Source organism: Microcoleus sp. S1D4, from assembly GCF_036700765.1.
Lineage (GTDB): Bacteria > Cyanobacteriota > Cyanobacteriia > Cyanobacteriales > Microcoleaceae > Microcoleus.
Genome location: NZ_JAUBPP010000030.1, coordinates 1 through 57,671 on the forward strand (window position 1 = coordinate 1; position 57,671 = coordinate 57,671).

The 57,671-nt window shown below is 47.0% G+C and carries 42 protein-coding genes; 25 read left to right on the forward strand and 17 right to left on the reverse strand.

Annotated features, from left to right (window positions below; all coding sequences use genetic code 11):
• The first annotated feature begins 475 nt into the window (after positions 1–475).
• A complete protein-coding gene (locus QT998_RS23825) occupies positions 476–5,404 on the forward strand; it encodes a PAS domain S-box protein (protein ID WP_333118144.1) in 4,929 nt (1,642 codons plus the stop codon).
• A gap of 628 nt (positions 5,405–6,032) precedes the next feature.
• Here the strand turns inward: QT998_RS23825 and QT998_RS23830 are convergent.
• A complete protein-coding gene (locus QT998_RS23830; protein ID WP_333092621.1) occupies positions 6,033–6,416 on the reverse strand; it encodes a WGxxGxxG family protein in 384 nt (127 codons plus the stop codon).
• Positions 6,417–6,740: 324 nt separating this feature from the next.
• On the opposite strand from QT998_RS23830, the gene QT998_RS23835 reads away from it, so the two are divergent.
• Positions 6,741–7,385: a hypothetical protein gene (locus QT998_RS23835; protein ID WP_194010953.1), complete on the forward strand. Its 645-nt coding sequence runs from the start codon at positions 6,741–6,743 to the stop codon at positions 7,383–7,385.
• A 20-nt stretch (positions 7,386–7,405) separates the two neighbouring features.
• Positions 7,406–8,155 carry a pentapeptide repeat-containing protein gene (locus QT998_RS23840; RefSeq protein WP_333118142.1) on the forward strand — a complete coding sequence of 250 codons (750 nt, stop codon included), beginning with the start codon at positions 7,406–7,408 and terminating at the stop codon, positions 8,153–8,155.
• A gap of 53 nt (positions 8,156–8,208) precedes the next feature.
• Here QT998_RS23840 and QT998_RS23845 read toward each other — a convergent pair whose 3' ends face one another.
• Positions 8,209–8,736: a hypothetical protein gene (locus tag QT998_RS23845; protein ID WP_333118140.1), complete on the reverse strand. Its 528-nt coding sequence runs from the start codon at positions 8,734–8,736 to the stop codon at positions 8,209–8,211.
• 86 nt (positions 8,737–8,822) lie between these two features.
• Here QT998_RS23845 and pyrE point away from each other — a divergent pair, with 86 nt between their 5' ends.
• Positions 8,823–9,398, forward strand: a complete 576-nt coding sequence (gene pyrE / locus QT998_RS23850; RefSeq protein WP_333118139.1) for an orotate phosphoribosyltransferase — start codon at positions 8,823–8,825, stop codon at positions 9,396–9,398.
• A gap of 156 nt (positions 9,399–9,554) precedes the next feature.
• Positions 9,555–10,841 (forward strand): DNA (cytosine-5-)-methyltransferase, encoded by a 1,287-nt coding sequence (dcm, locus tag QT998_RS23855; RefSeq protein WP_333118138.1) that lies wholly within the window; start codon positions 9,555–9,557, stop codon positions 10,839–10,841.
• Positions 10,842–11,163: 322 nt separating this feature from the next.
• On the opposite strand, the gene QT998_RS23860 is transcribed toward dcm, so the two are convergent.
• From QT998_RS23860 to QT998_RS23870, 3 genes are all read right to left on the reverse strand, one after another.
• Positions 11,164–13,977 carry a PAS domain S-box protein gene (locus QT998_RS23860; RefSeq protein WP_333118137.1) on the reverse strand — a complete coding sequence of 938 codons (2,814 nt, stop codon included), beginning with the start codon at positions 13,975–13,977 and terminating at the stop codon, positions 11,164–11,166.
• A 654-nt stretch (positions 13,978–14,631) separates the two neighbouring features.
• Entirely contained in the window at positions 14,632–16,182 is a 1,551-nt protein-coding gene (locus tag QT998_RS23865; protein ID WP_333118136.1) for a Vgb family protein, read from the reverse strand.
• Between the two features lie 292 nt (positions 16,183–16,474).
• The gene (locus QT998_RS23870) at positions 16,475–16,609 is read right to left on the reverse strand and encodes a hypothetical protein (RefSeq protein WP_333092628.1); all 135 of its coding nucleotides are present in this window, start codon (positions 16,607–16,609) and stop codon (positions 16,475–16,477) included.
• Between the two features lie 370 nt (positions 16,610–16,979).
• Here QT998_RS23870 and QT998_RS23875 point away from each other — a divergent pair, with 370 nt between their 5' ends.
• The 6 genes from QT998_RS23875 to argH all read left to right on the forward strand — a co-directional run bounded on the left by QT998_RS23875 (position 16,980) and on the right by argH (position 24,272).
• Positions 16,980–17,705, forward strand: a complete 726-nt coding sequence (locus QT998_RS23875; protein ID WP_333092629.1) for a DUF502 domain-containing protein — start codon at positions 16,980–16,982, stop codon at positions 17,703–17,705.
• Between the two features lie 282 nt (positions 17,706–17,987).
• On the forward strand, positions 17,988–18,620 hold the full coding sequence (gene nusB / locus QT998_RS23880; protein ID WP_194010778.1) for a transcription antitermination factor NusB: 633 nt from the start codon (positions 17,988–17,990) through the stop codon (positions 18,618–18,620).
• A 116-nt stretch (positions 18,621–18,736) separates the two neighbouring features.
• Complete coding sequence (gene ftsY / locus QT998_RS23885) at positions 18,737–20,464, forward strand: signal recognition particle-docking protein FtsY (RefSeq protein ID WP_333092630.1); 1,728 nt, start codon at positions 18,737–18,739, stop codon at positions 20,462–20,464.
• Positions 20,465–20,745: 281 nt separating this feature from the next.
• A complete protein-coding gene (locus QT998_RS23890) occupies positions 20,746–22,233 on the forward strand; it encodes a PP2C family protein-serine/threonine phosphatase (RefSeq protein ID WP_333092631.1) in 1,488 nt (495 codons plus the stop codon).
• Positions 22,223–22,459, forward strand: coding sequence for a hypothetical protein (locus QT998_RS23895; RefSeq protein ID WP_194066727.1), 237 nt, complete (start codon positions 22,223–22,225; stop codon positions 22,457–22,459). Before QT998_RS23890 ends, QT998_RS23895 begins: the two co-directional genes overlap by 11 nt.
• Positions 22,460–22,886: 427 nt before the next feature.
• On the forward strand, positions 22,887–24,272 hold the full coding sequence (gene argH, locus QT998_RS23900) for an argininosuccinate lyase (protein ID WP_333118132.1): 1,386 nt from the start codon (positions 22,887–22,889) through the stop codon (positions 24,270–24,272).
• A gap of 100 nt (positions 24,273–24,372) precedes the next feature.
• Here argH and QT998_RS23905 read toward each other — a convergent pair whose 3' ends face one another.
• Complete coding sequence (locus QT998_RS23905) at positions 24,373–24,567, reverse strand: hypothetical protein (protein WP_194010773.1); 195 nt, start codon at positions 24,565–24,567, stop codon at positions 24,373–24,375.
• Between the two features lie 762 nt (positions 24,568–25,329).
• Here QT998_RS23905 and bcp point away from each other — a divergent pair.
• The 3 genes from bcp to QT998_RS23920 all read left to right on the forward strand — a co-directional run bounded on the left by bcp (position 25,330) and on the right by QT998_RS23920 (position 27,546).
• Complete coding sequence (gene bcp / locus QT998_RS23910) at positions 25,330–25,803, forward strand: thioredoxin-dependent thiol peroxidase (protein WP_333092633.1); 474 nt, start codon at positions 25,330–25,332, stop codon at positions 25,801–25,803.
• A gap of 77 nt (positions 25,804–25,880) precedes the next feature.
• Positions 25,881–26,336, forward strand: coding sequence for an NUDIX domain-containing protein (locus tag QT998_RS23915; RefSeq protein ID WP_194010783.1), 456 nt, complete (start codon positions 25,881–25,883; stop codon positions 26,334–26,336).
• A gap of 403 nt (positions 26,337–26,739) precedes the next feature.
• Complete coding sequence (locus QT998_RS23920; RefSeq protein ID WP_333118131.1) at positions 26,740–27,546, forward strand: alpha/beta fold hydrolase; 807 nt, start codon at positions 26,740–26,742, stop codon at positions 27,544–27,546.
• 253 nt (positions 27,547–27,799) lie between these two features.
• Here the strand turns inward: QT998_RS23920 and QT998_RS23925 are convergent, their stop codons facing one another.
• The gene (locus QT998_RS23925) at positions 27,800–28,696 is read right to left on the reverse strand and encodes a pantothenate kinase (protein ID WP_333092635.1); all 897 of its coding nucleotides are present in this window, start codon (positions 28,694–28,696) and stop codon (positions 27,800–27,802) included.
• A 736-nt stretch (positions 28,697–29,432) separates the two neighbouring features.
• On the opposite strand from QT998_RS23925, the gene QT998_RS23930 reads away from it, so the two are divergent.
• The 4 genes from QT998_RS23930 (at position 29,433) to QT998_RS23945 (ending at position 36,544) form a co-directional block, all read left to right on the forward strand.
• Entirely contained in the window at positions 29,433–31,529 is a 2,097-nt protein-coding gene (locus QT998_RS23930; RefSeq protein ID WP_333118129.1) for a GAF domain-containing sensor histidine kinase, read from the forward strand.
• Between the two features lie 447 nt (positions 31,530–31,976).
• The gene (locus tag QT998_RS23935) at positions 31,977–33,704 is read left to right on the forward strand and encodes a diflavin flavoprotein (protein ID WP_333092640.1); all 1,728 of its coding nucleotides are present in this window, start codon (positions 31,977–31,979) and stop codon (positions 33,702–33,704) included.
• A gap of 472 nt (positions 33,705–34,176) precedes the next feature.
• Positions 34,177–34,806, forward strand: coding sequence for a hypothetical protein (locus tag QT998_RS23940; protein ID WP_333118124.1), 630 nt, complete (start codon positions 34,177–34,179; stop codon positions 34,804–34,806).
• Complete coding sequence (locus QT998_RS23945; RefSeq protein WP_333118122.1) at positions 34,799–36,544, forward strand: diflavin flavoprotein; 1,746 nt, start codon at positions 34,799–34,801, stop codon at positions 36,542–36,544. The genes QT998_RS23940 and QT998_RS23945 overlap by 8 nt, the downstream gene beginning before the upstream one ends.
• Before the next feature lie 97 nt (positions 36,545–36,641).
• On the opposite strand, the gene pgsA is transcribed toward QT998_RS23945, so the two are convergent.
• Positions 36,642–37,160 carry a CDP-diacylglycerol--glycerol-3-phosphate 3-phosphatidyltransferase gene (gene pgsA / locus QT998_RS23950; protein WP_333118147.1) on the reverse strand — a complete coding sequence of 173 codons (519 nt, stop codon included), beginning with the start codon at positions 37,158–37,160 and terminating at the stop codon, positions 36,642–36,644.
• 24 nt (positions 37,161–37,184) lie between these two features.
• Here pgsA and QT998_RS23955 point away from each other — a divergent pair, with 24 nt between their 5' ends.
• Positions 37,185–37,319 (forward strand): hypothetical protein, encoded by a 135-nt coding sequence (locus tag QT998_RS23955; RefSeq protein WP_333118121.1) that lies wholly within the window; start codon positions 37,185–37,187, stop codon positions 37,317–37,319.
• Between the two features lie 655 nt (positions 37,320–37,974).
• On the opposite strand, the gene QT998_RS23960 is transcribed toward QT998_RS23955, so the two are convergent.
• Both QT998_RS23960 and QT998_RS23965 read right to left on the reverse strand, forming a co-directional pair.
• The gene (locus tag QT998_RS23960; RefSeq protein WP_333118120.1) at positions 37,975–39,861 is read right to left on the reverse strand and encodes a hypothetical protein; all 1,887 of its coding nucleotides are present in this window, start codon (positions 39,859–39,861) and stop codon (positions 37,975–37,977) included.
• Positions 39,862–39,944: 83 nt separating this feature from the next.
• Entirely contained in the window at positions 39,945–42,176 is a 2,232-nt protein-coding gene (locus tag QT998_RS23965; protein WP_333092645.1) for a hypothetical protein, read from the reverse strand.
• 313 nt (positions 42,177–42,489) lie between these two features.
• Between QT998_RS23965 and QT998_RS23970 the strand changes: the two genes are divergently transcribed.
• A complete protein-coding gene (locus QT998_RS23970) occupies positions 42,490–42,750 on the forward strand; it encodes a hypothetical protein (RefSeq protein WP_333092646.1) in 261 nt (86 codons plus the stop codon).
• Positions 42,751–43,005: 255 nt separating this feature from the next.
• Here QT998_RS23970 and QT998_RS23975 read toward each other — a convergent pair whose 3' ends face one another.
• Positions 43,006–43,140 (reverse strand): hypothetical protein, encoded by a 135-nt coding sequence (locus QT998_RS23975; RefSeq protein WP_255515824.1) that lies wholly within the window; start codon positions 43,138–43,140, stop codon positions 43,006–43,008.
• A gap of 305 nt (positions 43,141–43,445) precedes the next feature.
• Between QT998_RS23975 and QT998_RS23980 the strand changes: the two genes are divergently transcribed.
• The 4 genes from QT998_RS23980 to cobT all read left to right on the forward strand — a co-directional run bounded on the left by QT998_RS23980 (position 43,446) and on the right by cobT (position 47,225).
• Entirely contained in the window at positions 43,446–44,159 is a 714-nt protein-coding gene (locus tag QT998_RS23980; RefSeq protein ID WP_194011402.1) for a Crp/Fnr family transcriptional regulator, read from the forward strand.
• An 89-nt stretch (positions 44,160–44,248) separates the two neighbouring features.
• Entirely contained in the window at positions 44,249–44,746 is a 498-nt protein-coding gene (locus QT998_RS23985; protein WP_333092647.1) for a universal stress protein, read from the forward strand.
• Between the two features lie 305 nt (positions 44,747–45,051).
• Positions 45,052–45,807 carry a DUF2232 domain-containing protein gene (locus tag QT998_RS23990; RefSeq protein WP_333092648.1) on the forward strand — a complete coding sequence of 252 codons (756 nt, stop codon included), beginning with the start codon at positions 45,052–45,054 and terminating at the stop codon, positions 45,805–45,807.
• A 272-nt stretch (positions 45,808–46,079) separates the two neighbouring features.
• Positions 46,080–47,225 carry a nicotinate mononucleotide-dependent phosphoribosyltransferase CobT gene (gene cobT / locus QT998_RS23995; protein ID WP_333118115.1) on the forward strand — a complete coding sequence of 382 codons (1,146 nt, stop codon included), beginning with the start codon at positions 46,080–46,082 and terminating at the stop codon, positions 47,223–47,225.
• 464 nt (positions 47,226–47,689) lie between these two features.
• Here the strand turns inward: cobT and QT998_RS24000 are convergent, their stop codons facing one another.
• Positions 47,690–48,163, reverse strand: a complete 474-nt coding sequence (locus QT998_RS24000; RefSeq protein ID WP_333092650.1) for a hypothetical protein — start codon at positions 48,161–48,163, stop codon at positions 47,690–47,692.
• Positions 48,164–48,682: 519 nt separating this feature from the next.
• On the opposite strand from QT998_RS24000, the gene QT998_RS24005 reads away from it, so the two are divergent.
• A complete protein-coding gene (locus QT998_RS24005; protein WP_333118113.1) occupies positions 48,683–49,792 on the forward strand; it encodes an extracellular solute-binding protein in 1,110 nt (369 codons plus the stop codon).
• A 252-nt stretch (positions 49,793–50,044) separates the two neighbouring features.
• Here the strand turns inward: QT998_RS24005 and QT998_RS24010 are convergent, their stop codons facing one another.
• The 5 genes from QT998_RS24010 to QT998_RS24030 all read right to left on the reverse strand — a co-directional run bounded on the left by QT998_RS24010 (position 50,045) and on the right by QT998_RS24030 (position 57,594).
• Positions 50,045–50,986 (reverse strand): YwqG family protein, encoded by a 942-nt coding sequence (locus QT998_RS24010; RefSeq protein WP_333118111.1) that lies wholly within the window; start codon positions 50,984–50,986, stop codon positions 50,045–50,047.
• A gap of 705 nt (positions 50,987–51,691) precedes the next feature.
• Positions 51,692–52,222, reverse strand: coding sequence for a hypothetical protein (locus QT998_RS24015; RefSeq protein ID WP_333118109.1), 531 nt, complete (start codon positions 52,220–52,222; stop codon positions 51,692–51,694).
• Between the two features lie 20 nt (positions 52,223–52,242).
• Entirely contained in the window at positions 52,243–55,497 is a 3,255-nt protein-coding gene (locus tag QT998_RS24020) for a PAS domain-containing sensor histidine kinase (RefSeq protein ID WP_333118107.1), read from the reverse strand.
• 454 nt (positions 55,498–55,951) lie between these two features.
• The gene (locus QT998_RS24025; protein WP_194066746.1) at positions 55,952–57,082 is read right to left on the reverse strand and encodes an aldo/keto reductase; all 1,131 of its coding nucleotides are present in this window, start codon (positions 57,080–57,082) and stop codon (positions 55,952–55,954) included.
• Positions 57,083–57,087: 5 nt separating this feature from the next.
• Positions 57,088–57,594 (reverse strand): bifunctional nuclease family protein, encoded by a 507-nt coding sequence (locus QT998_RS24030; protein ID WP_194011411.1) that lies wholly within the window; start codon positions 57,592–57,594, stop codon positions 57,088–57,090.
• Positions 57,595–57,671 lie beyond the last annotated feature (77 nt).

Below are 57,671 nucleotides of genomic sequence, written 5' to 3' on the forward strand. Positions count from 1 at the left end.
GAATTGGGAATTGGGAATTGGGAATTGGGAATTGGGAATTGGGAATTGGGAATTGGGAATTGGGAATTGGGAATTGGCCCGCGCAGGGCCGCGCAGGCGAAGCGAAGCCCAAAAGTTTAAATCTCCTAGCTGGTAGCTAACCCTCTCTCTTAATTACCGATTACCGATCGCTCGTGCTTACCTCATGTTACACAGAACCGCTATATCACTGTATTTTCCTTGTCCGGGACTGACTGAATTACGCGATCGAGTCAGATAGGGGAAAAAGCGCGATTCGGGAATAAAATTGTGCATAAGGCCGCAACAAGAGCAGAGGCAACCAAGGCTATAAACTAGCCTGAAAAATTAAACATAGTTCCCAAGACAGATAACAGATTATGTCTGTCGGTAGATAATAAAATGTAGCAGATAATTTAAGTGCGCTCTGATATCCGACCGCCCGCAGGAACAGAAAGACATCAAAACGACTAGATAGATGGAAACTTGGCAAACCCCACAAACTAATTTAACCGACATTTCGATCGCAAAGCTTCTGTCGCGCCGCACCCCTCGATCGCCCGATTTGCACGCAGAAAATCGGGCGCTGCAAACCCTTGCCCAACAACTGGCAACCTCCCCCCGCACCATGCTCCAAACACTCGCGGCCATCGCGCGAGAGTTGTGTCGCGCAGATAGTGCCGGAGTCTGCTTGCTAACAGAAAATGCCACATCAGAACAAACTTTTTATTGGGAAGCTTTAGCGGGCGCGTGGGAAGCCGCAGAACAACCAAACAAGCCTCGGACGCTCAATGAAGTCGGAGCCAATCTAGACTTCCAAACTCCCCAGCTTTACCTGCATCCAGAACAATACTTGCAGGACTTGCTGCCGCGCCCGCTGCCGATCGCCGAAGCCTTAGTCCTGCCGCTGCTAGTAGAAAATCAACCGCTGGGAGCAATCTGGATTGTCTCCCACGATGGCGGCCAGTTCGATACCGAAGACCTGCGGATCGGGCTGATGCTATCAGACTTTGCCGTTGCCGCCCTAAAAGTCGATCGCGCCGATCGCACCAAAGAAGCTTGGCGAGAAAGCGAAGAACGCTGGCAGCTTGCATTGCAGAGCAACAACGACGGCATTTGGGAACAGGATTTACAAACAAATTGTCATGTAGCGAGCGATCGCTGTTTACAGATTTTGGAACGCCGGCCCGAAGAAGTCAAGGATCTAGCCCAATACGTGAGCTACATTCATCCCGACGACTTGGAGAGAATTCAAAGCAAGTGGCAGGAACATTTGCACTCCAAAACCTCCCATTACTGCGGAGAATACCGCATCCTCTGTCCCGACGGGCGCTACAAATGGATTTTAGTCAGAGGGCGAGCAGTTTGGGACGAGTCGGGCAATCCCGTGCGGGCCGTGGGTTCCCTGACAGATATCAACGATCGCAAACAAACAGAAACAGCCTTCCAACAAAGCGAAGAACGTTTGAGCGTCGCCATCGAAGGCTCCGGCATGGCAACCTGGGATCAAGACTTGGTAGCAAATCGAGTAATTTGGTCGGCCAACCATTTCAGGATTTTCGGCGGAGAACCGACATTGAGCGGCGAAACAACGCTCGGAATGTGGAAAAACTGCGTGCATCCAGACGACTTAAAGCAAGTCATGCAAGCAGTCAAAACAGCTCGGAAAACCCGCGCGCTATACTCGATCGAATACCGCATCATCCGCGCCGACACCAAAGAAATCCGCTGGTTGAGCGTGTCCGGGCGCTATTTTTACAACGCAGCAGGCTCCGCAGTGCGGTTTGTCGGAGTAGTATTGGATGTTACCGATCGCAAAAAAGCCGAACTCGATTTGCAAGAAAGCCACAACCGCTTCCAACTAGCTACAAGCGCGATCGACGGCATGGTGTTTGAGTGGGATCTGGCATCCAACAGCGTTTACCGTTCCGAAGGACTGTACTCCCTCATCGGTGTCCGCCCCGAGGATGCACCGGCAACACGAGAGTGGTGGAGAGAACGCATCCATCCCCTCGATTTGGCCCGCATCGAGGCCGAGACGGAAGCAATTTTGACTCTCGAACGCTACGAAAGCGAGTACCGAGTCCGGCACGAAGACGGCCGCTGGATCGATGTTTGGCAGCGCGGCACCGCGATTCGCAACCAGCAAGGCGAAGTGACCAAAGTAGTCGGCTTCACCAGCGACATCACCAAGCGCAAACAAGCAGAAACAGCCCTGCGCGATCGCGAAACCCGCCTGCAGTTGATACTCGACAGCGCCAAAGACTACGCCATCTTCACCCTCGACACCGGCGGACACCTTACCAGTTGGAACGCAGGCGCAGAGAGATTGCTGGGCTATTCCGAAGCAGAAATCGTCGGCCGGCACGGACGAATCATCTTCACCCCAGAAGACTCAGCAGCCAGAAAGCCGGAATTAGAAATGCACCTAGCGCTGACTGAAGGAAAAGGAGAAAACGAGCGCTGGCACCTGTGCAAAGACGGCAGCCGTTTTTGGGGCAGCGGGCTGGTGATGCCCCTGCGGGACGCAGGAGGCGAGGTGCAAGGTTTCCTGAAAATCATGCAGGACAAAACCGAGCGCCGGCAAATAGAAGAAGCACTGCGGCAAAGCGAAAATCGCTACCGCACTCTAGCCGATGCCGTGCCGCAGTTAATGTGGATCAACACCGCCGACGGCAGGTTAGATTTTTGCAACCAGCACTGGCAAAACTACACGGGCATGATTCCAGAATTGCCTCTGACAGTGCCTGTGCTGGAATTATTTCATCATGAGGATTTGCCCGCAGTTGTCGCCACCCGCACTCAGGCGATTCAAGCAGGGGAATCCTACGAATTTGAATGTCGGGTACGCAGGTTTGACGGCAGCTACCGCTGGCATTTGGCGCGACTTGTCCCCGTCAAAGACAGCCGGGGAAAAGTGCTGCAATGGGTCGGAATCGGCATTGATATTGACGATCGCAAACAAGCCGAAGAAAGCTTAGCAGAAAGCGATCGCCGCTTCCGCTTCCTGGCTGAATCGCTGCCCCACCTGATTTGGAATGTAGACACCGCCGGAAAACTTCGCTTTGCCAATCAAAAATGGTCGGAATATCTGGGAATGTCCTACGAGGAAGCCACTCAAAACAATTGGGAGTCTTTGGTGCCGCCGTCGGATTTGGCAGAATGTTTTGCCCGCTGGCAAGAGTGTCAAATTACCGGAGAATTTTATCAAGTTGAGTTCCGCCTGCGGCGGGCCTCCGACCAAATGGAACGCTGGCATTTGTCCCGCGCCGTGCCAATTCGCGACGGCCTCGACCAGATTGTCGAGTGGATAGGCACGAATACCGACATTCACGATCGCAAAACAGCCCAACTCAACGAACAGTTTCTCTCGGGCCTCGAACTCCGCTTGCGGCAGCACTCCAACCCCGCAGAAATGTTGTGGGAAGCTACGAGCAGTCTGGGAGAATATCTACAGGTCGATCGCTGCATCTGGCACGAAATCGATACTGCATCGGGACTGGCAATTGTCGATCGAGACTGGCACCGGCCGGGCTTAGCGAGTATCGCCGGCACCTATCCAATCTCAGACTTTAAGACGCCAGAATTGACAAATCTCTGTATGGCAAATCAACCACTTGTCATCTCAGATATCGCTAATTACCCGGATACAGCCTCTTTGGTCGATAATTACGGTGGTCTTGGCATTCGCGCTTTAGTCGATGTTCCCTGCCTTCAGGGAGGGCGCTGGGTGGCTGTTTTGGTGGTGACATCACAGGCAGTGCGGAACTGGCAGATTGATGAAGTTTCGCTGGTGCAAGAAGTGGTGGCTCGCCTCTGGACGACGATCCTGCACGCGCGAGCCTTGCAGGACTTGCACGAAAGCGAGGATCGGTTCCGCGCCCTAGCTGACAACATCGCCCAGTTGGCTTGGATGACAGATGCCACAGGATGGATTTTCTGGTACAACCAGCGCTGGTTTGACTACACGGGGACAACCCTAGAGCAAATGCAAGGCTGGGGCTGGCAGCAGGTGCACCACCCGGAACACGTCGATCGGGTTGTCGCAAAATTTAGGCGCTGCATTGAAAAAGGCGAACTCTGGGAAGATACTTTCCCGATTCGCGGTAAAGACGGATCTTACCGCTGGTTTCTCTCCCGCGCCGTGCCGCTTCACGACGAGAAAGGCAATTTGCTGCGCTGGTGCGGTACCAACACCGACATTACCGATCGCCTCAATGCAGAAGCGGAACGGGAACGCCTGCTAGGCCGGGAAAAGGCCGCCCGAGAAGAAGCAGAACAGGCTAACCGCCTCAAAGACGAATTTTTGGCTGTTTTGTCCCACGAATTGCGGACTCCCTTAAACCCGATTATGGGCTGGGCAAAGCTGTTGCAATCGAACGTGCTGACACCGGAAAAGCAGCGCTACGCCCTAGAAACGATCGAGCGCAACGCCAAACTACAAACTCAGCTAATCGAAGATTTGCTCGATGTGTCGCGGATTCTGCAAGGCAAAGTCAGTTTGAATATTGTACCTGTGGATTTAGCTGAGGCGATCGACAGCGCTATGGAAACTGTACGTTTGTCGGCCCAAGTCAAATCGATTCAAATCAAGGCTCAATTTGCACCGAATGTCGGCAGGGTTTTGGGTGATGGGGGCCGACTTCAGCAGGTTGTGTGGAATTTGCTGTCAAATGCTGTTAAGTTCACCCCGGCGGGAGGCAAAATCGACATTGCTCTCGATCGGGTTGACACTGACGCTCAAATTAGTGTAACTGATACGGGCAAAGGTATAGAACCTGATTTTCTGCCCTACGTGTTCGACTATTTCCGGCAAGCTGACAGCACGTACACGCGCAAGTTTGGCGGATTGGGTTTAGGATTGGCGATCGTCCGCCATCTCGTCGAGCTCCACGGCGGCACAGTGACATCCGACAGTGCAGGCGAAGCAAAAGGCGCGACTTTTACAGTCAAAATCCCCCTGATGCCCGTGCAACCTCCGATAATTCCTGCTGCAAGTGCGCCGCCGGAGAAGTCCTTCAATTTGAGCGGTATCCGGGTGTTAGCGGTGGATGATGATGCTGATGCGCGAGATTTGGTGGTTTTTCTGTTGGAGGATTGCGGCGCAAGCGTGACGGCAGTTTCTAACGCTACCGATGCCTTGGCTGCTTTAATTGTGTCTTTGCCGGATCTGCTGTTGAGCGATATTGGAATGCCCGACACTGACGGTTATATGTTGCTGCGACAGGTTCGGGCTCTGCCTGCAGAGCAAGGCGGACTTGTGCCGGCGATCGCCCTCACGGCTTATGCTGGAGAAATTGACTACCGGCAAGCGCTGGCTGCGGGTTTCCAGCGGCATCTTTCTAAGCCTTTAGATCCTGACAAGTTGCTGCAGACGATGTTGGATTTGCTCGATCGTTCTGGTTGATTTTTTTAAGGTCTTTTTGTGGGTGAAAGGTCTTTGTTTGACGAACCGCGAAGACGCGAAGGGCGCTAAGGAAGAAGGGATGAAGAAAGGCAGAAGTTATATCAAATCCTCTCTTCATCGGAATAGTAAATTAACTGTTAACTGTTAACTGTTGACTGTTAACTGTTGACTGTTAACATCATGAGGAGTGCAACCGGAATTGAGGTTAATCGTCTCAAGTCGGGTTCTACCGACGATGATTTTGAGGCTGCGACGGTTGTTCGATCGCGCATTATCTCAAACAAAAAAACCTCCATTTGCGAGGTTTTTTGATAATTGTTGATGCTAGTCCGACAAGTTATAAGCCTTTCTGTTCTCTCATAGGAGGTACTATCCGGGATAGGGCATAGGGCATCGGGCCTAAAAGCATCGGGCCTAAAAGCATCGGGCCTAAAAGCATCGGGCATAGGGCCTAAAAGCATCGGGCATTGCAACCAACAAATAACCAATAACCAATAACCAATAACAACTGTTAACTGTTAACAGTCAACAGTCAACAGTCAACAGTCAACATCACCAGGAGTGCAAGCGGAATTGATATTAAATATCCTATTCCTGCATGATTGTCTGCTGCAAGTCCACGGGAGCATTAACGGTAGTCGGTACGCACGGCTGGATCGCGATCGCCCGTTGTAGTTGTATAGCGGACAGTTTCTTCGCGTTTGCGGGGAATTAAACCGAACAAACCAGTCAAGCCTAGCAAGCCCAACCATCCCCAATCAAAACCGCGATCGGCATCAGCATTGTAAACATCGGAGCGAGGAACGGTAGTGGTAGTGGTGGTGCTGTTAGTCGTGGGATCTGGAGCTGTCTGAGCATCGGTGCTCGGAATAGTAGTAGTTGTGGTGGTTCTGCTGTTAGTACCGGGAGCTGGATCTGTCTGAGCCGAAGCAGGCAGATGAGTTGGCACAATGGCTAAACCAGCAGCTATAATACCTGCACCAATTGCCTTGGATAAATTAGAACGCTTCATAATTCAAATGCTCTCTGCTTAGAAAAATCTTTAACTATCACCAATATATCGATCGGCTATTGCAGCTACATCCACCTCTAGCAGTAAACATTCCTAAATTCCAGCTATCACTATAGATTTATATCCAATTTTTAGCAGGCGCACGAAATTAAACATAGCTCGCGCAGGCACTCCGACACTAGAAATCCCCGGCCTCGCACCTCCCTCGCCAGTTTCGGCACTCCTGGACTTGGGACAACTTAATCATGTGTTGTTGACAAAAAAAGGTACACTCAGATCTTGCACAGACAACAGTTGGAACTCGATCGACGGAGATCAAAACTTTTGGGAATAGAGCTACGCAGCTACGTATTTCTAGACAACTTGCAGCCGCAGCACGCAGCATACATCGGCACAATCGCCGCTGGATTCTTGCCGCTTCCTGGGGATGCGTCGCTGTGGATAGAAATCTCACCCGGTATCGAAATTAACCGAATTACCGATGTCGCCCTCAAATCCGCCTCCGTGCGCCCCGGAGTGCAGATAGTCGAGCGCTTGTACGGCCTGCTGGAAGTACACTCTGGCCAGCAGGGAGAAACGCGGGCCGCAGGGAAAGCAATTCTAGAATTCATCGGAGTCCGCAGAGAAGAATCTATTAAACCGCGAGTAATTTCTAGCCAAATTATTCGCAACATTGACGCGCACCAAACACAATTAATCAACCGCACCCGCCGCGGACAGTTGCTGCTGGCGGGACAAACGCTTTATGTCTTAGAAGTAGAACCGGCAGCCTATGCAGCGCTGGCGGCCAATGAAGCAGAAAAAGGCGCATCGATTAATATTTTAGAGGTTCAGGCTGTCGGCAGTTTCGGGCGACTTTACCTCGGTGGCTCAGAACAAGATATTTTAGCAGGTTCCCAGGCAGCAATTGCAGCGGTGGAAAGCATATCTGGTCGGGAAAATCCAGCAATTACCGGTCGCAAGGAATAGCCATTAAAGGAGATGCAATTATGGCAAACCCACAGCATTTAGCGCTCCTGAAAAAAGGTGCAGTTAGTTGGATTGAATGGAGAAATCTCAACCCAAATATAGAACCCGATCTCAGCGAGGCTAACTTCGCCCAAGCCAATCTCAGAGGCGCGCAACTCGGGCGGTCAAACCTTTTTAAAATAGATTTATTTAATGCTAAATTAATTGCCGCAAACTTTGCCGAATCTAACCTCAGTTTAGCAAATCTTGCGGGATCGCAACTGCTCGAAACTAATTTGATTAAAGCCAATTTAACTGGAGCAAATCTCCGAAATGCTGACTTCATGGGAGCCGATTTGAGCGGTGCCAATCTCATTGGGGCGGATCTCAGCGCTGCTAATCTCCAACAAACTGATTTGGGAGATGCGAATTTAATCGGTGCGGTGATGTTTCGAGTTAATGCGATCGGCGCAAACCTCAATAATGCTAATCTCAGTCAAGCTAATCTCAATCAAGCCGAATTGATTGAAGCACATTTTTACGCAGCTAATTTATCTAAAGCTAACCTCGGGGAAGCTCACTTTACTGCAGCTTATTTTTTTAGGGCAAATCTCAGTTTTGCTTTGTTGAGCGGTGCCGATTTGCGGTGGGCTAACCTCGGCAAAGCTGATTTGAGGGGAGCGAATTTGACCGGGGCCAATCTCAGAGGGGCGAACTTGGCGGGAGCTAATCTGGACAAAGCTTATTTGAAAAAAACAATTATGCCTGACGGCAGCATTGTTTCAACATAGGTTCGCAGCGAGGACTCTTCGTCCTGACTGCGAACCAATGGTCTCACCGGCAATTAATTTCCTCGAACTGGTGATACTTGATAAAGTCCTCTAACGGGGCCTGGGGCTGTCTGTGAATCTTGCTGCTGCTCTCTCGGTAAAAATTGGTCTTGGAGTCCGGCGGGAGTGGCGAAACAGCCGCTCGGTTGAGGTGATAGCTGGCAAGCCGGAGGCAGCGCCATGACTGAGGAATCGAAGGGATTGACGGCATCTGGGACGCGCAAAATCGGATCGCTGGAAACTTGCCGCTGCATTACTCGTCGGTAAAAGCCGTTGATGCGGCTGGCATCGCGCTCGATTTCTTTTTCGGGAAAGGCAACTACGCCGCTGGGGGCACCGATGCCTAAATAGTCGCCCATGTAGCCTTGCAAGCTGACGTTGTGGTAAAAGTCTCCTGAAGCTTCAAAGAATTGTCGGTTGAAGTCGTCGCTAATCGGGCTAAATCGGGCTGGTTCTGCTTGAGCTCCTTTGACGGATGCGAGTGTGGCAGAGGCGACAGCGAGAATTAAGGCGCGGCTCAGAGTTTTTAATTTTTGACTCATATATTTCTTCGGCTTTTAGATTAATTACGGTTCCAATATAAACTGATTATCGGCGGATTATTTGTGTTTTGTACACGGTGTAAGTTATGGATGCTGGGGATTTAAAGGTGCTGCGCGATCGACTTTTGGATTTGTTGTGCGAGTTTGCGTACCGCGAAGGGGATTTTGTGTTGTCTTCGGGGCAGCAAAGTTCTTATTATATCAACTGCAAACCGGTGACGCTGCACGCTGAAGGTGCTTTGGCTACGGGGCGCTTACTCCTCTCTATGCTGCCGGCTCAGGTGCAGGCTGTGGGCGGTTTGACCTTGGGTGCTGACCCGATTGTAACTGCGGTAAGTGTGGTTTCGGCTCTGGAAGGTCGATCAATTCCGGCGCTAATTGTCCGCAAAGAGACGAAGGGACACGGGACAATGGCCTATATTGAGGGGCCGCTGTTGCCCGCTGGGACTAATGTGGCGGTTTTGGAGGATGTGGTGACGACGGGCAAGTCGGCGATGCAGGCGGTGGAACGGCTGCGGGGTGCAGGTTATAAAGTCGATCGCGTGTTGTCGCTGATCGATCGAGAGCAAGGTGGAGCTCAATTATATCGCGAGCAGGGATTGGATTTTCAGGCCGTTTTTACGATCGCCGATCTCAAGGAATGGATTAGTACCAAGAAATAAGCTGGCGCATCTAAATTTTACCCCAAAATTTCTCGTTTCTCGTTACCAGGTAGAACCTGGTAACGAAGATGCTTTGGCTGTGCCTCGTATGAAAGAGGGTTTCAATCCTGTTAAAAATGCTGCAAGATATCCATCTCAAACAGCAATTTTTATGCTATGAAAACCATCCATTTTATCGACCTATTCTCAGGAATAGGCGGCATGAGATTAGGTTTCGAGTCAGCCGCTGATTCCTTGAATCTAAAAACAGAATGCCTCTTAAGCAGCGAAATTAATCCCGACGCTCAATTAGTTTACCGCAAAAACTTTGCCGACACACCTTTAGGCGATATCCGACTAATTGACAGACTACCAAAACACGATATTTTACTAGCAGGATTCCCCTGTCAGTCTTTCTCCGCTGCTGGCAAAAAAGCAGGTTTTGGCGATACCAGAGGAACCTTATTTTTTGAAATAATGAGGCTGATTGATACCGCTAAACCTCAAGCATTTATTTTCGAGAACGTGCGAGGACTTGTCAGCCACGACGGCGGCAGAACCCTCGAAACAATTAAACACGAAATTACCACTAGAGGTTACAGCTTCGATTGCTTTTTGCTCAACAGTTCTAACTTTAGCTTACCTCAGAACCGCGTCCGAGTTTACCTAGTCGGAATTTTAAATGCTTCGCCCCAATTTGACTTAGTTTCCGACTTAGGGCCAAAAGATTCCCATTCCTGTAACCACCAACAGCTATCGTTATTTTCCCCGTTAAGTAAACTTGTCACAGTGGCAGATATTTTGGAAGACAATCCAGGCCCAAAATATGATTGTTCGCCAGATTTTGTCAAGGCATTAAAACAAATTGTTAACAATGATTTAAATCGCTTGCACGGAATGCGGTTAATTGACTATCGCGGCGGCAATTCGATTCATTCTTGGGAACTTGGTTTGCGAGGAAAATGCAGTTTAGATGAAATTGAGTTGATGAATCTTTTTATATTAAAAAGGCGAAATAAAAAATTTGGCTGTCACCAAGATGGTAAACTTTTAAGTAAAGAGCAAATCGCTACTTTTTTTCCTCATCCCAATCTTGATGAAATTCTGGATTTGCTGGTTGCTAAGAAGTACCTACAGCGGAAAAATGATTTGTACAAGCCTGTGTCGGGTAATTTTTCTTTTGAAGTGTATAAATTTCTCGATCCGCAGAAGATTTCTGTAACGCTTGTTGCCAGCGATGCTAATAAATTAGGTGTTTATCACAATCACAGAGTCCGCCGAATTACTCCCCGCGAGGCGGCGCGGTTACAAGGTTTTTCCGATGGTTTTGTGCTGCATCCCAAGGATGATAAGGCTTACTATCAATTAGGCAATAGTGTGAGTATTAATGTGGTCAAGGCTGTGGCGAAAGAGGTTATGCAAAATGTTTTGTCTTCTATAAAACACAAAGTTAGTGTTTTTTGAATCACCAAGGATAGGCGAATTATATTGAGTGGGCAGTACGATTTTTTTGGGAAAAGCATATGCAATTCCGCACTACGAACCTTTTTTGTTATGCCGATCGCACGCACATGATTTGATATAAATTCCGGTTGCACTCCTCATGATGTTAAGTGTTAACAGTCAACAGTCAACAGTCAACAGTGAATTTACTATTCCGCTCGCACATGATTTGATATTGTTTCCGATATTATTCACACTCCTCTCTCCCGAAACCCAGCGGTAAAGAGAGGTTGTTCCTGGTAACGAGAAAAATCTCAAATCGACTGGCGCGCTCGACAATTCGTCATCGCCCAGCCAAACTTGCTACCACCGCCACTAATTCTGCAGGATCGATCGGCTTGGACAGGTGAAGTTGAAAACCCTGCCGCAGCGCCCGCACCCGTTCCTCTACCCTACCTGTCGCCGTCAGCGCCACCGCTGGAATTTCCTTGTTCCCCGATCGCGATCGCACTTGCCGCAGCAGAGTCTCTCCATCTTCCCCCTGCATTCCGAGTTCGATCGCCAAAACATCGGGATTCATGCAATAAATCACCTCCAAGGCTTCCATTACCGAGGTCGCGGTCTCCACCAAGGCTCCGCAATCTTCGAGCACTGTACGGGCAAAATCCAAGGAATCCCGGTCGCGATCGATCGCCAAAACTCGTACTCCCGAAAGGTTACTGCTCACAAAAGACTCCATCGGGTGCGATCGCGCCGGGGTTTCTCCAACCGCCAACTCCCCAAGCCCTACCACAGAAACTCCGCCCTCGCTATGAGACTGTTTAATTGGCAATCTCACCAAAAACCTCGCTCCTTGTCCCGCACCGGCCGATTCGGCTTCCACTGTTCCCCCGTGCATTTCTACAAAATGGCGCACCAAAGCCAAACCCAAACCCAATCCGTTGTAAGGTCGCGCTGTAGAGCTGTCAGCTTGGCTGAACCGATCGAAAACATGGGGCAAAAACTCCCTCGCAATCCCTTCTCCCGTGTCGCTGACCTCAATTTCGACGCTAGGATGGGACACATTTTTACTCGCAGTTAATTGCGCTTGTCCACCAGCGATCTCCACTTTGTGCAGCGCCACCGTTACCTGTCCGCCGTCAGGAGTAAACTTAATCGCATTTGACAGCAAATTCCACGCCACCTGCTGCAAGCGGCCGGAATCGCCAAAAATCCGCCCCGCTGTTTCGTCGAAATCCGTCACGAGTTGAATATTTTTTGCCCTCCAAGCGGGGGCGAGAGCTTCGATCGCAGCCTCAACAGTCGAAATCAAATCCATCCACCGCAAATTCAGGAACAGTTTGCCGGTAATAATCTCCGACACGTCCAACAAATCTTCGATCAGAGTTGAGAGCGATCGCGTATTGCGGTCGATCGTTGAGAGAGCCCGAACCGTCGTTTTTTCGTCAAACTTGCGGTTTTGCAACAGTTGCGTCCATCCCAGCATCGCATTCAGCGGTGTCCGCAATTCGTGGGACAAAGTTCCCAGAAACTCGTCTTTCATCCGGTTGGCTCGCCCCAATTCCTCGGCTCGATCGTGCAGTGCTTTTTCTAACTCCTTGCGATCCGTCAAATCGAGAACAAAAGCCACAAATTCTTGTCGCTTTTCCCCCAACAAAATATATCCCAACAACACAGAAATCCTGCTACCATCGGGCCGAATGTATTCCTTTTCGTAGGGAGTGCAAACGCCATTTGTTTTTGCCTCTGCAATGCTGCGATCGTCCAGCGGCAGGTGTTCCGGCGGTGTAAGGTCTTTACAGCGGCGGAGTTCCCCGCACTCCAACTGTTCCCGTTCGTAGCCCACTATCCGCAAAAATTCGTCGTTAGCCTCGCTGATGCCATCGTCAAGATCGCCGAAGACAATTCCGATCAAGTTAGATTCTGCCAACATTCTCAGCTTTTCTTCGCTAGCTTTGAGTGCAGATTCTGCTTGCTTGCGATCGCTCACGTCTTCGATGTAAGCCGACAAACCAGAATCGGAAGGATAACAACGCATTTTCAACCACTTATTCAATAAAGGCACGAATTCTTCATACTCTACTGTTACCTGGTCTGCTAATGCTTTGGCTGCCATTTTGTAAAATGGTAATTCCACAGCATTGGGAAATAAATCCAGAAGATTTTTACCGAGGAGTTCGGCTTGTGATTTGCCTAAAAGTTTGAGAGCTTTGTGGTTGATATAAGTGTAATTCCAATTTAAATCGAAGGCGACAAAAGCATCGGTAATGCTTTCGAGAATGTTAGTAATTCGAGCGTTTGCCGATAGCAGGACATGAGCTGTTTCTTCTGCTTCTTTGCGAGCTGCTTGTTCGTTTTTCAAAGCGGCAGTGCGTTCTTGTTCTGCTAATTTGCGATCGCTAATATCGATGCAAGAACCGATGTAACCTGCAAAAGTGCGATCGAGTCTGTACCGGGGTACGCCCGTACCCAAAACCCAGCGGTATTCCCCGTCATAGCGCCTCATGCGACATTCGATACGGTACTCGCGGCGGGCATCGAAGGCTCTGTTGCAAAGATCCCGACATTTTGGCAAGTCATCGGGGTGCAAGCTTTCCATCCAACCGCTGCCCATTTCTTCCGCCAAAGTTTTCCCGGTAAAATCCAACCAAACTTTGTTAAAATAATCGCCAAGGTTGTCAGAGTCCAACATCCAAATCATCACCGGCGCAGTATCTGCCATCATCCGAAATCTCGCTTCGCTCTCGATCCGCTGCGCTTGAGCTGCTTTGCGATCGAGCCGCTCTTTCACTTCTCGCATCGCGCGATCGATCGACGGCACCAAGCGCGTCAAACTGCGTTTAAGAACGTAATCTGTAGCGCCGCTTTTCAAAGTTTCGATCGCGACTTCCTCGCCCAAGGTAGCAGACACAAAAATAAACGGCACTTCGGGACAAGTAGCGTTCGCCATTGAGAGCGCCCCTAATCCGTTAAAACCGGGCAGCATATAATCTGCCAAAATAATATCAAAACATTGTTTGTCTAGTGCCGCAGCAAAGTCTTCCCTAGTGTCTACGCACCGCAGAGAAAACTTGAGACCGCCTTCAACTAGATAAGCCTCAATCAGTTCGGCATCTAGGGCACTGTCTTCTATTAAGAGGATATTTAGCGTTTTCACAACAATTCCTTAATATCTTTTACTTAAAGTTTGAATCAAAATTCTTTGAATACTTCCATTATTCACTCAATTTCGATGGTCGCTCTAAAAAAAAGATAAAAAATTGCTCTGCTTTCTAGTTGAACCTCTGCCCCTGTTGGTTAGTTGATCCCGATTTCTCCACAATAGTCCTGGACGCACTCTTTTTTGCTCGTTACCAGGAAGAGCCTGGTAATGCAGGTGCGGAGCCTCTGCCTCCTTTGCCTGGTAACGCAGGTGCGGAGGAAGAGCCTCCTTTTAGCTCGGCACTTATAGGATAGGACTGCAGGAGATGTTTAAGTTATTAAATTTTCATTTCTAAGTATAGTCTTGGGACGCACTATTTGCCCAGAAACCGAGTTTGATGGACGAAAATACTGCATCTATAGCCTTTCTGTGCTCTGGTATGAGATACTATCCGGCATAGGGCATAGGGCAAACCGGCTAAACCGGGCATACCTCACTTTTTGAGAACCGCTATAGACCTTGAATCGCCATAAAAACCCGATTTCTGTGGTCTTAATGCGATCGCGAACTCGTACAGATCTATGGCACAAATCATATCATGCGCGATCGCTCTTAGAAACCGCTCCTTCAAGGCTCATTCAACCCTGATAGGAAAGCGACTTTTACAGGTTAGGCGATCGACACAATACTAGCTCGATCGTAAGGCAATCGGTTAGTAGGCAAAACCTCCAGATTAATTTCCACTGAATTCAAAGCCGGATTTTCTGCCAGCACCTTTTGCGTCAAATTCTTATTCACAATTTCCCAGAAATCCGTTGCGTTTGGATAAGCACTCAAGAAATTGTCAATGGCTTGGTAAATCGGCACAAAATCAGGATATTCACCCTGGGTAATTCCTGGTTTATACTGATACTTGACATCAATATTTAGATTATTCAAACCCTGATGTTCGATCGCATAATCAGGAATTTTGAAATCCCAGCCTTCTCCTAATTTACCATCGGCTGTGCGAGTCACAGTGCTGCTGCGCTCATAAGGCAATTTTTCCGTCGGCAAAACATCCAAATTAACCGTCACAGACGTAATTGTCGGATTTTCTGCCAGCACTTTTTCCGTCAGGTTTTTGTGGACTATCTCCCAAAAATCAGTTTCGTTTGGGTAATTAACTAAAAAATTGTCAATGCTCTGATAAATCGGCACAAAATTAGGATATTGATAATCTCGAATCCCATCTTTGTACTTGTAATTTAGATCAATATTCAGGTTGTTTAACCCTTGATGTTCGATTGGGTAATTTGCTAGTGAAAAATTCCACTTTTGACCTAATTGAGCATCCGATGGAAAGAAAGCAATTCCCACTGGACGCTCTAACTTGCTGTCGGGAGGAACAAAAATAGAATTGTTACTCAACAAAGTATTGCTCGATATTGGCAGCGGTTCGTCAGTCTTGCCACTGTAGCGTAAAACAGCACCCGCACCGTTAGCGCTGGCGCGGTTGTCAAAGCCCACAGCAAACAAATTGCCCATCGGCGAAAATGCCAAACCACCTACATAATTGCTACTGGGCGAAGTATCAGTATAATTCGTAGGTAAAACCTTAATTAATTCCCCACTGGTTAAATTGTAGCGCCTGATATCGTTAGCAAAATCGCTCACATAAAGGTCGCCATCATCAGGCCCGATAGCCATTCCCAAAAGACTCACAAATCCCTGACTCCGAGGCGAAGGTTCGGGCGAAGCAAAGATACTTGACTGCCTGGTTTCCGGGTTGTAACGCAGCACCTGACTGGGTAAATTTGCGCTAAAATCGGCTTGACCCTTACGAGCAACACTCCCCTGCGTTGTCACGTACAAATAGCCGTCAGGAGCAAACAGTAAATTGTTCGGCCCGTTCAATCCTCCTGCTTGCTGGTTTCCCGCAGCAAATACATCAATGAACTGTCCAGTTTTGCCGTTATATCGGACAATTTGGTCAGTCAAAAAACTACTGACATAAAAATTTCCGTCAGGGCCAAAAGCTAAACCGTAAGGGCGAGACAGGCCGCCAGTTTCATCAGTTGCTGTATTCGGATTGTCAGCGACAAACCTGTCAATATATTCGCCAGTAACTCCGTTATACCGCAATACGGCAGATGCTGTCGGTTCTCCCGAATCTCCTGGTTTGTCGCCGCTAGAAATGTAAATGTCCGCCAAATAAGTCGGGTATTTCGGCTGAAACACCCGCAATATTTCCTTGAATAGGGTTTTATTCCAACAGTTCTGTTGTCTGCCACATAAACTATTTATTTTTGAGCTGATTTTGGCGCTCGGATATGAATTTGACTATACCAGTCCTGGACGCATCACAATCAGATTTTAGATTGAGGGATTGAGGGATTTAGGGATTTAGGGATTTAGGGATTTAGGGATCTATCGATATTCCGTAACAATTTAACGGACTCGCATTCCACACTACGAATCTCTTTTATTATGGTAATTCAATAGTCAAATGGTTTAATAAGTATCTAGAATTTTAGAAATAATTTGACGTAATATCTGCTACATTGGTCGATCGCACTTCTGTCAATTTCTCAAAAAAATGATTGTTCGATGGGATGGCGCGCGATCGCAGTACAATTACCAACTGTCTTGGTTTAGCCAGCCCCATCCTCAAAATTCAACTGTTCTCCAAGCAGCCCAACAGCCTTCTAGGGGAAACGTCCCGATGGGATCGGTCTCAACTCTAAGAGCTAATTTGTTAAGTCCTAGCTAAATTGTCTTAAAATATACAAAGGAGTAAAGTGTTTCCCAAGTCACGTAGTATATTAAAGACAGGCAGTAATTTGCAAGAATTCTTGACAATATAAGTACAGCACAACCGCAGTTACCACCTCCTAACTCTTTCCATATCCAAGGGCGCGGCAAGGTGGGATAGAAGACAATAAAAATGCCGACTTTCACTCTTTGCCCGTGCAGTTGCTTTACTCTCAGGTTTGTTCACGTTATTTGCAGCCAGTTACGAGGAGAGTTGACCACCCGTGCTCCAACGCATCAAACAAGACTTAAAAAACGACCTGATCGCAGGTCTGCTGGTAGTGATACCCTTAGCTACTACCATCTGGCTGACAATTACCGTCGCCAGTTGGGTTATCAATTTTCTTACCAAAATTCCCAAGCAGATCAACCCTTTTGACGGACTCAACCCGATTTGGGTCAATCTGCTGAATTTTTTAGTAGGGCTGGCTGTACCCCTGCTGAGCATTTTACTCATCGGTTTAATGGCCCGCAACATCTTCGGGAAGTGGCTGCTAGACTTTGGCGAACGCCTGTTGCAGGCAATTCCCCTAGCGGGTTCGGTTTACAAAACCCTCAAACAACTGCTGGGAACTATTCTTAACTCAAATGACAAATTTCGCCGAGTGGTGTTGATAGAGTATCCCCGGCGGGGAATCTGGACTTTGGCGTTTGTGACGGGTACGATCGACAGTAACGATATTAAGTCTCATTTGTCCGGCGAAACTCCGATCGGCATTTTCATCCCCACCACGCCCAACCCCACCACCGGATGGTACGCTATAGTCCCGGAAACCGATCTAGTGAATTTGTCAATGTCGATCGAAGATGCCTTTAAACTGATCATCTCCGGCGGCATCGTCAACCCCAGCAACTCAGTTTCAGTCACCGCCGACAACCCCCCAGGCAAAACACTCGAACCTTTAATATCCGAATCTAGATACCAGCGTGTCCCAGTCGAAGAAGACTGAACCAGCCGGAAGCGGAGAAATCCAACACTCAGAAACCCAGTTCATACCAAGAACCAGAAAGCCCGCCCATAAAATTAATATTGAGCACGGTGCAACATCTCAGATTAAAATAGCTGTGGCAATTGCTCGTCTAATATTTTCCCAAAACCTGCCCAGAAACAATCATCACCGAGGGCGGGTTTTTTGCTGATTTTTCTGCTAAAGTCCAAGTTTACAGTCTCAACCAGTATCTAACAATCTCAAAAATTCCGAAATTCCTATCCCAATTTCTATCTAAAAAATATGAAAAAATCCCGCGAAACAGCACGCGAACTCGCACTCCTCGGCATCAGCCAACTACCGTCAAATCCAGAACTCTTAGAAGCGAAGAAACTGGAAGATGTTGTCCTCGCCGCCGTCCGCACCCTGACAGCAGAAGTTCAAGAATCCCTAGAAGCAGCAGCCTCGGAAGTGCAGCGGAGTAGTGACAAACTGCTTGCTAGCGAAATCCGCGCCGGCGATATACAAAGTGCTAGAGTAATGGTGCGCGAAGCTGTGGAACTTACGCAAACCGCCATCAACCGTCTCGGTTCCGCAATGGAGTTTCCAGAAATGCTCCAGCTTGCTAACCAGCAAGATGTCCGCACCTATGCTTTGCAAATCCTGACGAAAGTTAGCGCCAACCGCTCTCAAATTGATGAATTGCTCTCGGAATCCCTCGTGGATTGGCAAATAGATCGGTTGCCCAGGATCGATCGAGATATCATGAGAATTGCGATCGCCGAAATCCTCTATCTCGGCTTAGCCGAACAAGTCGGCGTCAGCGAAGCAGTCCAACTAGCAAAACGTTACAGCGGCGACGAAGGACATCGCTTCATCAACGGAGTCCTCCGCCGAGTAGTCGATAAAATTAACGCAGAAGTTGTCACTCAATAGTCAACAGCCTGCAGTCATTTGTCATCAGTCATTGGTCATTAGTGATTGGCAATCCGCAATCCGCTCTACACTAAGGACTGATGACTAATGGCTAATAACTATATTCCCAATTTCCTATGGTTTTTAATTGGTTTCGTCGCCAGTACAGCGAAAGCGGATCTTCTGAAAAAGAAACTCCTCCCCAGCCAACCCAAGATGAGTCGGCACAACCGGCACCCGCCGGGTCTCCAACAGATGCAGCAACAGACCAAAGTTCACCCGCTGCAGCCGAAGATTATCTCAATTGGGCGAAAGCTGCTTACAAAAATATTCAAAAACAGCAAAAACCTGAAACAGAAGTAGCCGAGACAGAAGTTGCAGCCGAGACAGAAGTTGCAGAAGTTGCAGCCGAGACAGAAGTTGCAGAAGTTGCAGCCGAGACAGAAGTTGCAGAAGTTGAACCAGCAGAAACTGTTGCAGAAGTTCCAGAAGTTGCACCAGAAGCGATTGTTGAAGCAACCGATGCAGCACAAAATGCAGGATTTGCCGACACAGATCCACAAATCGCTGGGGCGATCGACCTTGCACCCGTTGCTCCACAATTAGAAGTTACAGCAGATATAGAAATTGCCCAACCTGCAACCTCAGTTGTAGAAGAAACCGAGTCGATCGCATCTGAGGCGCAAGCCGACGAATCTCTGCCGTTTTGGGCCAGAGCTCAAGCCGATCGCATGGATCGCATCGAACGCCTCAAAGAAACCGCCATTGAAGAACCAGAAGTAATTGCAGCCTCCGCCGAAAGAGCCGCAATTATCGAAGAAATTCCCGGTTTCGACTTTGACGAAGGCTTTTTATGGTCATCAGAAATCCTCGCCAGTCAGGGCCGCCGGCCAGATCAAGTATCCGTCGAAGAAATCAGTTGGCTGCAAAAACTGCGGAAAGGCTTAGAAAGAACCCGCCGCAGCTTAATTAATCGACTAAAGGCGATCGTCGGTCAAGGCCCGCTCAACCAAGACGCAGTAGCCGAAATTGAGACTTTGCTCCTACAAGCCGATGTCGGAGTCGCAGCCACCGACATCATTATCAGCCGTCTGCAAGAAAGACTCAAACAAGAAGCTTTACCGCCAGAACAAGCTCTAGCCTTCCTCAAAACCATCCTGCGTGACATTCTCGACGCTCCGACAGCCGAAACCGCCGCCGGCAATCCCGCCTACAGCCTGACTTTTGCCCCAGAAAAAGACACCTTTAACATCTGGTTAATTGTCGGAGTCAACGGTGCGGGTAAAACTACAACGATCGGCAAACTCGCCCACATCGCCCAAAAATCCGGCTACAACACCCTAATAGCCGCCGCCGACACCTTCCGCGCCGCCGCCGTAGAACAAGTCAAAGTTTGGGGGGCCCGCAGCGGTGTCGAAATTATTGCCAACCCAGGCAAAAATACCGATCCCGCAGCAGTCGTGTTTGATGCGATCGCCGCCGCCAACGCCAGAAACACAGAACTGCTGATCGTAGACACCGCAGGCCGCCTGCAAAACAAAAAAAATCTCATGGACGAACTCAGTAAAATCCGTCGCATAGTAGATAAAAAAGCCCCCGGCGCTACCGTAGAATCTCTACTGGTCTTGGATGCCACATTAGGTCAAAATGGTTTGCGACAGGCAGAAGTATTCGCAGAATCTGCCAAATTAAGCGGAGTAGTATTGACAAAACTCGACGGTTCTGCTAAAGGTGGTGTTGCCCTCGCAGTAGTGCAGCAGCTCGGTCTCCCCATCCGCTTTATCGGAGTAGGAGAAAGCATCGAAGATTTGCGCCCGTTTTCTAGTTACGAATTTGTCGAAGCCCTACTGGATTTTAGATTTTAGATTTTAGATTTGAGATTGATGAAGTATCTGCCGCGGGCCCGATTTTTGGAGGCCCGGACAGAACTTCAAAGTCTCAAATTCTTAAGCTCAAACTAGCATCGCACCAAACTACTAAAGAAAAAAAACCGGGTTTCTGCTCGCTGGCGTGCAATATCGTTTCCAGTTGTATCGGTATTGTTCAAACACTCAACACTCAACAATCACGCTTCGGTACAACTGGACTCTTCTCTAGGTCCTCAATCAATCAAGTTCCTTTTAAGATCAAAAATCACAAATTTAAAATGACTGCTGTGCCTTTGCCTCGTCCCTCACCTCAACCTGCTGACCGCCCGACGGGTCGCAATTCTACCGACGCGACGCCAGTATTTGCCCTCAAAGAACTGGTGGGCCGCTTGCACCGATACCAGCACAACGTTCAAGATATGTTGGGCTCCCTAGGATTTGCCCTCCGCAGTTTTAACAATCTCAATCAATTTTTGGAGTTAGTACCTTTAGTGGCGACTCGCGTTACCGATGCCGACGGGGGAGCTTTAGTGCTGTTCAAACCCAACGGTCAAGTCAGGTTTCAGCAGTTGCACTGTCAGGAAGGAAGGTATTGCCAAGATTTGCAAAAAGCGCTGGAAATGGCCACCAGACAAGCTACAGCAGTTGCTGCCCCGGCTGGTGAATCTGCTTCCTCAATCTCAGGGCAAACTTCTAGTCTCGACCTGCAAGTAAGTCGTTATTTGGGCCCGGATGTTCATTTGTTTGGAACGCCAATTTTAGTCAAAAATTTAGAACGCGGACGGCTTTATGTTTTTAGTAGTGACCCTCAATATCTGTGGACTTCCAGCAGACAGAAATTAGTTCGGTTGGTGGCGGATCAAACCGCCGTGGCAGTCTACAAAGATGAACTTACTGTTAAGTTAGCTGAAAAAGAACGCTTAGATAGAGAATTAGAAATCGGGGCGGAAATTCAATTGCGGCTGCAACCCCGCAGTTGTCCGAAAATTCCCGGTCTTGACGTGGCCGCCCGCTGCCAAACCGCTAGCAGAGTCGGTGGAGATTATTATGATTTTATTCCCGCTGACTATGACCCGATCGGCAAGGATAATGAGGGGCAACACCCCCCATCCCTGATCGAAAATCTCAAGTCCAAAATCGACAAGGGTCGCTGGAGCATCGTCATCGGCGACGTGATGGGCAAGGGAGTGCCGGCGGGCCTGTTGATGACGATGACGCGGGGTATGCTGCGGGCCGAGGTTTTGAACCGCCACTCGCCTGCGAGAATTTTGCAACATTTAAACCGGGTAATGCACGCGGATTTGGAAAATTCCCACCGTTTTGTTACTCTGTTTTATTCGGAGTATGACCCGAAAACTCGCGTTTTGTCTTACAGCAATGCTGCTCACCACCCACCTTTGCTGTGGCAAGCTGCAACTAATACGATTCTGGGACTCGATACTTTGGAGGGTATGTTAATTGGTCTCGATCCAGATTCGCACTACCAAGAAGCTCAGGTGCAATTGCAGCCGGGAGATACTATTATTTATTACACTGACGGTTTTACCGATGCTGCTAATCAAAGAGGCGATCGGTTTGATGAGGATAATTTGACTGCGGCTTTTCAGTGGGCTTGTCAAAATTATCAGCAGTCTGAGGAAATTTTGGATTATTTGTTCGATCGAGTTCAGCAGTTTATCGGTATTGGCAATCGCAACGAAGATGACATGACACTGGTTGTACTTAGAGTAACACCTTTAACAGGAGAAAATCAACATGATAGTTAATTTAATGCCGGAAATTATTGCTGGATTGACCGGCTCGATTCATTGGCATGATGCGGTTGATTTGTTAGTTGTAAAATCTCATTTGAATACGGTGATTTTGGGCCAAAGCTACGAGATTTTTACTAATTTCCAGAAAGCTTGGAATCATTTTGTTTCGACTGGTCAAATAGGAGCTTTTTTTATAGGTATATTTGTTGGCTGGTTCGTTAAGGGCATTTTTCCTTAGAGCTTTTGTGGGACTTGGGGCATTAGGAAAAGATTTGATATCAATTCCGGTTGTACTGTCATGTGATTGTTGACTGTTGACTGTTGACTGTTAAGAGGGCGGGCCCGCACCATCCACCGCCCCTACGGACTGTTGACTCGATTTTATTATTCCGATGCAACCGGAAAAGATTTGAAAAGTTAGCAGGCGGGATTTCATTTTTTTGTGATGCAGTATAATTTTAATAATTTTGTAGTCAGGAATTCAGTTTTTTAGTGTCAATACAGGTATAAAAAGTTTGCAGTCGGGATTAAAGTCTTTTTTTGCCGAATTAGGGAAGCAGGATTTTAGTTTGATGCTGCAAATCGGCAGACTTGCATTTCGATGCCCAGAACCGGTTTTTTAAAGACTTCTGCAACAGACATATAATCTAGTTTTACCTTCAGTAATGACAGCACAACAAAAAACTTGGAGTCAAAGATTTGAATCAGCGCTGCACCCAGCGATCGCCCGATTCAATGCTAGTATTGGCTTCGACATTGAACTGATTGAGTACGATTTGACTGGTTCTGTCGCTCATGCTAAAATGCTCGCCAAAACGGGGATTATTTCTGCAGCAGAAGGCGAACAGTTAGTCAATGGTTTGGAGCAAATTCGCCGCGAATACCGCGAAGGTCTTTTTGTTCCGGGAGTTGATGCAGAAGACGTTCACTTTGCGGTAGAAAAGCGACTGACGGATATTGTGGGGGATGCGGGCAAAAAGCTGCACACAGCTCGATCGCGCAACGACCAAGCAGGTACTGATACTCGTTTGTATTTGCGCGATCGCATCGCCGAAATTCGCCAGCAATTGCGAGAATTTCAAGGGGTTTTACTCGATATTGCCCAGCTTAACGTCGAAACTTTAATCCCCGGTTACACGCACTTGCAGCGCGCTCAGCCAATCAGTTTGGCTCATTACTTGTTAGCTTATTTTGAAATGTCCGATCGCGATTGGGAACGTCTCGGCGATGTCTCCAAGCGGGTGAATGTTTCGCCTTTGGGTTGCGGTGCGCTGGCGGGGACGACTTTCCCAATCGACCGAGATTATACGGCAGAACTCTTGCATTTTGACAAGGTTTATGCTAACAGCTTAGATGGAGTGAGCGATCGAGATTTTGCGATCGAATTTCTCGCAGCCTGCAGCTTGATTTTGGTACACTTGAGCCGCCTGTCAGAAGAAATGATTTTGTGGTCTTCTCACGAATTTGGATTTATTACGCTCAAAGATAGCTGCGCTACAGGTTCTAGCATCATGCCCCAGAAAAAAAATCCCGACGTGCCAGAGTTGGTGCGGGGCAAAGCGGGACGGGTATTTGGTAACTTGCAAGCCTTGTTGGTAGTAGTGAAGGGACTTCCTTTGGCCTACAACAAAGATTTGCAAGAAGATAAAGAAGCTTTGTTTGATACCGTGAAAACGGTACAGGCTTGCTTGGAAGCAATGACGATTTTGCTCAGGGAAGGAATCGCGTTTAACAAATCGCGCCTCGCCGCGGCTGTTACCGAAGACTTTTCTAACGCTACAGACGTCGCAGACTACTTGGCCGCTAAAGGCGTTCCCTTCCGGGAAGCTTACAACCTCGTCGGGAAAGTCGTCAAAAGTTGCCTTTCGGGGGGCAAACTCCTCAAAGATTTGACACTTGAGGAGTGGAAAGACTTGCACCCAGCTTTTGATACAGACATTTACAGCGCGATCGCGCCTCAGCAAGTGGTGGCGGCTCGCAATAGTTATGGAGGTACCGGGTTTGAACAAGTGAGAAAATCACTTATCGCTGCGCGCGATCGGCTCGCCTAAACATCGTTAAATTCTCGGACAAATTCGGGCTGGCTATCTCTCCGAAAGAACGATCGTGTTTTCCACTCTGGTTCTAAATTGGGCAGATAGCCTGACTCTATTACTCTTCAGCAGCAGCCATATCCTTGTCCCGTCCGCCGCCGCCGCTCATGGCGCCCATCCCGCCGCCGTTGCCGCCGTCAAATCGCCTTCTCTTGTTGGAGAACATATCTTGATTTCTCCGCTTGCGAAATTTGCGAGCGTATGCTTGATTTCGTTGTGCCTTCTCTTTCTTGAGATTGCGGCGCTTAGCCATTATGACCTCACTAATAAACATTGACACTCCCCGCGCCCGAAAGCCCGGGAATTCTTAAGATTGATACTCTGTGCACTCAGGCGTGACTGAGATTCTTGCTTGGGCGAAGTCACTTGCTTCTGACAGGATTTCTCCAGCTAAAGCAGACGTGTCTTCTCCCGAAGCGTAAATTCCGGTATACTATACCGTACTCGATCGGTTCTGTTTCTGTAGCTAGGTTTTGTTCAAATTTAGCTTTCGTGACGCTCCCACAACAATCGCAAGCGATATGGTTTAGGCTTCTGAGTCCTGTTAAGGATATCGAGAACTTCCTTCAAGGTACTCCAATCGTTTCCCTCTACGGCATTTTAAAGTGAGGAACACGTCCCGCCCCACTTATATTATAAAAAGGAATTGGTTCGTCTCGTTGTCCACCCCTCCACGGCTCAAAGCTATGCTTGTGAGATTGTGAATGGGTGGCATCAGGAGTCTCACGCACCTTTTATCCCACACTAACCTTCGATCAGTATACTGTGGGGATTCCTGTCTGCCTAGCTAAACCGCAACACCGTTAGGTGTGACTACGCACTCAACTAATCCAGTTAAGTTTTTACGTTGTCTAGTTTTACTCAATTTTAGACCGATGACGATCATAACACACCCGGTACAAGACCCAGAAAAAAGAACACCGGGATTCAACTCGCTGGGAATCTGGGTGCGATCGGACGCAATGTTTTCGATCTTCCAGAAGATTTCCATAAACTATTGACAAAAAAACTACAAATGACTGTAAATCCCGGTGACGTAGCTCCTGTCTTCAGCCTGCCCGACGCGCAAGGCAATGTCGTCAGCCTTGCAGATTTTCGAGGGCGGCGAGTTGTACTTTATTTTTACCCTCGGGACAATACCCCCGGCTGTACCAAAGAAGCTTGCGGCTTTCGCGACATTTACTCAGACTGCGAGTCGCGCAATATTGCAGTCCTCGGCGTCAGCACAGACGGGCCCCAATCCCACGCCAAGTTTGCAGCTAAATATCAACTGCCTTTTCCCTTGCTGTGCGACTCAAACGCCGAAGTCGCTACCGCCTACGGCTGTTACGGACTCAAAAAGTTTATGGGAAAAGAATTTATGGGAATTACTCGATCGACCTTCGCGATCGACCCAGATGGTAGGATTGAAAAGGTTTATTGCAAAATCAAACCAGAATCTCACGCAGCGGAGATTTTAGCAGACTTGCTAGAAATCTCGCCTGAATGACAAATGCAAAATTAAGACTCCAGAGCTGCGAGCTAGGAGGCCTCGAATTACTTTCTCCTAAACAAGCTTTTGAGTTTATGCGTCGATTGTGGCAAATTGGACAAACTGTGCTGGGGCTGATTTTTCGCCATCCCGTCACTGGTACTGCGGTGATTCCCATATTACCTGACGGGCGAATTGTGTTAATTCGCCGCCGCGACAACGGTCGCTGGGGACTGCCGGGAGGTATGGTTGACTGGGGAGAGGATGTTCCGACAACAGTGCGGCGGGAATTGGCGGAGGAAACAGGACTCGATTTAGTCAAAATCCTGCGCTTGGTGGGCGTTTATTCGGCTGCCGATAGAGACCCGCGCCTGCACTCAATTTGTATCGTGGTAGCTGCAGAAGTGGAAGGAAAGATGCAAATTCAGGATACGCTGGAAATCAGCGAGGTTGAGGCTTTTTCGCCGGGATCGCTGCCGGAGAACCTGCTGAGCCACGATAACGACAAGCACTTGCAGGACTATTTTCAAGGCCTGACAACTTTGGCTTAAACTAGGCCGTCCAAATTTGAGTAAAGTCGGGAATTACTTCGCCGGAGCGTCGATTGAGGAATTAAAGAATTAACTCGTCGCGATCGATCTGGGTTCTTGAAAAAAAGTCTAAAATTGCGTGAGCGAAGCTTGCAGAAGAGGATCGCCCCGCGACGAGTGTCAGAAAACAAGTATCCGTTTTTGGTCGGAGTCAACATTTGCCTGTGATGAGTGTGGAATTAATTTTTAATGTAGGACTTACGCATGGCGGGCCCGTGAAACCTGGTTTTTCACCGCTCTTAAAGACAAAGAGCCAATATTTGGGAAAAAAACCCGATTTTTGCCATCAAGGTGCATTCCTACTTGAATTCAAAATCTCTGAACATTAAATTAATAATCTTTTTATAGCTAAATTTTTAACCGGATGTACTTACAGCTACGCAATTCTCGGGTCAAACTTTCTTTAGGGCAAATCTTCTGGCACGAAGTCGGTCAAGGCCCTAATTTAGTATTTTTACACGGTTCTTGGCAGGACAGCAGTCAGTGGCTGGGGACGATCGAACATTTGAGCCCCTACTACCAATGTTTCGCGCCGGATTTGCTGGGGTTTGGCGATTCCGAACGGCCGAACGTTCATTATTCGATCGACCTAGAAGTAGAATGTCTCGCGCAATACCTCGACACTTTGAACCTGCAACAGGTTTATTTAGTCGGTCATTCTTTGGGCGGCTGGGTGGCGGCCAGCTACGCGATCAAATATCCCGATCGAGTTCAGGGTTTAGTGTTGTTGGCCCCTGAAGGGGTAAAGGTTGGCCACCGGCGGGCGCGGTGGCAGAATGCTCGCTGGCTGATCGGTAAACCTCCGTTGGCTTACTGGTTTTTGCGATCGATCTATCCCATTGCTAAGTTGTTGGGCTGCCAAAAAAAGATTGACCGACTGCTAAATTTTAGACAGCAATTGGTGCAGTCCCCAGTTGCAGTGCAGTTGCTGTTGGGGCGGCGGCGGGCTGAAACTACAGCGGAGTTAGTTGATGATAATTTACCATTTTTGAAAGTGCCTGTTTTGTTGTTGCACGGTTCTGAAGATAGCGTCACAGCTTTATCTCTGTGTCAATGTTATGCCGCTCTAGTTCCTAATGCCGAACTGCAATCTGTCACTGGGGGAGAAAGCAATTTACCACAGGAAGCCCCGGATATTGTTGCTAAGTATATTCGCGAATTTGCTAAGTGAATTAGTCAGTAGTCAGTAGTCAGTAGTCAGTAGTCAGTAGTCAGTAGTCAGTAGTCAGTGGGAATTGTGGACTGTTGACTAACAACTAACAACCAATAACTAACAACTAATAACTAACAACTAATAACTAACAACTAACAACTAATAACTAACAACTAATAACTACTGCCAACTGCCAACTGCCAACTGCCAACTGCCAACTGCCAACTGCTAACTGCCAACTGCCAACTGCCAACTGCCAACTGCCAACTGACTAATAACTAATTCCCCAAAAAATGGCTTCTGGCGCGTCAATTATGCAGGAAGCCGTCTCGGGAAAGGCCGCGGTGAGGTATTGCAATAACAAAGTTCGATCGCCCCCGGTGAGTGCAATTTTGCTATTGGGAAACAACCTCTGCCAATCTTCAATAAAATCCCTAACTCCTGCCAGCGTCGCATACACCACTCCGCTGTGAATGGCCCCAGCAGTATTTTTTGCCCAGCGGTGTGGCAGATTTTCTGGTAAGCTAACTGAGGGCAATGCAGCGGTTTGTTTCCCTAGCGACGACAATTGCAAACCCAAACCGGGCAAGATAGCGCCCCCAACTAAATACCTATTGACATCTGCCCCAGTAAATGTTAAAGCTGTACCAGCATCTATAACTAAAACTGGCCAACCCAATTGGTTGCCAGCACCCAGTAAAGCCAAAGCTCTGTCAATTCCTAGAGTAGGATACAGTCCCCCGATCGGCAACTGGTCTAAAGTAATAATTCGGACATTAGGATAACTCTGCCAGATTGCTGTTTGCTGGGGAACTACTGATGCCAAAACCAGAGGTGGCGCGATGAAAGAAAGTGCGTGAGAATTAGAAACGGCGGGAGTATCATGAATAAAAGGGAGATTTATATCTGATATTTGCCCGATCGAACTCATGACTGTTTTTACCAAATATTCGGCTTTTTCTGTCTCACAGAGCCTGGAAACAGCATCAGCTTTCAGATGCTCTGTATTCCATGTTTTTTCTAGGGTTTTCCCAGCAAATAATCCCCAGTGGAGTCGCGAATTGCCGATCGCCAAAGCTATTTTAACCTCGTCTTTACCTGTGAATAGAGGTGTCAGGTTGCTTGTACCAACTAGCGGGCGAAAATTATCGACAATTGAGTTTTTCATGTTTATCGAGCGCGATCGCCAACATTGAACTAAAGATAGATTTTAGATTAATTTGATTCGATTAATCTAGCAAGTAAGTCTAATTTACCTGCAAAAAACAGGTGTCGCGCCCCCCACAATTGTTGTGGATGCTTCCAAAGTTTTAGAATTTTGTTCCTGCTAACCGATCTGTGAAGTAAATCTCAAAGCGAAAAATGGAAAATCTCAAATCGACCGATAGCTAAGGAATTTCAATGGCGCGCGCTTAATTTGTATTTTCGGCTACATAACCCACATTCTGCACCTTCAACTGTCACAGAGTACAATTACTCAGAGCAATCGATTTTTAAAGTGATAAATTATGCCTCTCAAAAAACTTTTTTCCGTCTATAGCGGTTTTCAAAAAAGTGAGGTATACCCTATACCCACAGAGGTTTATGCCCTATCCTGGATAGTACCTCTTATGAGAGATTGAAAGGCTATATATACGATAATAAAGTATAATCTAGAGCTTAATTGTTCAAGAAAAGTAAGTAAAAACCGATTGTGACAGTTGAGGGTGCAGAATGTGGACATAACCCTTAATTTATATTTATAAATATTTGTAAAGCAAATAATTGCAAGGGTCGGGGTGCATCCTTTATAATGTTTTAATATCTTCCAACATTCCTAGTAGTGGCGATCGCGCTCTTGGCAGGGTAAGCAAATCTGTAAAGAACCAGGATCTATCGAAATACAGTACAACGGCAGAGTAAATATGTCTCTAAAAATACAACAACAAGAAAACCATTGCACTATCTTCACTTCGCAATTGCCGGAAGCTGAAAATTGGAGGCAGGAAGAAGGTCTTTTGCAGCCGCAAATAGACGAACAAAAAGCCCTAATTGTGCAAATGCAGCAGCAAGTTCAGCTATCAAACCTGCTCAACCAAATTAATAACGAAATTCGCAGCACACTTGACATAGAAGAAATTTTGACATCTGCCTGCCGATTGCTGGGGCAGGTGCTGCAGTCGAGCCGCGCGAGTATTTTAGTCAAAGAATCAAGTACAGGAAATATTTTAGTCACGCGGGGAGAGTACAACGCGGGGGATTATCCGATCCAACTGGGCATGAAAGTACCGATTGCTGACAACCCGCACTTGGAAGAAGTTATATCTCAGCAGGAGTCGCTAGCAGTGACGAAGTTTCTCGATTTTCCGGGGTTGAACCCAGAAACCAAAAAAATTGCCGAAGCTTTGGAAATTAAGTCAATGCTGGCAGTAGCTACTCGCTATCAAGGTGAAGTCAATGGCATAATTGGCTTGCATCAGTGCGATCGCGAACGGGAATGGACTGATTGGGAAAGGCAACTTGTAGAAGGGGTAGCTTCTCAATTGGCGATCGCGCTCAATCAAGCCAAACTCTACAGAAAAACGCGCCGCCAAGCCGAACAAGAATCGCTGCTGCGGCTGATCGGCAACCAAATTCGCAGTACCTTGGATCTGGGAACTATCCTGCAAACAGCGGTGAGAGAAGTGCGCCAACTGTTGCAGTGCGATCGAGTAATTATCTACCAGTTTGAAGATAACTGGCAGGGCAAAGTTGTCGTTGAAGATATGACGGTTCCTTGGCCTTCAATTTTAGGAGATATGGGGGCAGATAAGTGTTTCAGAGGAGATTACGCCACTCTTTACCAGCAAGGGCGAGTCAAAGCAATTAATGATATTTTTAATTCGGGTTTAGAGCCTTGTCACGTTGATTTTTTAGACCGCTTGCAGGTAAAAGCTAATCTGATCGTACCGATTATTACATATAGAAGCGAAGAAACTTCACAGTCTCCAGCCGAAATTTCTAATTTAAAACCAGGTAGGCTGTGGGGTTTGCTGATCGCTCACGAGTGCCGGGATACTCGCAACTGGCAGCGACAAGAAATGGAGTTGCTGTCGCAGCTAGCCGACCAAATGGCGATCGCGATTCAGCAAGCAGGACTTTACAGCCAAGTCCGAGAAGCAGCAGTCAAATCTCAAGCTCAAACCCAGCAACTGCAAGCAGCGCTGCAAGAATTGCGATCGGCACAGCAGCAATTAATTCAAACCGAAAAAATGTCTGGTTTGGGGCAAATGGTAGCGGGAATTGCTCACGAAATCAACAACGCCAACAATTTTATCCACGCCAATTTGTTTCATGCTAAAGAATATTTTAAAGTCTTAAACGAAGCTCTTGAATTCTGCGGAAAAGCCTGCCCGGAAGCCGCGGAAGCACTTGTCAAAATCAATGAAGAACTAGAACTAGATTATGTTCGAGAAGACTTTGGCAAACTGCTCAATTCCATGCGAGAAGGCAGCGGTAGGATTCGATCTATCGTGACGACGCTACGAAGTTTTTCTCGATTAGACGAGGCGGAATTTAAAGCGGTGGATTTGCATGAAGGTTTGGACAGCAGTTTATTGATGCTGCAAAATAAGCTAAAAACAAATATTAAAATTGACAAAGAATACGGAAGTTTGCCACGAGTTAACTGTCATGCAGGCCAAATCAACCAAGTATTTTATAATTTGATTGACAATGCTTTAGATGCGATCGACTCTGCAGACAAACCGGGGGAATTAACAATCCGCAGTTGGCAAAGCGAGCCGGACTGGGTAGCAATTTCTGTCCGCGATACCGGAAATGGCATTCCTGCAGAAATTCAGGATAAGATTTTCGATCCATTTTTTACTACTAAACCTGTGGGGAAAGGTACTGGTTTAGGACTTTCTGTGTGCTATCAGGTAGTTGTGCAAGCCCACGGCGGCCGGATTCGGTGCGTCAGTGAGGTTGGCGGAGGAACTGAGTTGATTGTTGAATTGCCGTTGACCAATCAGAGGGCATAAAATCGGTCATATTTTGTCATCCGAGAACTCCTCGCATCAAATTGGTATTATCATGACTGTTTGTACGTAACAACACTTCAGGGAGTTTCAGAGCGCCCGCAGGAGGGCGAAAAACCAGGTTTCTACGAGTTTTTCGTTGAGAAATGAGAAATATATGAAGAAACCCCGTTTCTCAAGTAGCGGGTGGGTTCAGTTTATTTGAAAGGTCTATCGGCAAAATTATCATTTTGTCAACACCCAATTAATAGATTTTTGTAACAACAGTCGTGAAGCATACCGCTAACGCGGAACCTGAAGGGTAGCTATCCCGTAGACGATCGCCCCATCCATACATTAATAACTTTCAAGTTACTTAACACCTTCATAAGAAATTTTATGAAGATTTACAAAAGAAACGTGTCAGAATGGAAACAATAAGGTAATGGATAACAGACAAGGAGGCACAGTATGGTAGCCCTGACTGAACGAGTCCAACGCAGATTGACAGTGGAAAAAGTCGAAATTGCCCCTGATACAACGGCAATTCGATGCCTGGACTGGGATAGAGACCGCTTTGACATTGAATTCGGACTCCAAAACGGTACAACTTACAACTCATTCATCATTCGCGGCGAAAAAACCGCCCTCGTCGATACCTCCCACGAGAAGTTTCGCCAGCAATATATGGAGACTCTGGCGGGGGAAATTGACCCGAAACAAATTGATTATCTAATTATCAGCCACACCGAACCCGACCACAGCGGTTTAGTTAAAGATGTGTTGGCTTTGGCGCCCCAAGCAATAGTGGTGGGGGCGAAAGTAGCAATTCAATTTTTAGAAAATCTGGTACACCAGCCTTTTGAGCGGCTTGTAGTCAAAAATGGCGACAAATTAGATTTAGGTAACGGCCACGTTATCGAATTTGTATCTGCGCCGAACCTGCACTGGCCTGATACTATTTTCAGCTACGACAGCAAAACTCAAGTGATCTTCACCTGCGATGCTTTCGGGATGCACTACTGTTCCGACAGTACCTACGATGACGATTTAGCAGCGGTTGAGGAAGATTATCACTTTTATTATGAGTGTTTGATGGCTCCCAATGCTCGATCGGTACTCAGCGCCATGAAACGGATGGCAGAATTGGGAGAAATCGGTACGGTGGCAACAGGTCACGGGCCACTGCTCAGGTACAATGTAGTTGAACTTACTGGACGTTACAAAAAGTGGAGCCAAGCCCAAGCTAAGGCAGAAACCACGGTAGCGGTATTTTACACTTCTGACTACGGATTTAGCGATCGACTCAGCCAGGCGATCGCCCACGGAATCACCAAAACCGGTGTCGCCGTAGAAATGATGGACTTGAAAATCGCCGACTTGCAAGAAGTCCGCGAACTTGTCGGTACTGCTGCGGGGATCGTGATTTGTTCGCCGCCTAGTAACGGCGCTGCTGCAGAAAATGCCGAAGCAGCCATCAACACAATTTTAGTTGCAGCTAACAACAAACAATCCTTCGGTTTGTGCGAATCCGGCGGCGGCGATGACGCATCTATTTACCCGCTGCGAAACAAGTTCAAAGAATTGGGTTTGAAAGAAATATTTCCCAACATTTTGATTAAAGAAGCGCCAACGGAAGCGATTTATCAACTTTGCGACGAAGCCGGCACCGACTTGGGACAGTGGTTGACGCGGGACAAGGCTGTCAAACAGATGAAATCCCTCGATAGCGACTTGGATAAAGCTTTGGGACGGATCAGCGGCGGACTGTACATTATTACCGCTCAAAAAGGCGCGGTTAGCAGTGCGATGTTAGCTTCTTGGGTGACGCAAGCGAGTTTTAAACCGCTGGGTTTAACTATAGCAGTTGCGAAGGATCGGGCGATCGAATCGATGATGCACGCGGGCGATAAATTTGTGCTCAACGTGCTCGAAGAAGGCAACTATCAAACCTTGATGAGGCACTTTTTGAAGCGTTTTGCTCCTGGTGCCGATCGATTTGCCGGAGTTAAAACTCAACCAGCCAGCAACGGTTCTCCAATTTTGACAGATGCTCTAGCTTACATGGAATGCGAAGTGGTTAGCCGGATGGAACTTTCGGATCATCATATCGTATATGCTACGGTCGATAGCGGTCGCGTATCCAACCCCGAAGCGCTGCCGGCAGTTCACCACCGCAAAGTCGGCAATCACTATTAGGAAGTGAGTTGACTGTTGACTGTTAACTGTTGACTGTTGACTGTTAACTGTTAACTGTTGTCAGGAGCAAGGGGGAAATTAAACGATATATCGATCGATCGACTGTCCGAGTCAACACAGGCCAAACTTATTAGTAAGGTGCGTCAGACGATGTTTTATTCGACTTCATCATCGACTATCTACTGACACACCCTACAATTAAAGTCTAGGACGATATATCGATCGACTGTCCGAGTCAACACAGGCCAAACTTATTAGTAAGGTGCGTCAGCCGATGTTTTATTCGACTTCATCATCGACTATCTACTGACGCACCCTACAATTAAAGTCTAGGACGCAACTGGCTAAGCCAAAACTCTCAACTTTGTGCTTGTGGCGCACCTTACCAGGTTCTCGGTGTTGGGTGCGCCCCAAGCAGCAAACCGGGCAAACCGTTGTCATTTAGACTCCATTTTAACTAGGGGAATTGCTAATGCCCGCCAATCTTTTAGAAGACAGAAACTACACAATTATTATTGCCAGAAGCGATGGCAGCCGAGACTCCCAACATCCTTTTTACGAGGAATGGGTAGAAGCACAGGCATCTCTGATCGACTTGGCAAAAAAATGTCAAGAATTTGACAGCGACGGCATTACCGTCTATGAAGCTTCTACTCCTATGTGGAAGTATAAAAATTCAAATGTTGCTCGGTTGGCTGAAATTTTGCAGCGACAAAATACGGAACCGGATGCAGCAAAACCGACTGCAATTAATTTGGCAGAACCTCTAACCACAGCTTTTAGCGATTATTTTCAGCTCAAAACAAAGGCTGCTGGTAAACAAGGAGCAATAATTGTTGTAGTGCTAGATGAAAAACCAGAAAATGGCGCTGCTATCGCCGAAATTCTTGTAAGTGCGGCCAATAAAATAGATAGAGATGAAGAAATTGGTGTGAGCTTTATCCAAATTGGGGACGATTTGAAAACCCAGAAATTTCTAATTGATCTGGATACCAATTTACAGGTTCAAGGTGCAAAATTTGATATTGTAGATACCAAATTTTGGCACGAAATTAAAAGAAGTTCTGTTGTTCAGTTTCTCATAGGTGCAATAAATGACTAACGCTCTAGTTTCCAGAACCGCATCTGATGCCAAACCGCGCGACGTGCAGTTTGTCCAAATTGCGGCAGATACGGTAACAGTACGATCGCGCACTTGGGATAGACTAAAATTTGAAGTAGAATATTCCCTGCAAAAGGGGACGACAGCAAACAGCTATATCATTCAAGCCGACAAAACAGCTTTGTTTGACCCGCCGGGGGAATCTTTCACCCAAAATTATCTGGATTCTTTGCAGCAACGGGTGGACTTGACAAAGCTAGATTATGTGATTTTAGGGCATTTCAACGCTAACAGAGCTGTCACAATTACAGCTTTGTTAGAATTGGCTCCGCAACTAGCTTTTGTTTGTACGAATCCAGCGGCGATTGGTTTGCGAGGCGCTTTTCCCGAACAAGAATTAAACATTATGATTGTGCGGGGAGAAGAAACTCTCGATTTAGGAAAAGGTCACAAATTAAAATTCATCGCGACTCCGACTCCCCGCTGGCCTGACGAACTTTGCACCTACGATCCGCAAACTCGAATTGTGTTCACAGACAAATTTTTTGGGGCTCACGTTTGCGGCGACCAAGTATTCGATGAAGGGTGGAGCGTTTACAGCGAAGATCGGCGCTATTATTACGATTCCCTGCACGCATCTCAGGCTAAACAAGTGCTGACGGCAATGGATAAATTAGCCGATTTACCAACAGCATTTTATGCTCCCGGCCACGGCCCAATCGTCCGTTACGGTCTCCACGAACTGAGCAATTTGTATCGGGAATGGAGCCAGCAACAAAATTCAAAAGACTTGACAGTTGCTCTACTTTATGCTTCGGCTTACGGAAATACGGCTACTTTGGCGCAGGCGATCGCCAAAGGGATTACAAAAGCAGGCGTTGCTGTAGAAACAATCAACTGCGAATTTGCCGAACCGGGAGAAATTAAAGAGGCGATCGAGAAATGCGCGGGATTTATCATCGGAACTCCGACGCTAGCAGGACACGCGCCGACGCAAATTCAAACTGCTTTGGGAATTGTGCTCTCAACAGCGGCTAAAAGCAAATTAGCGGGGGTTTTCGGTTCCTTTGGCTGGAGTGGAGAGGCGATCGACTTAGTAGAAAACAAGCTGAAAGATGCTGGCTACCGCATTGGATTTGAGCCGATTCGAGCGAAATTTAAGCCGACGGCGGCGACGATTTACGAGTGCAAAGAGGCGGGAACAGACTTTGCTCAAGCTTTGGTGCGATCGCAAAAATTGCGGGCACCGAAACCACAGTTGACTGGTGGGAGCGATCGCACGGAACAAGCAGTGGGAAGATTAGTAGGTTCGTTGTGCGTAGTCTCGGCGAAGCGCGGGGATCTTACGAGTGCGATGCTGGCTTCGTGGGTATCGCAAGCCACGTTTAATCCCCCTGGCGTTACGATTTCGGTGGCTAAAGATCGATCGATCGAAGCTTTGATGTACGCCGGAGATAAATTTGTGCTCAATATCTTAGCAGAAGGGCGACAGTTGCGGAAGTATTTCATGAAAAACTTTGCTCCGGGAGAAGACAGATTTGCCGGAGTTGAAACGGTGGAAGCTAGCAACGGCTGTCCGGTTTTGACAGAAGCTTTAGCTTATCTCGAATGCGAAGTAATAAGTCGGATGGAATGCGGCGATCACTGGGTAGTTTATGCAGCGGTTGAAAACGGTCATTTGCTGAAAAATGACGGGGTGACAGCGGTACACTACCGGAAATCTGGGACTCATTATTAAGCTACGGCTAGGACACGGCACCGCGCCGTGTCCCTACAAATAGATCGAAGTTTTTACCAGGATTAATCGCCGTCAATCTGCAGTTGCCAAAACCGATTTACTTGGTCTCAACCGCCGATTGTGGCCACAGATAAATAGCGCCAGAAATCAAAGTTAAAGCTACAGAAATCCAAAATGCAACTAAGGCCGGAACGTTCCACGCCTCAGATAGAGGAGCGATTAAAAGCGCGATCGCCACAATCTGACTCACCGTCTTCAACTTGCCCCAAATATTAGCTCCAGAAATCGTAGTTTTATTAACACGCCACCCCGCAATTGTCAACTCTCGCGCCAAAATTAAAAACACTGCCCAAGCCGGCACTTTACCCAACTCAATCAACACTAAAAGCGGCGCTAACACCAACAATTTATCCACCAAAGGATCGAGAAACTTTCCCAAATCGGTAATTTGATTCAGCTTCCTAGCCAAATAGCCGTCCAGCCAATCAGTAGCCGCAGCTACCACAAAAATTGCGGTGCAAATCCAGCGACTTTGGGCGCTTGGATCGTACAAACCGTAGAGTAGAAAAGGCACTCCCAGCAAGCGGGAAAAAGTAATCAAATTAGGTAAATTCATCATAGAAGTCATGGGGAATTGGGAATGGGGAATTGGGAATGGGGAATTGGGAATTGGGAATGGGAAATTGGGAATTGGGAATTGGGAATGGGGAATGGGGAATTGGGAATTGGGAATTGGGAATTGGGAATTGGGAATTGGGAATTGGGAATGGGCTAAACAGGTCATGGGGCATGGGGCCTATCGTTGTCAATCGACCAGAAATGATGTCATCAGTCATCAGTCAAGGGAGAGGGAGATGAACAAAAATTAAGGGCAATATTTTTACAAAATATTGCCCTTAATTTAACATTTTTTTGTAACATTTTTACTTTTAGCAAAACAGCTTTTAGCTCGATCTTCATCCACAGCTCACGACAAACTAACAACCCAAAACAGCAGGTATATTAACACGCAGCTTGTTTATTTAAGACAACCCAAATTGTTTCGCAAATCAGATTGATCTCTTGACAAACCTCTGTCTTTCATGGGAGAGGATTCTTGATTCATATCAAATCCTATCTTCATCGGAATAGTAAATTCACTGTTGACTGTTGACTGTTGACTGTTGACTCGATTTTATTATTCCGATGCAACCGGAAACAATATTACTTGCAAGCAAGCATCTTGACCGGGAATGAAAATTTAATCACTTAAGCGATTTCTCGTTATATCGTTTCCGCTTGCATCGGAATGATTTAACCTTATTAGTACGCAGAGTACACAGAGTCCGAGAATATATATCTGAATCATTCCGATGCTACCGGATTTGATATTACCAGGCTCTTCCTGGTAACGAGCAATCCCGATCGCCCAAAACCCGCTTTTCACCCCTTCACCCATCGCTCGGTGTGTCAACATCCCAAACAATGGTGAGCGGTTCTAAAAATTTTTGCTGGCTGAATCCGGCGAGTTTTCCTAAATATTCGCGCACAAGCCTAGCGTGCTCGATATTCAAGCGATAACCCCGCGAGACATCCTCAAAGAAAAGCGGCTCAGCCAAAATTGCTTGCCAATCAGGATTTTGCCTCGACTCCTGGGCTAGCAACATGAAATCTTGCTCCTCCGGCAAAAGTCCCGCCGGCAATTTTCCAGCCAAAATCTCCAAAATCCGAGGCCTGCAGGTGCGGGTATTCACGCCTTGGCGTTCCAACAACTGCAAAATTTCCTCAAAACTCTGAGTTTGGGCACCCAAAACCTGCATTAATTCCCACAGCAGAAAAAAGTCGCTGTACTGCTGCGGCACATCCAAAATTTGAGGATAAAGAGCCAAACTCGCCAACCCGCAGGCAACTAAACCAATTTTTTCTGAATAATTTGGGCTTGGCAATACAGAATCAACAGCCGAATTGTGTGACTCAGAAATATTGCGATCGCCCTCAAATTCCCTGTCTAGCCTGTCTTGAACGACGATCGCATTGGGCAGCTTCTGTCGCAACCAACGGGCGATCGCAGGCCAAGCGCCCATACCTCCAGTACAAATCGCGCGATCGATCCCCGCCGGCGACATTCCCGCGCGGCTGAGCAAAGCATTTAATTCGCGGTTCAACTGCTGCACAAAAGGCACTAAAACCAGACTTTCCAAATCTCTGCGCTTCACATCCCAATGCTGCTGGCCAATATTCAAAACAAAACTTTCTTGATGTTGCAAAATAACTTTCAAATGCCTTGCCGCTGCCAACAATTGCAGCCCAAAAGCCGAACCTTGCAACCGCTGCTGCAATTGATACCGACTAGGCAAATCGGGATGCCCCGGACGCGGCAAATCGACCGACATTCCCCAAGTTTCATTTTTCGCCAACAACTGACAGACAATATCCTGATCGAAAGCATCGCCAGCAACATCAAAACTTTGGCAAGTAAAATCAGTACGAGTTAAACTTTCAAGATTGGACGGCAAATCAACTAAAGCTAATTCCACCGTTGTCGCCCCCGCATTCAGAATCAAAGTTCCCCCGCTAAAAGCCCCATCATTCACAGTTAGCGGTACAGCTTCTGCGACTTTGGTGCTAATAGAATCGAGCGCCGAAGATTGCACTTCTGTGGAATTTTTGACAGGAGTTACAACAGCAATTAAAGTGGCGATCGCATCTGGCACCACAAAAATTTGCGAAGCCGAAGCCACCAAACCTGCGCCCAAAACAGCCTCCCGCAAGTTAAACCGATAAGCATCCGACCAGCCCGCCGGAGTCCCCAAAATTACACCCTGCAACTCAGAGAGTGCCGCATCCAGAGTTTCAGCAGTCAGTCCCGAAGCTTTACAAACTTCCCCCGATCCCCCAACTTTTTGCCCCCGCAGGCGGGGATTCAAAGTAGCCAGCAGCGCCCGCACACCTTGCACCGGTATAGCCACCGACAAAGCCCCGCCATAGCACTGCAACAGCGGTTCGTACATCCCAGCAGCTTCTCGCTGATAAGGAATGGTCACTTTTAAAGGCAATTTAAAATTTTGCAGCAAAAATTCTTCCCCTGGCCAAGCCACCTGCGGGTCTGCATTGCTTGGGACTGTTTCCTCCACCGCCACAACCGAGGGAATCCGAAAGGTAGCCGAGGCTTCCGGGGCCTGCGGTGTTTCCCAGTAAATCGGGTGCAACTTGCCGCTGGTGCGATCGACCAAAGCAGCCGACAGTCCGCCCGATGCCAAATCAATGCCCAAATACCAGCGAGAATTCCGGCGTTTTGGAGATTGAGAGGAGGAAGGGGCGATCTTGCTGGGAACCAAATCTGCTGGCGACTCTTGCTGCTGCGCGCTTTCCCTAGGCTCGGTTTTCGCCTCAACAGCTTTTGTTTTATTCTCTGTGGGAATTAGGTTTTTTTTTTACTTTCTGCTGGAGTCGATCGCAATTCGTCAGTTTCTGCAGTTTCTCGATCGGTTTGAGTCAAACTAGCCAAAATGTCGTCTAGCGTCAACTTTGACTCATCTTCCTCAACAAACAAATCATCCTCAAGTTCGTCTTCCAAAACAAACGGTTCATCTTCAGATGAGAGTTCCAACACATCGGAGAACAAATCCTCCAGCGTGCCGAATTCTTCCTCTAGGGTTTCGGGAAAGGGATTTTCTGCACCGTCGTCGGAGGAATTCGCCAAATTAAAGCTGCTAACCGCACTTGAACTCGATCGCCCTTGGGCCGTATTTTCCAATCCCTCCAATCCCTCCAGATTGTAGAGGTCTGTCTCCAACAGTTCCAGAGTATTGTTATCCAAATTTAGAGCTCGATCGAGGTCATCTTCTAATGCTTCAACCGGCAGCAAATCCTCATCCGGCGAAGCTTGGATGTAGTCATCATCTAATAGCTGCGAAGATGCGTCGGACTCGCCCGTGCGAACATCACGAGCACTTGGGACGCGCGCGGCACTGGCTTGCTTCGGGCTAGTTTCAGGAGTCGCGCTCAAAGTCGGCGGCTGTGGTAATGTTGCAGTGTCGGAACTATCGCCTAGGTTTTTAGCCGTTGCTCGATTTGGTCGATCGTCCGAATCAAGTTGCGGCGCGATCGAACTTTTGGCTGGCGGTTCTGAAACTTGAGGTACTGTTGCAACTTGCAGTTCAAATAAATCTTCACTATCTAAAGTTAGATCCTCGATCGAATCACCGATTACAAAGTCTGAATCTTCTCCCAAATAATCTTCCAGCGATTCACCTTCATCCATCAGATTTACAAACAAATCTTCCGCATCATTCAGGATTTCGGCAGTTTCCTCGCCTGCGTTTTGAGATATTACCGCTTTATTGGTCGCAGCACTTTCAGTATTTTCTATAGTAAACTCTTCGAGTTCTAATTTTAATTCTGCGACTTCTTTTTCCGCAAACAAACTTGCGTACAAATCTTCAACATCTTCGCCATTTTCTGCTAACATATCTTCCGACTCAGCGCCGGACAACAGAGTTACAGATGCTGGTTCTTCTTCTGGTGCAGAACCGAACAAATTATCTTCCCAATCCGAGAGAGAGAGAGGAGTTTCAATACGATCGCGATCGTGCCTCAACTGTCCGAATTGCTGAGAAATTTCCGTACCGGCGTAGGGAAATCTGTCTTGTTCTGGCAGTTCGCCGCTCAGATTTTCACGGGTAGCAGGCGCATCCGGTTCGATCGCCCGATTTGAGATAGCCGAAGCGGCACCAGAGCTGTCTGTTGCGTTTGGGGCTGCCGTTTCGAGGTTTTCCACGGATATCGGCTGCTGAACGTAGGAAGACGCTTCTCGTCCCAACTGTGTCGCCAAGTGGTTAACAAAAGCCGCGAACATTGCCTCGCTCTGCTGGCTCAAACCGTACATATTTTCGAGTCCTTGTCCCAAGGAAGCTTGATAGCTTTGCAAATTTGTTTCCAAACCGTCGAAGACCATATTCATCGTCGAATCTAGCCTCATCAGCAGGCTGTCGGCACGAGCTTGGAAATTTTGCATTTGCTCCAACCTCTGACCCGGTGTCAGCAGCGGGAGTTCTTCTGAAGTTTGTGGGTTTAAAGCCGATTGTTCGGATTGTGCTGCACTGCTTGGCAAAAACTGATTTTCTAGGGTAGCGAAAATTTGGGACAAATCGCGATCCAAGGTTTCTGTCAAGCGGCTCCTGAGCACCTGCAAGAATTCAGAAATGATTTGCTGTTGGTTAGCTTGTTGCTGAGCTAGGGATTGTTGCTGCTGCCGTTGTGCTTCTAGCTGTTTGATTTCTTGAATTAGAGCTTGCTGCTCTTGTCGCAGAGCTTCGATGTCTTGTTGCAGCGGCCCCGTCAGGCTCGAACGCAGGTTGCTAATTTCTCCGGTGACGGCAAGCATAATTTGCTCTGCTGCTGAGGGAATCGCGGGCGGCATCGGCAATTTTGGAACTGGAACTGGTACGGGGCGGACGTTTGGGGGCGGCGGCCTGTTGGGAATTGCTAGCTTTGAGTCTTGGGAAAACAGATAAGCGCGAACTCGCTCGAACAGTTGGCGCTGGTGGACAGTATCGATCGAACCCGTCCAAGGCAAGCGGGGGGCGGGCTTGCTGAGTACCTCGTCAATCTCAGCAATTAGTGCTTGAATTTTGTACTTCTGAGAATTCAAGGGCGGAACCTCTGGGAATGCGGCTTGGCAGAAATTTTGTTGAAAAAAGATTGAAGTCAGGCGGCAGCTATGCCAATAGATAGAATAATCTGAATGAGAGCCTGTAAATAATCGACTAATATTTTATGACAACTTGGAATTAACCTTTTGCTTTTGCCTTCGGATGACTTCTATTACCCATCATAGGTTAGCTGGTACTTCCGCATCAAATGCTGGCTTCTATCAACTGCAAATGTTCTCAAATTCTGTGGCTGCTTTCCGTTTTTGCCGATCGACAGCAGGGATGATCCCCGAAGAGGGATAGCTGGACTTGATGAAATGCAGGCTGGCACCGGCTGGCGGCTATGGCGTGCCGCACCCACCAGCCATTCTATCTCGCTCTTTCACCGAAAGCAGAACAGTTCCCGCGTCGCAGTTCAAAAACCCGGTTTCTCGATCGCCCGTCTCTGGCTCGCGGGCCGCGATTGTCTCAAAAACCGGGTTGAGAAGGCCTTACTCTGACAGAAAAAACCTCAAACAATTGGCGATCGGTAAACGCCCCATTAATTACAAAAAGACTCTTGAAGCTGGTTAGGCCTTGGGGCTATTTGCAAGTGTAATTAATTCTGCCTGCCCTACTTACCGTTTTAAAAAAACAATGCAACTGTATGTCCCTAACCCAAACTCATATCCAGTAACTCATTCCCAATGCTTCAATTCTTTAATCTTCAATCTAAAATTGTAGGATTTAGGTGCCCCAAATTCAGCTTTATCCGGCTACAGTTGATGGGAACAACCTCCGATGATAGCTTTTGATCTGTATTCGTGGCTAGAGAGATTAATGGTATCATTAGACTCCCAGCGGTTGCGGTCGATTTGGTCGCTGTATACCCGGTGTGCCCGCTTGTGGTGTTTCTCCGTGCCGATCGACTGCTGGGCCGGCTGACCACAAATCTCTCAACAGTGTTAAGCTTGTTTTCGTCAAGTGCTGGTCTTCGTTAACTCGATCGGCACAAGCAGCTTGCCACGCTGCTTAAATTTTGTTAATAAAATTTGCTTTGCGGTATATATCTAAAAAATTATGGTATATTCTTTAGTTTCTAGCTCGCAATCAGAACTTGAAGGTATTAATTTCCATATTCGACCGATAGACCGCCTAACTTGAGAGGTAAAATTGCCGATTTGAGATAGTTGTTTCTCAAATTTTGAATTTCTCATCGAATGACTCGGCTGCCAACTATTTCTAACTGCCCAGCGTAGCTCTAGCGCGTAAATTAAAATAATGGCCTCATGGAAGACCGCTTTAACACCCGAGATCCGCAGTCTAATATAAATCAATTGATTGTTTCTACTCCTTTTTTTGTAGGTTTACCCGATCCTGTAATTGAAAGAGCAACTGTCCACATCGTTACCCGGAGTCATCCGTCAAATCAAGTGATTTTGCTGGAAAATGACTGGGGAACATCTGTGTATTTTATATTGGATGGTTGGGTAAAAATTCGTACCTACAACCTAGACGGAAAAGAAGTAACACTGAATATTTTAGGGAAAGGAGAATTGTTTGGAGAAATGGCAGCGATCGAAGAAACACCGCGATCGACAGATGTCATCACCCTAGCCCCGACACTGATCGGGAATATGCCAGCTCAAGATTTTGTGCAGCTCATTCATACCGAACCGCTAGCAGGCATTCGGCTAGCTCAACTGATGGCTCGCCGCCTGCGACAAGTCAACCGCCGCCTGCGTTTGCGAGAATCGGACAGTACCTCGCGAGTAGCAGATATTCTGTTATTTTTGGCAGAAGGGCAAGGCAAAAAAATCCTGGAAACAGGAGGCACAGAAATTCCCAACCTGCCACACAGAGAATTGAGCAGCCTCAGCGGGCTGGCTCGGGAAACAGTAACGCGAGTGCTCAGCAAGCTGGAAAAAAAAGGAACAATTCAACGCGAACGTGACGTTTTGTGCATTCCCGACCTTCACGCCTTGGAGCGTCTGTTAGTCTAGAAGTATCAGAGACTGCTAATGAGAATCTAATTAAAAAGCACTCTCTGTTAATTAACTGATATTGATGATTTCCCGCTGGAGGTAAAGCTGTGAGTTTTAAGAAAATTTTCGCCGCCGTTGATGATTCTGAACTGGGCCAGCGCGTCTTCAGTCAAGCTCTAGAATTAGCTGTGGGCGATCGAGCTCAGATGATGCTATTTCACTGCGTTACTGTCAACACACTGGGCGAGGTGGCAGTACCAATTCCAGTAGATTTGGGCATGAATGTCGAGTTAATGGATCGAGCTTATCAAGCTCAACGTTTGCGGCAGGAAAGAGAGATCGAAAAGACTTCGGGTTTGCTAAAAAATTACTGCGACGCTGCCACTCAACAAGGATTGCAAGTAGAATTTGACTGCAAAATGGATGGAGATGCAGGGCATTCTGTCTGTGAAGCTGCCGAAAATTGGGGCGCAGATTTAATAGTAGTGGGGAGGCGCGGCCGGACGGGCTTCACAGAAGCTTTCCTCGGCAGTGTCAGCAATTATGTGGTTCACCACGCATCTTGTTCGGTTTTTGTAATTCAGGACGCTCAACCCGAAAAATGATACTGCCCCAAAGTTGGGCGGATAAAATTAATCTAAAATAAGACTGGCGCAGGCATCTAAACCCGGTTTCTCCTAAAATCAAAAATTACAAATAGAGTTGAATTGCAAAAATCGGAAAATACCCTGAAATTATCTGCTATAGGGTGTGTTGCATCTGCCCGATATCTGCGGTTTCTGGATCGAAGACTTGTGCAACTCAAGTCTAATCAAAAACCGGGAATCAAAAACCGGGAATCAAAAACCGGGAATCAGCCAGCGCCAAGTCCCTGAAAATCTAAAATCTAAAATCTAAAATCTAAAATCGGATGAGTGATTTTTTGTCAGCAGATGCCGCGTCTAATTCGAGCAGTTCACCCAGTACAAATAACGATCCCCAAACTGCAGATATTTCAAATTTGGCTGGCGATCGCCCAAATCCAGATAGGGGGGCGCGCGCTGGCGGGGAAGCGCCTTTGAGGCTCGTAGAAACTGCATTTTTGGCAAGTACGGCTAGCTTGATTTGGCTGGTAAATTATTACTTTCCGCTGGGGCCTTTGCTGCGGGTTTTTTTCCCGCTCCCCATCGCCTTGGTTTACCTGCGCTGGGGAAACCGAGCCGCTTGGATGTCAGCTTTGGTATCGGGTTTGCTGCTTTCGGTACTCATGGGCCCGACGCGAAGCATTTTATACGTGATTCCTTTTGGAATTATGGGAGTGGCGCTGGGAGGACTTTGGAGGCGCAAAGCGAGTTGGTCTTTATCTATTATTGTGGGCGCGCTAATTGGTACTGTCGGCTTCTTTTTTCGGTTTTGGCTGCTGTCAGCTTTGGTGGGCCAAGATCTCTGGGTTTACATCACTGTGCAGGTAACAGAGATGGTGGAATGGGCGTTTGTGAAGCTGGGCTGGCTGATGGTGCCGAGTTTGGACGCAATTGGGGCGATCGCCGCCGGGATGATTTTGGTTAACAATATTGTTTATTTATTTGTCGTGCATTTAGTAGCTTTGCTGTTGCTCGATCGTTTGGGAAATCCGATTCCGCGGCCGCCGCGTTGGGTGCAGGTTTTAATTGATTATGAAGAGTAATAGGAAGGAAGAGGGAAGAAGGAAGAAGGAAGAAAGAAGAGGGAAGAAGGAAGAGGGAAGAAGGAAGAAAGATTTTGTAACTGATTTAACTGATGCCTGTTGAGGGAAGGAAAAAAATACAATTATCCGCTTTACCTCTTTCTAGTTTTTCCGGCAATTACCAATTCCCCATGACTAATGACTAATGACTAATGACTAATGACTAATAACTAATAACTAATAACTAATAACTAATGACTAATGACTAATAACTAATAACTAATAACTAATTTATGATTGGTATTTATACAGAAATTGAACAGGGGAAGCGGTGGCTCGATCGCCATCGGGGACAGCAACCGATATTTGCCTGCGTGTTAGGATTCACCGCGACAGGCTTAATTCCGGGGATTTCGGCGGCCGGAGCAACACCGCGCGATCGACAGTTTACTTGTTTGGCGGATGCAGAATTTTTGTATAACGGCCCCCAACCCTCGCCCCAATATCCTTTGCCGCCCCTAGAAGCCGGTGCTTCTCCGGTACTGATCTCTCGCGCTGTAGTCGAAGCTTTGCCACTTCCCCTTTACCTATTTAATGCTGGTTTACCCCTGCCGCCTCCGGTACCTGCAATTGATTTGGGCGGTACTGCAGCAAAATGTCTGATTTCGGGCAATGCTTTAGAACTCGAAACAGTCAAACATTTGCTGGAACAAGGGTTAATTTGGGGAGCTAAATTAGCCGCCGAAACTAATGGCAGTTATTTAATTTTAGGGGAGTGCGTAGTTGGGGGAACTACTACTGCTTTGGCGGTGTTAATGGGTTTGGGAATTGCGGCGGCGGGCAAAGTTAACAGTTCTCACCCTCGCTGCAATCACGCTCAAAAATTGGCTGCGGTGACAGCGGGACTCAATAATGCTGAGTGGAAAATTGGCGGACAAAATAGCACTCCCCTGGATTTGGTAGCGGCGGTGGGCGATCCGATGCAGATAGCGGTGGCTGGAATGGCGATCGCCGCGAGTCGGACTTGTGGGGTGCTCTTGGCTGGCGGCACACAAATGCTGGCAGTCTACGCTTTGATTGAAGCCTTAGCCCGCGAATATGCTCTGTTATGGTGTCCCGAACAAGTCACGGTGGGGACTACGAGCTGGGTGGTAGAAGACCCGACAGGGGACACGGTAGGACTTGCTAAGGATATCGGCGGTGTGCCTCTGTTGGCAGGGCAGCTCAGTTTTGCGGGTTCTCGTTACGGGCAACTGCAGGCTTACGATCGCGGGTATGTTAAAGAGGGTGTGGGTGCTGGAGCGTGCGCGATCGCCAGCGGGCTGAGTGCAAATTGGACTCCGGCTCAACTTCTCCAAGCTGTTGAAGCTTTAGCCTCGCGATGCGAAATTAAACATGAGACGAATCCTCTCAAAGCTAGGGGGGTATCTGATACATAAACCGCAGATGAAACGCAGATGCAACACAAATCGACGCAGATAATTTTAGATAATTTGTAATTTTTGCAAGAGGTATATTTTAGGGTTGGCTTCGGGGGGCGATCGCACTCAAGCATTCAAGCAAAAAAAATACTTTTTACCAAGCCGGAGATGCTCGAAGCAGCCTGCAAAGATCCAACTTTTAGGAATTAAACATTAAAAATTCAGATGCGCCCCTCAAACTGTGAAGCTACTTGTGCCGCTCAACCCGCTTCGTTTTAGCAGAATAATTATATCATTTTCTGTAGCATCTTGGCTCTCAGATTTACAGAATTTCCTACACCATATTTCGCTGAGATGCAGTGTTTTTCATACTAATTGCGGGAGAGAAAAAACTCCATGCAATCACTCTATAAGTTGACGAGCCGAAATTTACGCTACTTGTATTTTTTCTGCAATTAATGCCCGATCGCCAGCAGCAATATCTAATTAGACCCGCCGCCTACGTGGTGCGAGTATATTCTTTTGGAGAGCAACTGTTCTTCTAAGGCTGCAATTCGATTGTATGCTGCTGTTAGCTGAGCAGTGAGGCGCTGGATTTGAATTTCTGTGCTGTGTTCTTTTTCCAGGCTTTGAGAATTCTTGTCGAAGTAGCTGTCATCTAACAGTACGTCCTTGTGTTCGAGGAACAAGTCGAGACGGCTGTAAGTTTGATCTGACGAGGTTTGGTCATTTGCTGCGGTTCTGGGGCGATCGTCGATCGGCTGCGGGGCCAACTTCGTCTCCTTGACCGACTCTAATAACTTTTCATTGAGATTTTCTATGAGTTTATACAGGGCCTCGACTTGTTGACTCAATACTGTAACTTGCTGGCGTAGCGCTTCCATACCATCATCCTTTGGCTCGTGACTTATATCTTTACATTCTAGGGAAATCTTTACATAACTGGCATTTATCACTAAATTATTTAATTTTTGAGGTAATTGTTGTGTTTCAAATCCTGACGGTAGATTTAGGGACTCAGTTTCAGGATTTTAGATTTTAAATTTTAGATTTTAGCTTGTCTTGGAGGCTGAAACGAGGTTTGTTAACCCCGACACTTCGTTCTAACCTTTAATGAGAATTATACAATCAGGTTTCTGCGAGTTGGATGGCGGAGTCTTCCGTTAAATTAATTGTGCGCCACCAGCGCTTTCGGTAAAACAAACTCCAATCGCAGCAAAACCTAGTACAATGGCTCTGTGTTTCAGAAAGAAATAAAACACGCTCCCGGACGCATGAAGACCTTCAAACCTGAGTTTTTTTACCCAGACTGCGGGTAGCGCGAGAATAATTTTCTCTAAAAACAAAGGTGACGGACGCCCGCGCCTCTTGGACTAAAATAACTCAGCGCCAAATACCGGACTCAATAAACTATTATTTTTCTGGTGGCTGAATACAACGCGATCGCTTAATATTTAGATAAAACGGGTTCACAGGTGAAACGAAGGTCTTTGCTATTGGGTGCAGCCACCCTAACTTTAAGTCAATTGGCGGCAGGATGCGACTCGAAGCCCATTCTCAAAATTCGATCGCTCAAAAACGGTATTCCGGCCCAACTCGCAAGCAAATTTAGCCGCGACTTACAACCGTCTCCGGTTTTGCAGGTAACGCAGGAAGCACAATTAAAAGAATTATTCGCGCTGTTGCAGCAGTGGAAACGAATTCCGAAAGCCAAAAATCAAGCTGACTTGGTGATGTTGGGAGATTATTGGCTGACTTTGGCAATTCGGCAAAAATTGATTCAGCCGATCGATCCTGCTAAATTTGATAATTGGTCAAAATTGCCCGAAAGATGGCAAAAACTCGTCCGGCGCAACGATGACGGACAATTGGACGCTAAAGGTCAAATTTGGGCGGCACCTTACCGCTGGGGAAGTACGGTAATTGCCTATCGAACCGACAAATTTAAGGCTTTGGGGTGGACTCCGACAGATTGGAGTGACTTGTGGAAGCCCGAATTGCGCGATCGAATTTCTCTACCCGACAGCGCCAGAGAAGTTATCGGTTTAACCTTAAAAAAACTGGGAAAATCTTACAATACGCAGCAATTAGATCGAGTTCCAAACCTCAAAAAAGAACTCACAAATCTGAACGCACAAGTTAAATTTTACAGTTCCGACGCTTACCTGCAGCCGCTAGTTTTAGGCGATACTTGGTTAGCTGTCGGTTCATCTGGAGACTTGCTGCCACTGCTACAAACTCAAAAGGATCTTGCTTTAGTAATTCCGGTTTCGGGAACTGCACTTTGGACGGATTTGTGGGTAGAACCCGCATCGAAAAAAGCAGTTTCGTTAGCATCAAAATGGATTGATTTTTGCTTGCAGCCTCAAATTGCGCCTCAGTTATCTTTGCTGGCTAAGGCTAGTTCGCCGATAATTACCGGCATGAAACCCGAGGATTTGCCTGCGGATATTCGCGCTAATCCCGTGCTGTTGCCGCCTGCTAAAATTCTTGCTGCTAGCGACTTTATGCTGCCTTTGGGGGAGGCGGGGATTCAGCAATATCGATCGCTCTGGCAAGAAATTCGCCAAGTAGTGAAAGGCTAAAATTTCACTACGTTTTGAGGTACGTAGTTGCGCTTCAGCGCTCTTTTATCTATGAAAGAGCAAGGAGCAAGGAGCAGTTTTGCATTTATAGTGCTGTCCCCGCTCCCGTATTGTACAATAGGCGAGCGGGAAATTATTCAAAGAAAAAATGCTTTTTACAAAAATGAGATGCTTCCAAAGAGCGCTGAAGCGCAACAACGTACCTTAGAAAAATAAAAAAATAGCACGGGTTGAAGTGTTGGTATTTTAATTTTAAGAACAATCGTAATTATAAATCACCTGAGAAAAATCTAAATTTTCTAAGTCTTCAGCACGAATCAAAAAGTTACCTACTCCACAATCACCCCAACAAATCTCATCATCACTAATCATGTGTAAGAGTACAACTTTATGGTCTTTGTATTGCGGACTATCCTCACGAGGGTCAGTTTGCGTAAAGTAGCCGTATCCCCCTATTTTATGGTGAATTTCGTATAAATTAGCATAATACCAATCAAATATTTTGTAATTATCTGTACTGATTACCTCAAAGAAGTGTTCAAGTTTTTGTTTTTCAAAAATGTTATTAATTTGATAGTCTTCTGGGCAAACCCACTCATTGTCAGGACTAAACTGTAAATCCAAACATTCTTGAGAATTATTCACATATTTGTGCTTTAAAGGTAAAAAATAATCATGTTCACAAATATGCTCACTAAAAGGATTATCGATCGGACAATTATTTTCGTCAAAAAATTGCAAAGCACTAAATTTTTGATTGTTTAAAGTTGAATAGATCTCATTTATATCCAACAAAAAAGCAAAATCTGTTTGACAATTATTTCTGTCAACTTCTAAAAAGTACAATACTTTGAAATCTTTTTGATTGTCCAAGTTCTCTGTATCCATTCCATAACAACCTAGATTGTTACTAATATAAAATTGCAAAATTCCTTGTTTGGGAAAAGGGGCTAAATACGGCACTTGGGCAAAAATTTCCTCAAAATTGAGTTGTGCCAAAAGGTGCATATATTTTCCATCACTATCTTTGGGAAAATCGTAACCTTTCGGCAAGTAAGGCACTCCGCCAAATTTGCTTGACCACAAATCTGTAGCCTTTCGTTCGTAAGTGATTTTGATAACAGGCTTTTCTGAACTTTCAATTTCTTGACGGAAAGGTTCTAATTCAGCAGGAAGCTCAAGGGTTGTTTTCATTTTTTTATAGGAATTATAAACCGCATTTATCAGCTAAAATGTAGAGTGCGTCAGCTCTTGATTTATCGATTATCCCAAAAAACTCTCTAGCTGACGCACCCTACTAAAAGCCTTTGAGTTTGCCTCGGAGACCTGGATTTGACAGAGATTCTAAATCAATGCGACAGTTAAGCCGATCGCTCTGGCAAGAAATTCGGCAAGTAGTGAAAAGTTAAAATGTAGGGTGCGTCAGTCGCCAGCCCAAAAGCGCCGAGAAAATCATCAAAACTGACACACCTTTAACCGTAGGGTTCGTCAGTCACCAGTTGTACCTGTATGGTGCGTCAGCTCTTAGATTCTCTACTACTACTAAGGGTGAATTTTCAGGTAAACAAAAATCCTGACCTTTTTTGTGAGGCGTGTATCCTTGTGCTAAGGCATGGAGAATTACCTCACGTACCAGCACAGGCGTAATAGCTTGATAATCATCAGAAAAACCTGTCGTCAATTTCTAAGCAGGATTATCATATAACTCTACGTACAAACCAATGCCGTAATCGTCGCGTGAAATAAGCCAACGATATTTTTCCCCGTTTATGGTGATACTACGTGAAGCTTTTTTAGGAAATGCCATTTTTTGTCTGTTATTTTGTTAGCTAAAATGTAGAGTGCGTCAGCTTTTGATTTATCGATTATCCCAAAAATCTCTCTAGCTGACGCACCCTACTAAAAGCCTTTCTTTTTGCCTCTAAGTCCTGGATTTGAGAGAGAATCTAAATCAATTTTACAGTTAAGCCGATCGCCCTTGCACGAATAAACCGCCAAAGCCTTCCCTTGACGGTTGCAAACTCGCAGATTGTAACCGTATTCGCTCGAAACCGTGCCGAAGCGGTTGACAAACTGATAGCGTTCGATATAGTCTAGCAAACTCCACAGTTGGCGGTTGACGATGATGATTACCAAAGCGTTATCGCGATCGACAAACCAGCGATCGAGCAATTTGCCACCAAACAGTTTTTCAGCTAACCACAGACTCGGCACGCTTGGTTCGGCTTGCGAAAGCGGCGGCGACGGGAAATTCGCAATGTCACCAGTCGGGCAAAACCGCTGCTGGGAATACGCCGCAGATTGTCCCCACAGCAAGGCCGTGATGCAGGTAGAACTGGCAATTGAGAACAAAAATAAACTTTTTGTCAAAATGCGAGGTCTGCGGGGGAAATCTTGATTTATGTGGGGCAATTTGTGGTAATTCATCATATTTTATTGCGACAAAAAAGTTAAAATTCCGATCGCCTAAACAGCGAAGCAGGCAGGCAAGCAGTAAAAGTAGAACCGCAATCTAACTCGCTGCTAACTTCAATATCGCCGCCCATCATCTGACAAAAACGCTGGCTGATAGTCAGTCCCAAACCAGTACCGCCGTACTTGCGAGTAGTCGAATTGTCCGCTTGGGTGAAAGGTTGGAATAGTCGATCTTGCTGCTGTTTTGTCATGCCGATGCCCGTATCCGTCACTCGGAAAACTAAAAAGTCTGAATCCAAAATTAACATTTGAGCAACCCTCGGTTGATATTTATTTTTTAATTCTGCGCTGGTAATTCTTTCGACATTAAGCACGATCGTCCCATTCGTCGAAAATTTAGCCGCGTTGCTCAACAAATTCAGCATTACCTGCCGCACTTTCATCAAATCGCCGTGCATAGCGCCAACATTCTCAGCAATCAACACTTGCAAAGTATTGCCGTTTTTATCCATTAGCGGTTTGATAGTTATCGCCACCTCCTCAATTAACCCGCCAACATCAAAGCTTTCGAGGTAAATATCCATCTTGTCAGCTTCAATTTTGGAAATGTCGAGAATGTCGTCAATCAGCCGCAGCAAATGTTTGCCAGCAGTGCGAATTTTGTCTAAATCGGAGACAACTTCTAAATTGCCCAACTCTTCGGCATCTTCCACCAACATATCGCTATAACCAATAATCGCGTTGAGGGGAGTCCGCAACTCGTGGCTCATGTTTGCCAGAAAAGCACTCTTGGCGCGGTTGGCGACTTCTGCAGCTTCTTTGGCCAACTGCCACGCTTCCTCGGCATTTTTGCGATCCGTGATATCCCGCAACGTCGCCACCACCGATTCCACACTGCCGTCTGTCCCCCCAACCGGGCTGAGAATGTATTCGTAGTCGCGGGTTCCCCAGGTGGCGGTGGGGACTATTACTTCGCCTTTGACCGACTCGGCTGTGGCAAATACGGTGTCGCATTCTTGGTGAACTCGCTGCATAATTTTTGGCGACCAGCCTAATTCCTGCCAGGTTTTGCCAATCATTTCTCTGGCGTTCATGCCGGCAGCTTTAGCGGCCATGCGACTGACATAGGTGTATTTTCCCGATCGATCGACCAAAAAAATTAAATCGAGGGAAGCGCGGAGAATGCCGTCAACTGTTCTGGCGTGTCGGGCTACCTGGGCGGTCATTTGTCTGACGGCGATCGCCCCGCGAACTTTAGCCGCCAGTTCAAACTCCAATAGTTGGTTGGCTTGTTTGAGGAATAGCGTGCGCTGTTCGACTTCTATTTCTAGTTCTGCTTTAGCTTTTTCTAGGGTGAGTTCGGCTGTTTTGCGATCGCTGACATCTGTAGAAATTGTACCGACTGCATAAACTTTGCCTTTGGAGTTGCAGAGGGGAAATTTGAGAGAAATATAAGTGTGCGGCCCGTCGTCTTGAGGGATGACTTCTTCAATGCTCAAAGGCGTACAGGTCTCGATAACTTTTAGGTCATTTTCTCGCAAGGCTGCCCAAGAGTCTTCGGGAAAAATATCTCTGTCAGTTTTGCCTGTTATTTGTTCTTTTGTCCTGTGGAACAAACTGTCAAAATGGCTGTTTGTGAGCAGGTATTTTCCGTCAACATCTTTGATGTAAATCATTGCTGTTGAGTTGTCTAAAATCGCTTGCAGCAGTGCTTCGCTCTTTCGCAGGGCTTTTTTAGTGTTTTGGCGTTCGACTATTTCTTGCTGCAATTCCCAGTTGAGGCGATTTAAATCTTGCCAAGCTTCTTGGACTTGATTTAAGGCGATCGCGCTTTTTTCTAGTTCTGTACTTACCAGCAACGGCTGCTGAGAAATCCAGTTTTCATGCAATTCTCCGGGTGGGAAAGTTAGCGGACTTTCGGGATTGGCGATTTGTCCTCCATCGCCCGAAAAAAAATTATCTTGAAAATCAACCGCTAATTGACCGTCTAAACTCGGTTTTTTGGAAAATAAACCAAATTCAGCCAAATTTATACGATCGGATAAATTATCAGAAGTGCGATCGAACTTCCCCGATTGCAGCAGCGGTTGTGCCCTAGAATTAGATGCCCAATTCCCATCGGTTGTTAGTAAAACAGAGTTAGCTGGTTTGGCAATCCGGCGGGCGACTGCAACTGCCAAAACTACGGGGGCGACTGTCGCAGACAAAGCCAGCAGCAGCCAATTGTTCTCCCACCAAATTTCAGAAGTTTTGGGAATGCCCCGCACTAAAATTGCTGTCGGTTTTCCGGCTAAATTGTCCAGGGATCGGGCTGCTACTGTATAAGTTTGACTGCCTGTTTTTAGCTGGGCGGCGACTGGTTTGCCCTCGGCGGCGAGTGCAGATATTAGCACAGATTTGTCTGCCAGCAAATCTGGCAACTCTTGATTTTTTGTAAGTGTTTGCGCGCTTGCCAAAACAAATTTACCGTCAGCCAGCGCTGTGTAGATAGCGCGATATCCGCCACTGCGTAAATTGACTGTTTCGCCGATAGCAACTGCCGGCATTTGATTCTGAATTTTTCCCAACACTAAGGCAGCAATCACTGTCTGATTTTTGGGATCTTTTACGGGAATTGCTGTGTAGCGGACTACCGCAGGGCGATCGCCCGCTGGTGGCAAATATCCCAATTGTTTCTGAATTTCCGATCGAGCAATAATTTCGGTGGCGGTAATTGGCTGTTTTGCAGCAAATACTTGATCGACTATTTTTTCTAGGTTAAAACTTGCTAGCTTCAGGTTGGAGTTGACACTAACCACAATTTGCCGATTTTTTTCAACTAAAACCGCGCCGTCTATCCCCCCTATTTTAAATTGATTTTCCAGAATCTTCTTAACAGATTCTTGTAAATTGGAAATGTTTTTATCGCTGTTATAAATTAAGGCTGTTTGGGCGATAATTTTGCTGTCAGAGGAGTTTTGCAAATGGTGGACGGCGCGATCGAGTTTGAGATTGTCGTTAATTTCACTAAGGCTCAATTCTGATTTAGCTTGATTTTGCAGTTGATTGCTGCTAAGTGCTGATGTTAGCAAAAAAGCTGCTCCCGTTAATCCGACTGGCAAGATTATTTGTAAAGCCAGCAGTCCGATTAGCTGTTTTCTCGTAAAAGATAAGTTGTAGGTGTACGGTTTAAACCCTGCTTGAAATCTGTCAGAAGTCGCAACTTGAGTTAGCTGCGGACAATTTAGCTGACTGTCATTTAACTGAGTTTGATTCATAGTAGTAGATGCTGAATCGGTTCTAGATGACACGCGATACATTAATCTGGAATTATCAATTTGAGACGTGAGATTTGAAGTCCAATTCGGTTAATCAATCATCATAAAATTCTTCGGTTTTGCCCTGCCTAACCCAGTAATAAAATAATCGGTATTTCAGAAAATGGTTGTTTTTTTCGTTCGATCTGATTGTGTTATTTAGTTGTTTTTACATATTATTTTGGCTCTTATTTAAAGTGTGTTGGAAGCATCCAAACAGGCGCTTTCACAAAAGTGTTTGCGCTTAGATGTAGGCTGGGCTGTGTAGGATGCTCGCACTCAAACAAAAATGCTTTTTGCAAAATTGGGATACTAGCGAAGGCAGTCCCCAAACTAGGTACTTTTGCGATCGACTGTATTGTAAATTTACTTAAAAAAAGTCTAACTTAATTCTGGCATCACTCGACATCGGCTCGATCGAGCTTTTCCCTGTTTTGGCTGCTTCGCCTCAATCCCACAACCGCCTCCCTGCTTTACCGCCTAGTCGTTGATGAGTATCTTTTAGCAGAGTTGGGATGTCCAACTCTTCGGGACATCTGGGCAAACATTCGCCGCAATCGGTGCAGCGGTTGCCTTTGTTGCCGGGAAACCAGTGGCCGGCATTTTCAAACATCGCGTAGCGGTATTTACCGAAGTCCGTCATGTCGCAGCCAACGGCGAGATTGCGAAGGCGCAACACTTCGGGAATGTTGATGTTTTCCGGGCAAGGCAAACAGGCATAGCACTGGCTGCATTTGTCGGTTGCCAAACGATCGACCATAGCTGATTCTAACTTCGCAAATGCAGCGATTTCGCTGTCGGTGAGGGGAAAGTCGCGATCGCAATATTTCAGAGGTTGTTCCAATTCTCTCGGATTTGCAGCCCCCACGCTCACAGTCCCAATCCTAGTATCGCTCAGCAAAAACCGATAGTTCAACTCTAAAGGCGAGAAAGGCGAACACAATTTTGTGAGAGTTTCCGGGGGCGTGTAGAGTTGCCCTCCTTTGTCTGCCGGGGAAATGATGAAAACGCCCATATCTTTGTCTTTGGCGAGTTGAATTGCGGGGGCGTGGCGCTGAAAAAAATAGTAATAATGCAGATTGACAAATTCAAACAAATCTGTATTAATTGCCGCCAAAATCAGCTCCAGAGGCCCGTGAGTCGAAAAACCGACGTGCCGAATTCTGCCATCAGCGAGGGCTTTTTGTACGGCGCTCATGCAGCCTGTGGGCGATCGCACGATCGCCAAATGTTCCCAAACATTCAAACCGTGAATTGCCAGACAGTCGATATAGTCTAGATTCAAGCGTTTGAGAGACGAATCGATGCAGCGTTCCATTGCAGCAGCATCGTCCGTTGGGGGGATTTTTGTAGTGATGTGGAAGCGCGATCGATCGATCGACAAACCAGCCGAGATGGCCACACCGAGATATTCCTCGCTGCAACCGTAACCCGCCGCCGTTTCCAGGTGATTGATTCCCATAGACACCGCCTGTTGTACAGTCTGACGGGCAATTTCCTCAGAAGCCAAATAGCGCATGGTTCCCAAGGAAAATACAGACAGGTGCAACTGCGTTTTGCCAAACCGTCGATAGCGCATAAATTTTAGGAAGTTTCGCCGGAGCTAAAGCCGCTTCTCTTGATCAAATCCTCTGGGCGGAGGTTTGAGATAAATTCCCGGAAGGCGCGGCGTTCGGCCTCATCAGCATCTCGATCGACCGGTATCGAAGCATCGGCGACAACTTCTTCCATCACCCAGATGGGGCTATTCGTTCGCAGGGCGAGGGCGATCGCGTCACTGGGTCGGGCATCGATCTCTTTTTTAACTTCTCCCTGACGGACAATCAGCACGGCATAGAACGTGTTATCTTGCAGCGAGTGAATCACTATCCGCTCCAAAGTAACACTCCAGGCCTCTAAAAAAGTGACCATCAGATCGTGAGTTAAGGGTCGAGGAGGCTTGTTGCCTTCGAGAGCGCTAATAATAGCCTTAGCCTGCTCCTGACCGATATAAATAGGCAAAGCGCGTCGCTCAGTAGCGTCTCTCAATAGGACAATAGGGCTGCGCGTGGCTGCATCTAAGGCAATTCCAGCGACTTTCATTTCAATCATAAAAATGCTCGGTAAGTGGGAAACTCAGAGACTTTAGTCCTGAGAGGGAAACAACATGGGCGGTTTCAACACATTCG

Bases quoted from the DNA above. Each gene is read 5' to 3' on its own strand.
- nusB (WP_194010778.1), top strand. From the start codon at position 17,988: ATGAAAAAATCCCGCGAAACAGCACGCGAACTCGCACTCCTCGGCATC.
- QT998_RS23930 (WP_333118129.1), top strand. From the start codon at position 29,433: ATGTCTCTAAAAATACAACAACAAGAAAACCATTGCACTATCTTCACT.
- dcm (WP_333118138.1), top strand. From the start codon at position 9,555: ATGAAAACCATCCATTTTATCGACCTATTCTCAGGAATAGGCGGCATG.
- QT998_RS23945 (WP_333118122.1), top strand. From the start codon at position 34,799: ATGACTAACGCTCTAGTTTCCAGAACCGCATCTGATGCCAAACCGCGC.
- QT998_RS23990 (WP_333092648.1), top strand. From the start codon at position 45,052: ATGAGTGATTTTTTGTCAGCAGATGCCGCGTCTAATTCGAGCAGTTCA.
- QT998_RS24025 (WP_194066746.1), bottom strand. From the start codon at position 57,082: ATGCGCTATCGACGGTTTGGCAAAACGCAGTTGCACCTGTCTGTATTT.
- QT998_RS24010 (WP_333118111.1), bottom strand. From the start codon at position 50,986: ATGAAAACAACCCTTGAGCTTCCTGCTGAATTAGAACCTTTCCGTCAA.
- QT998_RS23955 (WP_333118121.1), top strand. From the start codon at position 37,185: ATGGGGAATTGGGAATGGGGAATTGGGAATTGGGAATGGGAAATTGGG.
- argH (WP_333118132.1), top strand. From the start codon at position 22,887: ATGACAGCACAACAAAAAACTTGGAGTCAAAGATTTGAATCAGCGCTG.
- pgsA (WP_333118147.1), bottom strand. From the start codon at position 37,160: ATGAATTTACCTAATTTGATTACTTTTTCCCGCTTGCTGGGAGTGCCT.
- cobT (WP_333118115.1), top strand. From the start codon at position 46,080: ATGATTGGTATTTATACAGAAATTGAACAGGGGAAGCGGTGGCTCGAT.
- ftsY (WP_333092630.1), top strand. From the start codon at position 18,737: ATGGTTTTTAATTGGTTTCGTCGCCAGTACAGCGAAAGCGGATCTTCT.
- QT998_RS23935 (WP_333092640.1), top strand. From the start codon at position 31,977: ATGGTAGCCCTGACTGAACGAGTCCAACGCAGATTGACAGTGGAAAAA.
- QT998_RS24015 (WP_333118109.1), bottom strand. From the start codon at position 52,222: ATGATGAATTACCACAAATTGCCCCACATAAATCAAGATTTCCCCCGC.
- QT998_RS23925 (WP_333092635.1), bottom strand. From the start codon at position 28,696: ATGAAAAACTCAATTGTCGATAATTTTCGCCCGCTAGTTGGTACAAGC.
- QT998_RS23940 (WP_333118124.1), top strand. From the start codon at position 34,177: ATGCCCGCCAATCTTTTAGAAGACAGAAACTACACAATTATTATTGCC.
- QT998_RS23830 (WP_333092621.1), bottom strand. From the start codon at position 6,416: ATGAAGCGTTCTAATTTATCCAAGGCAATTGGTGCAGGTATTATAGCT.
- QT998_RS23825 (WP_333118144.1), top strand. From the start codon at position 476: ATGGAAACTTGGCAAACCCCACAAACTAATTTAACCGACATTTCGATC.
- QT998_RS23845 (WP_333118140.1), bottom strand. From the start codon at position 8,736: ATGAGTCAAAAATTAAAAACTCTGAGCCGCGCCTTAATTCTCGCTGTC.
- QT998_RS23970 (WP_333092646.1), top strand. From the start codon at position 42,490: ATGAAATGCAGGCTGGCACCGGCTGGCGGCTATGGCGTGCCGCACCCA.
- QT998_RS23905 (WP_194010773.1), bottom strand. From the start codon at position 24,567: ATGGCTAAGCGCCGCAATCTCAAGAAAGAGAAGGCACAACGAAATCAA.
- QT998_RS23890 (WP_333092631.1), top strand. From the start codon at position 20,746: ATGACTGCTGTGCCTTTGCCTCGTCCCTCACCTCAACCTGCTGACCGC.
- QT998_RS23915 (WP_194010783.1), top strand. From the start codon at position 25,881: ATGCGTCGATTGTGGCAAATTGGACAAACTGTGCTGGGGCTGATTTTT.
- bcp (WP_333092633.1), top strand. From the start codon at position 25,330: ATGACTGTAAATCCCGGTGACGTAGCTCCTGTCTTCAGCCTGCCCGAC.
- QT998_RS23920 (WP_333118131.1), top strand. From the start codon at position 26,740: ATGTACTTACAGCTACGCAATTCTCGGGTCAAACTTTCTTTAGGGCAA.
- QT998_RS23840 (WP_333118142.1), top strand. From the start codon at position 7,406: ATGGCAAACCCACAGCATTTAGCGCTCCTGAAAAAAGGTGCAGTTAGT.
- QT998_RS23895 (WP_194066727.1), top strand. From the start codon at position 22,223: ATGATAGTTAATTTAATGCCGGAAATTATTGCTGGATTGACCGGCTCG.
- pyrE (WP_333118139.1), top strand. From the start codon at position 8,823: ATGGATGCTGGGGATTTAAAGGTGCTGCGCGATCGACTTTTGGATTTG.
- QT998_RS23870 (WP_333092628.1), bottom strand. From the start codon at position 16,609: ATGGGGCTGGCTAAACCAAGACAGTTGGTAATTGTACTGCGATCGCGC.
- QT998_RS23980 (WP_194011402.1), top strand. From the start codon at position 43,446: ATGGAAGACCGCTTTAACACCCGAGATCCGCAGTCTAATATAAATCAA.
- QT998_RS24030 (WP_194011411.1), bottom strand. From the start codon at position 57,594: ATGATTGAAATGAAAGTCGCTGGAATTGCCTTAGATGCAGCCACGCGC.